The following is a 57142-nucleotide window of genomic DNA, read 5'->3' as shown; positions in this document are numbered from 1 at the left end:
CATCATCAATAGCTAAAATTTCATCTTCAATTTCTTTGGCAACTTTTTCGTCACCATCTTGTCCATAGATAATTGTTACAATTTCACTATCTTCATCAAGCATGGCTTTCACCATTTGGACAGCAGCAATTTTAATATCTGGATTTGTGACTTCAATCTTGCCGTCAACAATCCCCATAAAATCATCTTTATTAATTTGAATTCCGTCAATTTTGGTGTCTCGAATTGCATTGGTCACTTCACCACTTTTAACAGCAGTTAAGTTTGAATCCATTGCTTCAGCATTATCATCCAGTGTGTTTTCAGGATTAAATTCTAGCATGGCTTCCATTCCTTGAGCAATTGTTTTACTGTGGACAATTTTAGTTGGTACATCAGCAACTTCAGCTGCTTGACCGGCAGCCATAAAAATATTGCCATTATTTGGTAATACTAAAGCCTTTTTAGCGCCACTTGCATTAATTACCTTCACAATATCTTCAGTGCTGGGATTCATGGTTTGACCCCCACTAATGATGTGTGTGACGCCTAAGCTCTTAAATAATTCAGCAATCCCATCACCACTAGCGACAGCAATCACGGCAGTGTCAATATCTGGCTTAGCTGGCGTATTTGCGGCTTTTGTCACAGCATCTTCGGTTGGTTGATCATTTTCCATGATTGTTTCTTGTTGCCAACGCATGTTGTCAACTTTAACCTTTTGTAGATCACCAAATTCTTGTCCCCAAGCTAAAACTTTGCCTGGATGTTCAGTATGGACATGGACTTTAACAATCTCGTCATCATTAACAACTAAAAGACTATCACCTAATTTGGCTAAATAGTTATAAAAGGTATCATAATCAAATTTTTGATCAACTTGTTTACCACGACCAATGCGAACCATGATTTCAGTACAGTAGCCATAAACAATATCATCTGGATTTAATTGCCCTTGGGCACTACGGTGGTGCTCCGCATTGATCATTTCATCCATTTGAGCATTATCAGGCTGTTGTAAATCATCTTCAGTTGTTTGATCACTCAAAGCTTCATAGAAAGCTTGTAAAACAAACACTAATCCCTGACCACCAGAATCAACAACACCAACCTCTTTTAAAACTGGTAATAAATCGGGTGTTGTCTTCAATGCTTCTTTGGCAGAATTATAAATTGCTTCTAACACTTCCACCAGATCATCAGTTTTAGCGGCAGTTTCATTACCGGTTTTAGCAGATTCACGAACAACCGTAAGAATCGTACCTTCAGTTGGTTTCATGACAGCTTTATAAGCCGTTTTAGCGCCATTTGCGTAACCGTCAGCAAATTCTTTAGCACTTAAAGTCTTTTGACCTTCAATTCCCTTAGAGAAACCACGAAAAATTTGCGATAAAATAACGCCCGAATTACCACGAGCTCCCATCAATAGGCCTTTAGCCAATGCAGCTGCTAAATCCGCAACACTTTCACTGGTTTCTTCACGTTCATATTTTGCACCACTTGCAAGTGACATACTCATATTTGTTCCAGTATCTCCATCGGGAACTGGGAACACATTTAAAGAATTAATGAATTCAGCATTTTGTTGCAGCCGATTGGCAGCAGTTTGAACCATCTTGCCAAATTCATGATTTGTAATTTCTGTAACAGTCAATTCTATTCCTCCTGACGATCCAGCACTAATTTAGTCAGCAATCACGCGTACACCTTGTACAATCACATTAACTGAATTAGCAGTAACGCCAAGCATAGATTCTAAATTATATTTCACTTTATCTTGGACGCTTTTAGAAACTTCAGATATTTTTGTACCATAACTAACAATAATATTTACTTCTACTGAGATGCCGTTATTTTGTTGAGAAACGACAACACCACGGTTATAATTTTCTCGATTCAAGATATCATTAACACCATCTCTAATCTGATTACGGCTTGCCATGCCGACAACACCATAGTTGTCCGTAGCAGCTGCCCCAACCACCGTTGAGATAACATCATTATCAATATCAATTGTTCCAAATTGTGTTTTAATTTTTACTGCCATGATTTGCACTCCTCTTGTGTGAACTCATAACGATATTCTACCATAACACACAGCTGTAAAAAAGCAAACAACCCCTCATTTGCATTCTGTTGAATTTGAGTGTCAAGGAAAAATACTTGAAAGAAAAGTATTGCAAAGTCTGGTGGCGTATGGTAAATTATTTAGGTGAGTTATTGCGTAAGTAAGTACGCTCAAGTTTAAATAAACGAAAAGAGGAGGGGTTACAATGGCAAAAGATTTTATCAATGGTAAACGGACACGTTTTGGTAACAAACGTTCTCATGCCCTGAACTCAAGCCGTCGGAGCTGGAAGCCAAACTTGCAAAAAGTTACGATCTTAGTTAATGGTAAACCTAAGAAAGTTTATGTTTCAGCCAGAACATTAAAATCAGGAAAAGTTACTCGTGTTTAATTTTTGACGAGTTAAAAAAGCATTCATCTTATGATGAATGCTTTTTTTAATCTTTACTTTGAATAACTGCAACAATTCCACTATCAAATGAAAAATGATTGTGAGTGCCTTTAAACTCATTACTAGCCCACGACATTGGCGTTACACTATCATAATGATCTAGTTGATATTTTTCGTCAGTAAGTGTCAGTCCATTGACAGGTGTTAAAGTGACAAATGCCAAATATCTTTTATCAGGTTCTTTTTCAATTTCATAGTGACCAGGCTGAAAAAAACTGATGGTATTTTGATTATCAATGAACCGAATTCGATTAGCATATGGTTGAAATCTGGCTTCCGTGGGTAAAAACAAATTAGCAAGTAAATGATCAATCCGGCCACCGGTTGCGCCATAAATATCAATCTGTTCAGCTTGAAAATGATTAATGGCCAATTTAACACCAATTTGTGTATCAGTTTCATCTTTTTCCGGCTGGTATTGTTCAATATGAGCGACTTTTTGCGTGACCTGTTTCATTTCAGCATCGGTAGTCGAATCAAAATCTCCCACGGCAATTTCTGGAATGATCCCTAGCTTTAATAAGCGAATCGCCCCTTTATCAACGGCAATCCATGGTCCTGCCACGGCTGCTGTTTTTAATTGATCAGGCCACTGGTCAGTTGGGCCACCTACTAAAATGTTTATTTTTTCAATTGCCATAATAACCCCTTCTAAAAAAGTCAGGAAACCGACATCTTCCTGACTATCTAATCATTATTTTGTGGCTGCCTTAATTGCATTGATTTTAGCCACAGGATCATCTGCATTAAAAACATATGATCCAGCAACCGCAACGGTGGCACCTGCTTGATAGCAAGCGACAACTGTTTCATTGTTAACACCGCCGTCGACTTCAATATCAAACTGTAAACCTTGATCTTGTTTAATTTTATTCAATTCAGCAATTTTTGAAACTGTTTCTGGCAAGAATTTTTGACCGCCAAATCCTGGATTAACAGTCATCACAAGTACTTGATCAACCATGCCTAACACGGGTGTAATTTGTGACACTGGTGTACCTGGATTAATCACGACTTCAGCTTTCACCCCGCCATTTTTAATAATTTGTAAGGCACGATGAATATGCGCTGTGGCTTCAACTTGAACACCAATCAAATCAGCCCCTGCTTCAATGAAATCAGGCAATAGATGTTCCGGTTGTTGAACCATCAAATGAACATCTAAAAATAGATCTGAAACTTTACGGATGGCTTTCACAAAGCCAGGACCATAAGAAATGCTTGGTACGAAAGTGCCGTCCATCACATCGATGTGTAAATATTCAGCGCCACCGTCTTCAACGAGTTTGACATCTCTTTGAAGATTGACATAATCGGCACTTAAAATCGAAGGTGCTACCTTAATCATAAAAAATTCCTCATTTCTTCTTATTGTAAATTGGTTTTTGCTTCACAATCAAATCATGAAACAAAACGTAGTTCTCATACCTACTGTCTAATATTGTACCATTTGTAAGTGCTGCTTTCACGGCGCAACCAGGTTCTTTTAGGTGCAAACAACCGCGAAATTTACATTGTTGACTAATTGCGACAAATTCAGGAAATAGCTCACTTAATTCATTTACCGTCATATCAAAAGCCTCATATGACGAAAAACCAGGTGTATCTGCAATTAAACTGCCATTCACATTTTTCAGGCTAACTTTTCTCGTCGTATGTTTTCCACGCTTCAATGCTTGAGAAATTTCACCTGTTTCTAATTGTAATTCTGGGGCCAAATGGTTTAATAATGTCGATTTACCCGCACCTGTTTGCCCCATCACCACTGTAATTTTGTTATTAATTAATTGTGTTAATGTGGCTAAGGAAGCATCATCAAAAGTTTTTTGGGGCAACAACGTCTGATAACCAATTGATTGATAGTATTCAGCTATCTGGGTTAACTTTATCAGTTCATTTTGATCATCGACCAAATCTGTTTTGGAAAAGTAAATCACGGGCCTGATTGACTGTTTTTCTAAGGCAATCAATTGGCGATCTAAAAGGTTGGTTGAAAAATCAGGTTGCTTGACGGCTGTTACCACAATCGCAATATCGACATTGGCAACCGGAGGACGTACTAACGCATTTTTTCTCTTTTCAAGTGCTAAAATATAACCTTGGTCTTCTTGAGTCACGTCAAATTGCACAACATCCCCGACCATTGGCTTTATTTTCTTTTGGCGAAAATTTCCTCGTGCCCGCGTTCTGTATAATTGACCTTCCGAAATAACATCGTAAAATCCACTTAGTGATTGTTGTATAATTCCTGTCAGCAAGGCATTCTCCTTTGTTAACCACCGATATTATCAGCACTCATTATTGTTTTACCATCACGCAAAACTTTATATTTACCAGTTGCACCATCTTTTAAAGTCAATGGAATACTAATTTTAGTATCTTGACTGATGGTTAAATCCTGAAATTCTTGTGTTAAATTATGATTAGCGTCTTCAATATAGACTTGAACCCGATTTTGAGTTTGATTGTTTGAACTGTCAAATGGGATTGTAATTGACACACTAGTTTGTTTTTCTTGTGCTTTAGCAACCGTAATTGTAAATGATCCACCGTGTGACACTCTGCTACCACCTCCTGGTGATTGGCTTATGACGTGGCCTGCCTCGACACTCTTAGAATCATCTTCATTCACGTTTAACTGTAAGCCATTTTGATCAGCAAAGTCTTGAACCTCATCTTGGGTCTTATTAGTGAAATCTGGTAGCGTTATTTTTTTAGTACCTGAGCTAACTTTAAAGGTAATGGTCGTACCATGAGTTTTTACCTTTTTCCCAGACTTAAGGCTTTGGGCCATAATTTGACCGGCCTCAATGTCATCAGAACTAACACTGATTTTTTTAACAGTTAATCCCTTTAGCCTTAGTTTGCGAGCAGTACTTGAATAACGATTACCAACATAATTACCAATTTTGATCTTCTTATGACCGGTACTAATTGTCAATTTAACTTTTGAATTCCGAGCAATTTTATGCTGTGAAGCTGGTGATACTGTAATTACGTTACCTGCTTTAATGGTCTCACTTGTTTTACGTGTCACTTTGCCAACTTTCAAATGCGCATCCTTTATTTTCGTCTCAGCGCTTGCTTGCGTTATGCCATTAACATCTGGTACCACAACTCTTTGTGAGGTAAATGCAAAAAATGCCCCCGCCACAATGACAATAAACAGTAACAATAACCATGGCCATTTTCGCCGTTTCTTTTTATTTTTCTGGGAATCAAGCGGTTGTGTTTTCTGACTTTCAATTTCTTCATTGATTTTATCAGTACTAATCACTTTTGTTTCATCATTGACTGATTGTTGTGCAACAAAACGAGTCTCATGAGCTCTGTTGGATGATAATGATGTACTCAAATCTTGTGACATTTCATCAGCAGTTTTATAGCGATCACTCGGGCTCTTAGCCGTTGCTTTAAGAACAATATTTTCTAAAGCTTGGGGAATGCGCGGATCAAATTCACGAACCGATGGCATGTCATCATTAAAATGTTTGAGGGCAATGGAAACAGCTGTTTCGCCTTCAAATGGTACTTTCCCTGTTAGTAGTTCATATAAGATAATACCTAACGAATAAATATCTGATTGTTTCGTTGCAATACTGCCACGAGCTTGTTCAGGTGACAAATAATGGACAGATCCCATTACGGTATTGGTTTGGGTCAAAGAATTTTGTGAGACAGCAACTGCAATTCCAAAGTCAGTAATTTTAATATTTTTGTTTTTATCAATTAAAATATTCTGTGGCTTTAAGTCACGATGGATAATACCATGCTGGTGGGCCACACTAACTGCTGCCAAAATTTGTTGCATAATATCAATGACAGTTTGAAATGGAATTGGAAAATGATCATTAATGTATTTCTTAAGATCAGTGCCCTCAACGTATTCCATCACCAAATATTGCAGACCATTATCTTCTCCAACATCGTAAACACCAACAATGTGTGGATCGTTTAATGCTGTGGCTGCCATTGCTTCACGCTGAAAACGTCTTTTAGTATGTGGATCATCACGTAAGTCTAACCGCAACAATTTAACGGAAACATCTCGATCTAAAATTAAATCATGTGCCAAATAAACGTTGGCCATTCCGCCTTCACCAAGAGGACGAATAATTTTATAGCGTTGATTAAAAGTATATCCCGCTTGCATTATTTATCCACCTCCTGACTGTTTTTAGCAATCAGAACAGTAACATTGTCAGGTGCGCCAGCATCGTTAGCCATTTGAATGAGCGTCTGACACTTTTCTTTAGTTGAAATTGATTGGCTTAATACTGCTTTGATCTGATCATCACTAACCACATTCGACAATCCATCTGTACAAAGCAAGACCTGATCATTTGGTTGTAATTGGTATAACTTTGCATCAATATCGGCATCTGGGGAGATTCCTAGTGTTCTAGTAATGATATTTTTTTGGGGATGATTTTTGGCTTCTTGCTCCGTGATTTCACCTTTTTTAACAAGTTCATTAACTAAAGAATGATCTTCAGTTAACTGAACAAACTGACCATCACGCTGTAAATAGGCCCGACTATCACCGATATTAGCAACAATCATTTGATCATCAAAAAAAGTAGCAGCAACTACCGTTGTTCCCATTCCTTGCAGATTTTTAAATTGATTGGCTTTTTTGATAATTTGATCATTTTCATTTTTAACTTGTTTTGAAAGCCAGTTGACTACTTCCATCGGCTGATTAAAAGCAGTTTGTTCAAAGTGGTAGCCAATATGCGAAACGGCCATTGAAGACGCAACGTCTCCACCTTGATGGCCACCAATGCCATCCGCCACAATTGTAAAAGTTAAATGATCCTGATTCGAAAAAACGCCCACATAATCTTGGTTGTCTTCTCGCTCTTGTCCAATATCTGTTTGATAGGCAATATCCATAGTAGTTCTCCTACATTTTTTTGACCAAACTAGCCACAAAAAAGCCATCTGAGCCAAAATCACTCGGTAAAATGGTTAATGTTTTCTCCTGTCGATCTTGTTTGACAGCCAGGGCTGTTTTGGTTTTTTGAAGTTCAAACTCTTGATGCAATTGTAAAAATTGATCAACAACTTGCTCATTTTCTTCTTGTAAAATGGTACATGTACTGTAAGTTATTATACCGCCTTTTTTTATTTTTGGGGCAACGGCTTGTAAAATTGCTAGTTGAATCTTTTGCAGATTCAGACTATCTTCTTGTGTTTTATCATATCTAATTTCAGGCTTTCTTCTTATCAACCCAATCCCACTACATGGGGCATCAACTAAGATTGCGTCAAAAGATTCATCGGCAAATCGCTCTTGAATTTTACGTGCATCTAACTTAGTGGTTGTCACAGCAGCATCAACGTGCATCCGCTTTGCATTTCTGGCCACTAACTTCAGTTTATGCTCATGGATATCCAAGGCAACAACTTTGCCGCCTTCATCTGAATTCAATTGCTCTGCAATTTGAACCGTTTTACCACCAGGTGCGCTGCACGCATCTAACACATGATCCGTTGACCGTAATTGCATGTTTTCAACTGCCAACATGGCACTTTCATCTTGAATCGTGATGTCACCATTATTAAACAGTGGATTACTAATCAACGGCTGATCAACCACAAGGCCCCCTGCAGAAACTTGACTAGGGATTGCCTGAATTTCTTGCTGTTTCAGTTTTTCAATGACTTCAGTTTGCGTCGTTGTTTTTTTATTCCAGCGAACTGAACGATTAGCTGGTTCATTAATTGATTGGACAATGGCCAACATACTTGTTTCACCATATTGTGTTGATATTTTATTAATTAACCATAGCGGTACACTGTACTGAATGCTTAGTCGTTCGTTTTGGTCCTTAATTTCACTCAAGTCAGACAATGGTTGTTCAGTTAATCGATGCAAAATAGCTGTGACAAACTTTCGTACGCCAGTGTGACCAAACACTTTAGCGACATTAATACTTTCATTGACAACCGCAAACGTTGGCACTTTATCAAGGTACTGGATTTGGTAGATAGCGGTTAAAAGTAATGTGTTAACCCACGAGTCGATTTTTTTATCTTTAATAAACGGTGCTAGCCAGTACTGTAAAGTGATCTTATGTTGCAATACACCATAAAAAATCGTGGTAGCTAATCGACGATCATTGTCAGGCAACTGAACATCTTGTAGCACCTGATTTAGCGAAATATTCGAATATGCTTTGCTGCGCAGCACTTGATCTAAAGCATAAACAGCAACTTGCCGCGCAGTCTTTAATTGTTTAGTTGTCACCATTGAAAATAACCTGCATTCCTTGTTTTAAATTGGGATGACCATTCAAGTAAGCCGTAATATCCATCTTTGCTTTTCCTGCTGGTTTTAATTTATTGATTGCCAAAACACTATGATTGCCAGCCGCAATTGTCATTTCGTGTTTAGTCAGCAATACAATTTCACCAGGTTGGTGCTCAGTTGTTTCATCTAAGGCTTCAACGTCCAAAATTTTGGTTCGCTGACCGTTTAAAATCACATTTGCAATTGGAAATGGGCGTAATCCACGCACCTTGCAATCTAATTGATGTGCAGTTTGATTAAAATCGAGCTCTTCTTGTTCACTGGTAATATTAGGTGAGAAACTCACCAAGTCCTCATCTTGCTTGACTGGTTGAATTTCATTTGATAGCAACTTAGGAATCGTTTCTAATAATAAATCGCGTCCTAGCAGGCTCAATTTATCAAACATGGTTCCCGTATCGTCTTGAGTTGTGATTGGTATGGAACGTTGTGCCAATATATCACCCGCATCCATCTGCTTAATCATATACATGATAGAAACGCCTGTTTCATGTTCACCATTCATGATTGCATAGTGTACAGGAGCACCACCACGATATTTCGGCAACAAAGAGGCATGCACATTAATTGCTGCCACTTTAACGCTATTTAGCAATTTGGTGGGTAAAAACTGTCCAAAAGCTGCTGTCACAATTAAATCAGGTGCTAAATCAATCACACGCCGCATTTCGTCACTATGATTCATTTTTTCAGGCTGTAACACCTCAATATCATGTTTTTGAGCAGCTTGCTTCACGGGTGAAGCAGTTAATACGTGCTTTCTCCCCACATATCGGTCTGGTTGCGTGACGACAGCAACAACATCATACTCGTCATGCGCTATTATTAAACTTTCTAAAATTGGTACTGAAAATTGAGGGGTTCCCATAAATACAATTGAAGTCATTTATTTCATTCTCCATTCTTACATAAAATGTTGTGGTTCTGGATCAATGCTGACTAAATAACCGTTTCTAGCAGTTTTTTGCACTCGTGTCATAATTTGTGTAAGAAGAGCATTAATCTTGGTGTCATTTTTATACTTAATCACAATTTGATAATAATAACGGCGGTTTACTCGTGCGATTGCTTTTGGTGTCGGTCCTAAAATGATACTGTCGTTATCTAATTGTGGCTTTAACCAGTTATTTAGTTGATAAATTAATTTTGCAGCGTCAGCCTCATTTTCATGACTGACAGAAATTTGAACCGTGTAATAGTAAGGTGGATACCCACCTAAATGTCGGACTCTCATTTCTTGTCGATAAAAAGCTTCGTAGTCTTGTTTCTTGGCTAATTCGATGGCATAGTGATTTGGATTATACGTTTGAATCACGACCTGCCCTAATTTGTCGGCTCGGCCAGCACGACCACTGACTTGAGTTAATAAATCAAATGTGTGTTCACTTGCCCGAAAATCTGGTAATCCTAATGCTGTATCTGCATTTAACACACCGACTAATGTGACGTCTGGATAGTCTAATCCCTTAGCAATCATTTGGGTACCTAGAAGAATATCAGCTTCATGGTGGCCAAAACGGCTTAGTATTTTTTCATGCATCCCCTTTTTACGGGTCGTATCAACATCCATTCGCAAAACACGGGCTTCTGGTAACTTTTCGGCTAATTCTTGTTCAACTTTTTGTGTGCCAGTGCCGTAATATCTGATTTTATGACTTTGACAATTTGGACAAATTTGCGGAATTGGTTCTTCATGACCACAGTAGTGGCATTTCATCGAATGAGAATCCATATGAAGGGTCAATGAAATATCACAATTTGGGCACATTAACACATAACCACAGTCACGACATAAAACAAATGATGAAAAGCCACGTCGATTAAGCATTAAGATGCTTTGTTCTTTTTTTTCTAATCGATCTTTCAATAAATCAATTAGAGAATTTGAAAAATTACTTTCAGCATGTGACTTTAACTCTTCGCGCATATCGACCACTTGAACTTCAGGCAATGGTTGATGATTAATTCTATGGGGTAACTCTAAACGTTGATAAACACCCTTTTGAGCACGCGCGCGTGTTTCCAGGCTCGGAGTTGCACTGCCCAATATTAAAGGTGCATCGTGATACTGACTACGCCACAAAGCAACTTGTCTAGCATGGTAGCGTGGATTTTCATCTTGTTTATAACTAGTTTCATGCTCTTCGTCCATGATAATTAAGCCAATATTTTTTAAAGGTGCAAAAATTGCAGAACGTGCGCCCACCACTACTTTGGCGTCACCGTTATTAATTCGACGCCACTCATCATATTTTTCACCATTAGATAAGCCACTGTGGAGCACCGCAATCTGATCGCCAAAACGACCTTTGACACGCGATACCATTTGCGGCGTTAATGAAATTTCAGGAACGAGCATAATTGCTGTTTTATCCAATTGAATCGCGGCATCAATAGCTCGCAAATAAACTTCTGTTTTACCACTACCTGTCACTCCCTGAAGCAAAAAAGTTGTGTTTTGTTGTTGTTCAATAGCTGTTTTAACAGTATCAAACGCTAACTGTTGATCATGATTTAAAGTTACTTTGCTATCTCCTTGATCTTGTTTTTTGACCTTCACATCAGGTTGACGATAAACTTCTAACCGAATTTTTTTTAACCATCCTTTTTTCTCACCGATGGTAAACTGTTGAGGCGTCAGTCCACTTGCCTTCGTGGCTTGTTGCAGTGATATCTGCTGTCCAATGATGCTTTGCAGATAAGATAATAATTTATTTTGTGAATGGGCATTAGGCCTAATTGAACTTCTGGCATCTTCATATGCTGCAAAATCTAATGCTGGTTCAATGCCGAGTACTGTCTTAGCTTTAGCTTGATTTTCAAGCGTATATTTTAATTCAATTTGATGATTTTGTCGTAATTTTAATAAGTGTGCTAGCATTTTGTTATCTAATGCGGCGGGATCAAATTCAACGCTCTGTTGGCCCTTAAAAACATGAAAAAGGGTTTCTTCATCAATTTCATCGGTTAGCTCTAAATATTTTTTGCTTTTTGTTTTCATCACATTGGGTAGCATGGTATATAAGCAAGTGATTTGAAAAGCAAATGTTTGCTGGGCTAGCCATCTAGAGAGTTCCAGTAATTCAGTATCTAGCACCGGCGTTAATTCAAGCAAGCCGCTAATTGGTTTTAGTGTGCCATCAAATTCATTTTGATTATCAATGTTTACCACAAATCCTTGAACTTCTCGATTGCCCTTGCCGAAAGGCACACTAACTCGCATCCCTGGCTGAATTTGATCTTCAAGCTCAGTCGGAATGCTGTATGAATATGGCAGATTTGTCTGCATAGTGGGTACATCTACTACCACGTGTGCAATTTGTATCATTCAATCACCTAGTTAACTCTGTTTGAATTACTGATATTAATTTTCTTGCAACTGCTTGTTTGGACATTTTATCCCATTTTTCAGGTGCTTGATCTGGTCGTAAAAGTGTCACTTGATTGTTTTCGCTACCAAAACCAATTCCTGCTTTACTCACGTCGTTTGCAACAATTAAATCGGCATTTTTACTAACTAACTTTTTTTGTGCGTTTTCCAATAAACTTTGCGTTTCAGCAGCAAAGCCAACCACAATCTGCCCAGACTGTTTTTGTTTAGCCACTTGTTTTAAAATATCTGGCGTTTTTGTTAATGACAGTGAAATGGTTGCTTGATGAGGATCTTTTTTGATTTTTTGATTAGCTACAGCCACGGGTTTAAAATCAGCAATCGCCGCAGCCATAATCAAAACATCAGTTGTTTTAAAATGAGTTAAAACAGCCGTTTGCATCTCTTCACTTGTTTCAACATGGATTAATTTGATGTGTGGATTTATCTGACCTTCATCGCCAACTTGACCGACAATTAATGTCACTTCTGCCCCAGCGTTGACAGCAGCATTCGCAATGGCAATACCCATTTTTCCTGATGAATGGTTACCAATAAATCGCACTGGATCAATATTTTCCCTTGTGCCACCTGCTGTAACTAACACTTTTTTGCCAGTCAACGCTGCCTCCTCGCTTACACCATTATTAATTGTTTGCGCAAACTCAAAAATTTGTTTGGGTTCAGGCATTCTTCCTTGTCCTTCATAACCTTCTGCTAAAAATCCTGTTTCTGGCGTCATGACGACAAGCTGATCATTTTTTAGTTGCTGAATATTTCGCTGTGTCGCTCGATTTAGCCACATATGCGCGTTCATGGCAGGTACTACTATTTTAGGTGCTGTTGTGGCAATTAACGTGCTTGTAACAGCATTATCTGCAATCCCATTGGCTAGTTTTGCAATCACATTAGCAGTCGCCGGAACAACAATTGCCAGTTCAGTCCAATCAGCTAATTCAATATGAGCAATGGGTTGTTCATTATGTTCATCCCACAAATCACTCAAAACTGCGCGCTTAGTTAACGCTTCAAGCGTCGTTTTGGTCACAAATTGACGGGCATCATTTGTCATAGCAACACGAACCTGATCCCCATTTTTTTGAAAAAGTCGAATCAAATTGGGAACCTTATAAGCTGCAATGCCACCTGTAATATGGATTGTCACGTTTGTCATGGTATCACCCTTTTGTCTTGGTATTAATGCTTTTAATTATAACATTAAACGATTAGATTTCAGTTTTTCAGGCATTAAAAAAGCTTGAAACATCAGAATAGTTTCAAGCTTTTAAATTAGTTATTGTCTTCTTCAGTATGTTCAGTATCAATCGTCACATCACCTGCAACAATTTCTTCCAAGGCTTGACCCACAGATTTAACTGAATCATATTTGCTGAGCAAGGGTTGCGCCCCAGCATCTAACTCATGTGCCCGTTTACTAGCAAGCATGATTAAAGAATAACGTGAATCAACGCGTTTTAATAGTTCATCAACTGATGGATATAAAATCATAATTATAATTCTCCTAACATTCCAAGATAATCAGGCATGACACGTGTAACCTTAAGTCGCTCACTGCGAATGATCATCTTAATCTTTTCAACTGCGTTGTTGACTTCATCATTAACAACTGCATAATCGTAATTTTGCATCATTTTAATTTCGCCAACTGCTTTTTGAACTCGTTTATTGATGACATCCATTGAATCTGTGCCACGATGGATTAATCGTTGCTTCAGCTCAATTAAATCTGGTGGTGTTAAAAACACAAACACACCATCTGGAGACTTAGCTCGCACTTGCATCGCGCCATTAACTTCAATTTCTAGAAAAACATCTTTACCCGAATTCAATGTTTCATTTACATATTTTAAAGGTGTTCCATAATAATTGTCAACATACTTAGCATATTCTAACATGCCACCAGTTTGAATTTCGTTTTCAAATTCTTCTTTTGAAACAAAAAAATAATCGACACCATTGACTTCACCAGGTCTGGGCTTTCTAGTTGTCATTGAAATTGAATACTGAAAGTCGTTATTGTCTTGATCAAAAATTGCTTTTCTAACAGTCCCTTTACCAACACCGGAAGGACCAGAAAGTACAATTAACATTCCTCGTTTAGCCATGTAAAAGATAACTCCTTATATTTAGATATTAATAAACATTTTGCACTAATTACCGTGTTTTATCAAGGATTCTAGCAGATTAATCAAAATAAATAAAAAAATGCTTGCAAATAAGAACGCTTGTTCGTATACTGTAAATACAAACAAATGTTCGGGGTGGAATCATGCAAAATAAACAAAGTACGTTACAAAAACTCACAACTAATTTTATGGATCGTTATGAAGACTTCTTTTTGGGGAATGATCGTCCCACATTAACAACAGTCGAACGTTTGCCACAAATGCCCTTATTTCAAATTCAACATTTTTTAAATCAAGCAATGAAACAAAATTTGATTGTCAATATACAACTAGAACCCGCCACAAGTGATGGTCAACTCGTTAACGTGTTCGGTCATATTGTCAGTGATCAACACGGTAACCGTCAGCTAAAGACAGCTGGTAATGTTACCTATGTTTTAAAACCAGAACAAATTAGATATGTCAGCAAAAAATAATAGCTATTAAAAAATGTCCGTCTTGCAAATTGCTAGACGGACATTTTTTTATTGTGAGCTTTTTTCGGAAGGATCTAGTTTTTTTTCAAGGAAGCCCAAAACCATATCGGATAAAATTGCCATCAACGCGGTTGGTAATGCACCAGCTAAAATGATGGCACCCCCGTCAGTGGCATTTGTTCCTCGGATAATAATATCCCCAAGGCCACCCGCACCAACGAAAGAACCAATTGCAGTAATTCCGACAGCTAACACTAACGCGTTTCGCAGTCCTGCCATGATAACTGACATTGATAAAGGTAATTCAACGTATTGTAGTCGCTGAAATGAAGTCATTCCCATTCCCTTTCCAGCATCCAAAATATCAGGACTCACATTCGTCATTCCAGTGTAAGTGTTCTTCACAATCGGGAGCAGCGAGTATAAAAAGACAGTCACAATAACAGTGTTGACGCCCAATCCAAGTCCCAACATAATAATCGACAACATGGCTAAAGATGGAATCGTTTGAATCACGTTTACCAGCCCAATTACCCAAGGACTCAACTTCTTGTATCGTGCAATTAATATACCAACTGGAATTCCCACGATTGCAGCGAACAAAACACCATAAATTGAAATCAAAAAGTGTCGTGTAAATTGGCTCAAAACATACATTCCATTATTCGAGAAGTAGATCCATAACTGTTGCCAGATATTTAATCCTTGCATTACTCGCCACTCCCTTCAAAATAATGATGTTGCTGCAAGAATGTCTTAGCAACAACTTCAGGTTCTTTCAAGTTATTATCAACTTGATAATTTAGTTTTTGCATTGTTGTCACCGAGATTTTACCCGCTAATTTATTTAAAACGGGGGTTAACTCAGGATGTTTTTTTAAAATTTTCTTAGTGGCCACTGGACTAGCATAATACGGTGGAAAAAATTGTCGGTCATCTTTTAATAGTTTTAAATTATAACTACCGATCCTACCATCCGTGGAATAGCCTAACACCGCGTCCATTTTTCCTGCTGCGAGTGAATCATACACTAGCCCAATTTGCATTGGATATACTTTACCAAATGAAAATCCGTAAATTTTCTTGAAATCGCTGTAACCATCACCCTTACGGTTTAGCCACGTTTGATCAATTCCAACTGTCATTTTAGGAGCATAATTGCGTAAATCATCTACAGTTTTTAAATTTTTTCCTTTAGCAGTCTTTTGCGTTACCATCCAAGCATAAGTATCAGCAAATCCATAAGTTGGAAAGTATTTCATATCATATTGATCATTGAAAACTTTTTTTACTTTCTCAGAATCATGTTTTGCATTATGGGAACCAACAGTGTTTAAGATAGTGGTTAGATCCGTACCATCATATCGTGCTGCAGACATATCCGCTTCTCCTTTTTTTAAGGCATTGAAACTCACACTGGCTGAACCCAAATTATTAATTGTAGTTACTTTTAAATCGGTATAGTGTTCAATCATTTGTGCATCAATAGCCGCGATAATCTGTTGCTCGCTGGTATTTTGTGCAGCAATTCTAATAGTATCGTCAGAATTAGAGGTCAGTCCAGGAAAACCGCAACCACTGGTGATAAGAAGAATCAAAGATAGTGACGCAATTAATTTAATTATTTTTTTGGTCATTGCGATCCTCCTTAAGCATTTTTAGTTTTTGGAGTCAAAAATTCTTCCAATTTTCCTAATAAGAAGTCAGTTAATAAAGCAAGTAAAATAACTGGAATTGACCCGGCTAAAATTAAATCACTGCGGTACAGATTTAATCCATTAAAAATAAAATCACCTAAGCCACCTGCGCCAATATAAGAAGCCAGTGCAGCCCATGCAATCACATATGTGGCTGACAAACGAATACCTGACATAATCACTGGTGCGGCTAGCCTTAATTCCACTTGAGAAATAGATTGGAAGTTATTCATACCCAATCCTTTGGCCGCATCCAGAACAGCCGGATCCACATTTTTAAGGCCCAAATAGGTATTTCTTAAAATAGGTAATAGTGAATAAATAAACAGTGCAGCAATTGCTGGTACAAACCCAATTCCAAAAATTGGAATCATCATGGCAAGTAAGGCAAGTGATGGAACTGTTTGCAAAATACTTGCCAGGCCGATCACAAAACCAGCGATTTTTTCAAATCTAGTTAACAAAATTGCAAGTGGCACAGCAACCAAAATTCCCAATGCTAATGAAGCAAATGATAAATAAATGTGTTGCCAAATTTTAAGTACCAGTAACGCACCATTACTTTGGAGAAACTGAATCATGAGCTAGCCCCTCCTTCTCGTCAACATCGGGAATTTTGACATCATCCTCAACTTGTTGCGCACTCAAGGCATCTTTTGGTTCATCTTCATCATTCGTATCTTGCCCCCAAAGTGCATCATAAACCATATCAACTAATGTCGCACGTGTCACAATACCGACTAGCTGATTGTCGCGATTAACTACTGGAACGTTCTTATAGCCTTTCTTCAGAATTCGATCCACCGTATCACGAACCACTGAATCGGAATGAACATAAAAGACGTCATGATCCATGATTTCACCAACAGAAGTGTTATCAAAATAATGAACATCTAAATCTTCAATACCTAAAATACCAACTAATTTGTCTTGATGATCCGTAACAAGTAAAGTATCTACTCGCTTGTCATGCATTAACTGGAGGGCATCTGGTAATTGCTGGTCAATAGAAATCGAGATTGGTGATTTCAACATAATCTGTTCAACAGTTGTAATACTTGGTTTTGCTTGAATTAATCGCTCTTCACCGATTAATTGGCGCACAAATTCATTGGCGGGATGTTTTAAAATATTATCCGGGGTGTCCAGTTGCATCACTTTACCATCATCCATAATCATGATTCGTGATGATAATTTAAGTGCCTCATCCATGTCATGCGTCACAAAAATAAAAGTTTTACCTAATTTTTGTTGCAAATCTTGCACCAAATCTTGTAGTGATTCACGTGTAATTGGATCGAGAGCCCCAAATGGTTCATCCATTAAAATAATATCTTGATCAGCTGCAAAGGCTCTGACAACCCCGATTCTTTGCTGTTGACCACCAGATAATTCTGCAGGATAGCGCTCTAAAAAATCCAATGGCAGTTGGGCCATTTGGATTAGTTCCTTAGCGCGTTTATCACGCTTTTCAGCAGACCATTTTAATAGTTTAGGAACCAACGTAATATTTTCTTTAATCGTCATATGGGGCATCAAACCCACATTTTGAATAACATACCCCAGCTTGCGGCGCAGTTTAACTGGATCCATTTTGGCAATATCTTCACCATTGATTAAAATTTTGCCAGATGTTTGGTCTAACATCCGGTTAATCATTCTTAAAGTGGTAGTTTTTCCTGAACCAGACGTTCCGATGAAACAGATAAATTCTCCTGCTTCAACGTCTAAGTTCACGTCGTCTACGGCCACTTTACCGCCTGGGTACTCTTTTCGTAAGTGTTGTAATGACAGTAACACATGATCAACCCCTTCTTACCTTTAATTAAACACTAACGTATATCCACGTTGAAATGCAACTATTAACTATAAGCATTTTCGCTACAATATAAAAAACATGACTTCAATGTCATGTTTTTACAAAAATTCTTAATTTTTCTGCGCCATTTCTAATAATTCAGAAGCATGTTGGAGCGTTAATTTAGTGACGGTGCTTCCAGATAACATTCTGGCTAACTCTTTAACCCGAGCTTCCGTACTTAAAAGTGTCACATCTGTCGTTGTTCGGCCATCATTGATTTGTTTTGTGATCAACATGTGATGATTAGCGATTGCAGCAACTTGAGGCAAATGAGTGATACACAGTACTTGTGAATGTTTGGAAATCATACTAATTTTTTCAGCCATTGCTTGGGCAACGCGTCCGCTTACCCCCGTGTCAACTTCGTCAAAAATAATACTAGTAATATTTTGACTCTGGGCAAAAATCGTCTTCAGTGCCAACATGACCCGAGAGAGTTCTCCGCCAGATGCAATTTTTCCCAACGGCCCCATTGATTCACCCGGATTAGTTTGAATATAAAATTCAACTTGATCCATTCCATTAGCAAAGAAAGCTTGCTCGTGTGGCAAAAACTTGACCTCGAACACGGCTTTATCCATATACAATTCTTTGAGTTGCTGGTGAATTTGCTTGGCCAGCTTTTCAGCCGCTTTTTTTCTCAACGTTGTCAGTTGCTGCCCATCGTGAATCACCTTTTGTTCGGTCTCATTAACTTGTTGTTCTAAATTAGCACTATTTTCATCAAATGTTTCCATTGAATCTAATTCTGCTTTTATTTTATCGTAATAGGCTAAAATCTGTTCAACGGAATCGCCATATTTATGTTTTAAATCTGTAATTGTTTGCAATCGTGTTTCAATTTCATCAAGCTGATTTTCATCAAATTCTAAACCATCAATTTCGTGACTCACTTCATTAGCGACATCTTGGAGGGCATAATATGCATTCGTCAACGATTCAGAAATGTGGGAAAACGTTTTATCATATTGACTAATTTCACTCATCTGATCCATGACATCTGCAATCCCATCAATACTCGAACCATTTTCATCACCATTCAAAACGGTCGAGGCATTTTGCAAAGTTGTATAAATTTGTTGATAATGACTCAATTTCTGTTTTTGATCATTTAGCTGTTCTTCTTCACCACTCACTAAGTTTGCAGCTTCAATTTCTTGAACCTGAAATTTAAACATATCAATCCGTTGTGCCCACTGTTTTTCGTTTTGCTGTTTATCGGTTAGTGTCTTTTTTAGTTTTTGGTAATGATCGTACTGTTTAAAATAATCATCTTTGACAGTTTGAATGTCATCTTTAGCAAATTCATCAAGTAACGTTAAATGTTGTTCAGGTTGCATTAAGAGTTGATGTTCATTTTGTCCTTGAATATCAACCAAATTACTGCCAACAGATTTTAGTTCAGTTGCATTGACTAATGTGCCATTAATTCTAATCGTATTGCGTCCATTGCGATGGATTTCTCTTTGAATGATTAACGTCTGTTCATCATGATCAATTCCAAGTTCGTCCAGCACATTAATTAATTTAGGGTTTTGCGACAACAAAAATTGCCCTTGTAATTTGAGCCTATCACTACCCTTGCGAATAAATTCTTGCGAGCCTCTACTGCCTGCGAGCAAACCAACTGCATCAATAATGATTGATTTTCCAGCACCAGTTTCACCAGTTAGCACTGTCATTTTACTATCAAATGACAACTCAAGATGTTCAATAATAGCTAAATTATCAATTGTCAATTCCTGTAACAAACTGGTTACCCCTCTCTGGATGATAAATTATTGTAATAGCTGATCAAAAACTTGTTGGAGTTCTTCAACAGCTGCTTGCGACTTGCAAACAATCAAAATAGTAGAGTCATCTCCCAAAGTACAAAAAATTTCTGGAAAATTCACTTGTGAAATTAAACTTGATAAGGCCGGACCATTTCCAGGTTGCACGTGCACAACCATTAATTTATCTTGTGAATCAAGCGAAATAAAAGCATCGTTAAGTGTTTTCTTTAATTTTTTTTGTGTATCAAGTTGTTTTTGAACAGGCAAACTATAGTGATAGCCACCATTTAAACTTGGTACTTTAACTAATTGCATTTCTTTGATATCACGCGAAATGGTTGCTTGCGTCACGTCAATATTTTCACTTTTCAATAAGGTGACAAAATCTTCTTGTCTTTCGATATTATTTTCACTAATTAACTGTCGTAAATACTGTTGTCTCTCTACTTTTCGCATACCGCCACCCCATTTTATGATTATTTATACAGATTATAATACTAGAAATGTATAAAAAATGAAAGTTTTATCTGGCTTTTTTATTTAGGGATAACTCTTACAATTCTTGTGAAGCCTTTAAAACTGAGTCAATTGAGATTTTTGGATTAATTTTTCCTAATTCACTGCTCAGTTTTAAATGAACTAAAAATTCAACATTTCCATGTCCACCTTTAATAGGCGAAAAATCTAATCCTAAAACATCATAATGAACGCCAAGTGCAAACTTCAAAATCGTTTCTAAAACTTCCTGATGGATTTTAGGATCTTTAATGATGCCATTTTTACCGACATTTTCTTTACCAGCTTCAAACTGAGGTTTAATCAAAGCGACCACTTCACCACCAATTGGCAATATTTGTGCCAAGGTTGGCAAGATCAATTTTAAAGAAATAAATGACACATCAATGGAAGCGAATTCTGGTTGTCCATAGTCGAAGTCAGCTAATTTAGAATATCTAAAATTCGTTTGTTCCATCACAACGACGCGTGGATCTGAACGTAATTGCCAAACTAATTGGTTAGTCCCAACATCTAACGCATAACTCAATTTTGCACCATTTTGGAGCATGACGTCTGTAAAGCCACCTGTCGAGGAACCAATATCCAAAACAGTTTTATCGTGAACATCAATATCAAAGACTTTCAGCGCTTTTGCTAATTTTAGCCCACCACGACTCACATATGGCATTTTATTTCCCTTAATGTGCAAAGTAATTTTGTCATCAATTTTTTCGCCGGGCTTGTCCATTCGCTCATTATTTAACCCTAAAACTTCACCCGCCATCACTGCTCTTTTGGCTTGTTCTCGAGAATCAAACAGTCCTTGTTTAACTAATAATACATCTACACGCTCTTTTGCCATTTTATTTGCCTCTAAAGTTTAAAGTACGTCAAAAATTGAGATAATTGCTCAACATCGCGACCGGTTTGTTTGTTCAAATTTGATAAATTGTGTCTAGCCGTTTCTAGCGTCTTAGTGAGTGCTTGTTTTGTACCCTCGACACCCAATAATTCTGGATACGTATTCTTTTGTTCGGCTTCATCTTTATGCGTGCGCTTACCCATTTCCGCAGTCGTTGCAGTGACGTCCAGTAAATCATCATAAATTTGGAATGCTAGGCCAAAATTTTCACCAAATTGAATCAATAGGTTTAGCGTTGGCTCATCAACATCTGCCAAAACTCCTCCGGCAATCAAGCTATAGCGAATAAGCGCACCAGTTTTTTCACGATACAAATGCTGTAGTGCGGCTAAATCTAAATGTTGACCTTCGCTGCTAATATCAATTGCCTGACCAGACACCATTCCACTGGGACCGGCAGCCTTAGCCATTTCATAAACTAAACGACTTTTTTTTGACTCAGGTAATTGATTATCGACTAGCCATTGAAACGCGAGCGTGAGCAACCCGTCACCGGCAAGCGTTGCCATGCCTGCGCCAAACTTAACGTGATTAGTTGGTACGCCACGTCGTAAGTCATCATCATCCATAGCTGGTAAGTCATCGTGAATTAAAGAGTAAGTGTGAATCAATTCGACACTCAAAGCAGCTTTCAAAATTGTTTCATTTACATCAATACCAAAAACGCGTAAAACACTGATGGTTAATAGCGGTCTTAACCGCTTACCACCAGCTAACAATGAATAACTCATTGCTTGTTTTAACGTAACCTGGTCGATATTTTGTTCAATGTGAGTTTGAAGAAATTGATTTACTAGTTGCTGATCTTGATCAAATTGTTTATTCATCTTTTTGTTCATCTGACTTTTCTTGTGGTTGCTCAAAACGTTTTTCCTGCCCGTCATCATCCATTAGTTTTGTTAATGTTTTTTCAGCATTATCCAATGTATCTTGTAACGACTTACTCAACTTAATTCCAGTTTGAAATTGATCTAGTGCTTTTTCCAATGGAATATCACCTTGTTCTAATTGTTCAACAATTGCTTGTAATGATTGTAATTGCTCTTCAAAGCTTTTCTTTTTTTCTGCCATTATTGATCCTCAATTTCTTTTATTTGTGCTGATGCAGTCCCATCTGTGAAATGCAGTCTAATCGTTTGTTCTTTTGTTAATTGACTAACTTTTTTGACAACTGTATCTTGACTCGTCACATATGAATAACCACGACTCATTATTTTTAGTGGGCTTAATAAATCTAATGAAGCAATCGTTTGTTGCATCTCATTATGCTTTGTCTTTAAATAACGCGTCATCGTTTGTTGTAACTTCAATTGTTCAGTCTCTAGGCTATGTTGTTCAACATCAATTCGCTGTTGAATCTGACTTTTTGATAATCTCTGGCTAGTCAAAATTAATTCCTGCTGCCAATTAACAAAATAGGACTGCACTAGTTGTTGAAATTGTTGATTAATCAAATCTACGCGTTGGATATAGCCTTCATATAATCTTTTTGGTTGTGTCAAAATATAACTATGAGACAACTTCAATAGTTTTTGTTGATCAACTTTCAGTATAGTTTGCATCGCATTCATTAACCGCTGGCGATCCTGACTGATTTTTAACAACTCATCACTTAACACCGGAACGGATAGCTCGGCTGCAGCTGTTGGTGTGGCTGCACGCACATCAGCCACTAAATCAGCAATTGTGGTATCTGTTTCATGACCAACTGATGAAACTACTGGTGTCGCACTCTGTGCAATTGCTCTCGCCACGATTTCTTCGTTAAATGGCCACAAGTCTTCAATAGAGCCCCCGCCACGACCAATAATCACAGTATCATAGCTACCATCTTCATTAACTCGTTTTAACTGACGTACGATATCTTTTGCTGCCTGGTCACCTTGGACAAGTGTTGGATACAAAACCAATTGAACAATTGGAAATCTTCTCCTTGTCGTCGTGATAATATCACGAATCACTGCCCCACTGGGACTGGTAATCACCGCAATTTTTTTAGGAAACTTTGGTAATGGACGTTTGATTTGGTCAAACAATCCTTCACCTGACAATTGTTTTTTTAGTTGCTCATATGCCTGGTATAGCGCGCCAACACCATCTGGTTGCATGCTATCAACATAAATTTGGTAACTACCGCTTGCCTCGTAAAGTCCAACTCGTCCAGACACTAGCACTTTCATGCCATCTTCGGGTTTAAATTTAATCTTTTGAAAAGCCGATTTAAACATGATGGCACTGATTTTTGCGTGATCGTCTTTTAGACTAAAATACTGATGTGCATTGGGACGTAAACGAAAATTGGAAATTTCACCAGTGAGATAAATACGGCCGAGATAAGGGTCAACATCAAATTTGCGCTTAATGTATTTAGTTAAAGCTGAAATTGTTAAGTACTTAGAACTATCCATTCATTTTACTCCATTGTGTAAGCTCAACTGTTTGTTGCATTAAAGTGGCAATCGTCATTGGCCCCACGCCACCTGGAACGGGCGTGATTGCACTTACTTTAGTGGACACGTTATCAAAGTCGACATCCCCAATTAAGTGACCCTCTTCATCGTGGTCAATGCCGACATCAATCACCACTGCATCTCGTTTAACTTGATTGCTTTTAATAAAGTGACCTTGGCCGGCAGCGACAATTAAAATGTCAGCCATGCTAGTTAAACTACTCAAATCTTGTGTGTAATGGTTAGCAATAGTTACAGTTGCATTTTTATTTAGTAATAAAGCTGCCATTGGCTTGCCAACCAAAATGCTACGTCCAACAATCACAGCACGTTTGCCACTGATTTCTATGTTGTAATGTTTTAATAACGTCATAATGCCCTTAGGTGTGCAGGCAACTGGATAGTGACCATCTTGATTTGCATATAATTTACCCAAATTCATTGGGTGAAACCCATCGACATCTTTTTGTGGCGCAATCGCATTAGTAACGGTAGTAGCATCAATTTGAGGTGGCAATGGTGCTTGGACCAAAATCGCATTAATGGTGTCGTCATTATTTAGAAGCTCAATTTCATTTAGCAATTCAGTCTGCGTTGTCTGTGGCGGTAGCACCTTTAACTCAGACTTCAAGCCAAGTTTTAAAGCCTTTTTATGCTTGTTGCGGGTATACATTTGGCTGGCAGGATCCTCGCCAACCAAAATAACAGCAATTCCAGGGGTAACATCCTGCTGTTTCAGCTGTTCGACCACTATTTTTGTGTGTGCATTCAACTCTTTTGCTAGTGCTCGGCCATCTAAAATTGTTGTCATAATTTTTCCTTCTTTCACCCTGTATGTATCCTACCATTTTATCATATCTATAAAATGTTGCATGATTTCAAAAAAGAAATGGTCAAAATGTTAGGTTCACATTCATCCCATTTCTTACTTAACTAAATGGCCTAAAATACCATTTACAAATTTTCTAGATTTCTCATCACTAAACGTTTTGGTCAACTCTAGCGCCTCATCAATTGCAACTTTATCAGGCGTATCATCAACAAATTGAATTTCAAAAAAAGCAATTCGCAAAATGATTAAATCAGTCTTAGCCAATCGGTTCAATGACCAACCATCAGCTAAAAATTTCGTAATTTGATCGTCAATTTCAGTCTGATGAGAATCCACGCCTTCAATCAGTGTCGTAAAATATGGCGGCACTGGTGTATCTTCCAACAATTGATTGATCAGATCTTGATCATTGTCTGTGTTAGCGTCCTTTGCAAATAAGTACTGAAATGCCAATTCTCTGATTTGATGTCGATTTAAACTCACTGTTGATCCTCATTCCCATTTTCATCGAAAATATCGTCTGGATCAATTTGTTGTTCCGCTTTTTCAGGAATAATACCCTCAATATGAACATTGACTTCTTTTACTTTTAAATCAGTCATTAGCGAAACTTGTTGTTTAATCCGATCTTGAATTTCAAGGGCAATTTTAGGGACAGAAACACCATAATCTAAATAAATCGCAACATCGATCACTAACTGATCACCATCTTGTGTTAATTTAACACCTCTGCGATGATTGCCTCGGCCCAAAAGTTCGTTAACACTGTTAGCAAGAGATCCTTGCATTTTAACGACGCCTTCAACCTCACTGGCAGCAATTCCAGAAATGCTTTCTAACACACGTGGTGCAATTTTAATTGCGCCTTTTTTTGCATCATCATTTAATGAAATATTTGTTTCTTCAGCCATTGGAAAACCTCCAATTAATTGTTCTATGCTCGTGAAATATATGTTCCATCTGTAGTGTTAATAATCAATTCATCATCAGCATTCACAAAGAATGGCACTTGAATAACTAAACCAGTTTCCATTGTTGCTGGTTTAGAACCACCTGAAGCTGTATCGCCTTTAATTCCTGGCTCAGTTTCAGTAACTTTTAAAGTAACCGTGTTTGGTAGTTCAACACCCAATGTTTCATTACCAAATTGAGTAATATTAACTTCCATATTTTCTTTCAAATATTTTGCTTCTGAACTGATGCTTTCACTTGGTAATTCAAGTTGCTCGTAAGTGTCTGTATCCATGAACACATAATTATCACCATCAGCATACAGATATTGCATCTTGCGTGTTGTGATGTTAGCTTGTTTCATTTTGGCACCTGCACGGAATGTTTTTTCTTGAACGGCACCTGTTCTTAAGTTTTTCAATTTTGAACGGACAAATGCGCCACCTTTACCTGGCTTAACATGTTGGAATTCAATAATTCTCCAAATTGCGTTGTCTACTTCAATGGTTAATCCATTTTTAAAATCTGCTGTCGAAATTGCCATGTGACTTCCTCCTCGATTATATCTTCTTTATTTTGCAATATCTTGCCTTAAATTGCAACATTATTCAGTTTTTGGCCCATAAAAAAAGGTCTCACCATTGCGGCTGAGACCCGATTAACCGTATTAAGCAACGGGATAAACAGAAACCTTACGCTTATCGCGACCTAAACGTTCAAATTTTACGACACCATCTACTTTAGCAAATAGTGTATCATCACCGCCACGGCCAACGTTTTCACCTGGGTTAATGTGTGTACCGCGTTGACGATACAAAATTGAACCTGCCAAAACAGTTGAACCATCAGCAGCCTTAGTTCCTAAACGACGACCAGCTGAATCACGACCGTTAGCAGTTGATCCACCACCTTTATGGTGAGAGAAGAATTGTAAGTCCATAATCATAATAACTTCACCTCCGAAACTAATTAATTTTCATGAATTTCTTGAACTTGAATAAAATCAGCATAATTTTTTTGAATGTCTGTGATTCCGTTTGCAAATGTCTGTAACAACACCTCGGAATCATGATTAACTTGATAGTCACTGACAATTAAACGACCACCATTATCATCATCGGAGTCAATTTGTGGACGTGCCTCGATAACATTGCTAAGACCATTAACTGTTGTAATGGCCAACGCAGACACTGCTGCACAAACAATGTCTTGTCCGTACGGCCCTGAATCGGCATGTCCAGTCAATTCCAAACGATAAATTTGATTATCAGAGTTTTTAAATAATTTTGCCTTAATCATTGCTGTTCACTTTATGCATTAATAGCATCAATCGTTACTTTAGTATATGGTTGACGATGACCTTGTTTAGTATGTTGATGTTTCTTAGGCTTGTATTTGAAAGTAACAACTTTCTTTTCCTTACCTTGTTTTTCAACAGTACCCGTCACAGTTGCGCCGTCAACGGTTGGTGTACCAATCTTAGTTGCATCACCACCAACAAAGACTACTTGATCAAAAGTAACTTTGTCGCCAGCATTAACATCAAGCTTTTCAACATAGATCGCTTGACCCTGTTCAACTTTGTATTGCTTACCACCAGTTTCAATAATTGCGTACATTTGTGCACCTCCTTAAATCTAAGACTCGCCGAAATAAGTGTTCAGTTAAGAACTTTAAACTTATCAACGTGCGGTTGTAGTTGTTCGATTCACAAATACAACGTAAATATCTTACCAGTTTACTAGATGGTTGTCAAACTACCAAGTGCTGTCCATTGGGTCATCATCACCATTGTCTTCCGATACAAAAAAATCTGTAAAGAAAATACCTTGTGTTTTAAACTGTGACAATAGCTTGCCCACACTTTGCGTCATATAATGAGGCGTATAAATCATACCTTCATGTAACCAATGTTTGACGAGGCCCAATTGGGCGGAAACAACAAAAGAAATTTGCAAATTTTCAGGTAATTCAAGATCAACAAATTGATTTCCCAATTTATGTTGAAATTCAGTTAAGTAATCAGTTAACCGATTGTACAATTGTGCTGAAAATAAATCATTTTCTTGATTATTGAGTAATACATCAAATACTTCTGCCTCATCTTCAATGTATTTAAATGCTTGTTTCAAGGAAAAAACTTCAATCGATTGGCCATCAACAGACTGCAACTTTGAATCTTCCACGATCACTGCGTTAAAAAAATCATCCAAAATCTCATCCATTGCACGTTTAATGAAATCTTGTTTATCTTTATAATGTAAATAGAATGTCCCCCGGGTGATATCAGCCGTTTCTGTTATCTTTTGTACACTAATATTTTCTATTTTATAATGGCGCATCAAACGTACCAAAGCTTTTTTTAGGTTTGTTCTAGTTTTAACCACCCGTGGATCCGTTTTACTATTTGCCATTTTTTTCAGCTCCTTGACCACTATTAGTCTAAAGATTAACAATTGTCGGATTTTATAACTAAAGTTGAGTATAATCTATATGTAAGCGCTTAGTCAAGCTAGAAAAAAGACATATTGTGCCGTATTATATAATAAGTAGTAATATATTAGAACTTTCTTCAATAAAAAAAGATGTCAACTAATTGACATCTATAAATAAATATTAAGCTTTTCGATCATCATAGCGTTGTTCAGAAAAATGCTTGCCATTTGCTTGCTGCTTTTTAAGGGAATTAGAGAATAATTGCCCAAATCCTGCAAGTAATAATATAAATACGATCACGATAAATGGAACCATCTATATCCCTCCAATCAAAATTTTAACATCTAAGTTACATTATTATTACTTATGTAACATTTTTCAAGGATCTGCCTTTTAAAATCTTCAATCTTAACTATTCACTAATTTTCTTAATATTTTCTTTATCTTTTTATGCAACGAATTACTGATTTACAATTGACAGTCATAAATTTCTTATTTACAATGGTTAAGGTTTGGAGCGGTAGCTCAGCTGGATAGAGCATTCGCCTTCTAAGCGAACGGTCGTGAGTTCGAACCTCACTCGCTTCATAAAAACGTACACAAAAAGAAAACTCTCAGGCAATTCTGTCTGAGAGTTTTCTTTTTTTAATAATCATTCGCTTGTCGTTGATAATTAACTGCTGATTTTTTTTGATAAGCTTCCATGATATCATCTTCACTAAAACCAAAATCCACCAATCCAATTTTCAAAAATAAGTGCCAGGCGTGTTCGAAGTCCGCTTGACGATGATCAAAGTAGCTACCATAGACCATTTTTTTAATCATCAGATACTGTTTATTTAATTCACTGGATTTTTGATCTTTTAAACGTTTAACAGCATCACGGTCCATGACAATCAGGTGCGTCCATTGTTGTTTAGCACCAATTAACAAGAAAAAATCAAGTGCATCTGCATACTCTTCTAGTAAAGTTTCTTGTTTAGTTTTACCCTCTGTAGACTTGCCACGATGTGTTTTCCACACTTTAAACCATTCTGCTGTATTTGCCACTTCGGCTAATTCAACATCCAATGCCACGTATGCATTAGTCAAACTTTCTTGAGGCTTCATGATAATATTTCTATCCTGACTAATTTGTTGGTCAAGAGTGATACTTGCATGAATTAACTTTGTAAAATCTAACATTTGAACTCCTTATGAGGCAAAAATCAACGGATCTGATTTAACTTCAAGTGCCTGCCGATTATCTAAATACCACGACCTGATAAATTCATATGACATCAAAACATCAAAAAATGAAATTGCTTCACGATTGTCATTAACAGTAAAATACCAGTTAGTTGTAGTATCTCCTTGTTGATCACCCGTCGTTAACGTCAATTGGACATTATCAGCCAGTTGCAACGTAGCACCTAATCCATGTGATACATTCATCAGCATATAACCAGTTTCATTCGTTTTAACAAATAGTTTATCAATGACAACTAGCGGTAATGAGGGATTTTCTAAATAATATTTTTTTTCATTATCCGTATCTAAGATACCAAAGTCCGTGCTAAATCCTAGATCTTGTTTTAAATAATGGAATAATTCGATAATTGGATTAGCAGCATGATCCACCTGATGTTGATCAAATTGATCAGCGAGTTTAATCACAAACAAATTAATTAACGCGGCATTATTAATGCGCACCATTCGCCGTTCCAAGTTCAAATAAAACAACTTTTCACTTGTTTTTTCTTCAACAAAAAACGCACCACCGTTTTCACTCTTTTCAATTTGAAATTTAAATTGCATTTCAACAGGTAGTTCAATCAGCTGTCCCGTAACCTCCCAGGTTTCAGGATCCATTGATAACGTTAAAGACTTATTTTGATGTACAGACAACAATTTATTAATAAAAATTAAATAGAAATCAGCTGCCGAATGTAAATGTGGAAAATTAACATAGCTGTTATTTGGGTGAAGCGTCATAATTTCAGTACAGGCGGATAACAAGTCTTCATAGTCGCTACTATTTGTAATGGTATCAATTAATTCGACATAACGTTTACCTTCAAGTAAACCCGTTTTCACCTGACTTTCGAAATTCAACAAATGCTGTTCAATAGTTGAATCCTCAATTTTTTCAGTCATTAGTTTCCACCTGCTTTTCTTGTGCCAAATAGTTTAAATAATCGGCATATATATTACGATTAGCAGCTTCAAAATTTTCGAACGTTGTAAATGTATCTACGATACTTTTTTGTTCATAACTTAAAATCGTATTCTCTTTTGATAATGTTAAAATCAACTCTTCGTTGCTTTTAATTTGCTTTGAAGCATCTCTGCCACGTTCATCCTGATCTTCTAAAACACTTAGTTGATCAACAATTTCTTGCCGTGCCTCTTTTTGTTTACCCGATTCCCAAGGCATACCAGATTTGCCGGCCGTTTCTTTGAGTTGCGCTTGCAGCTCATCTTTTTGCTGTTGTCTCTGATCTTGGTTATCAATTAAGTTTTGTAACTCGTCGTTTTGTTCTGAAATAGTTTGAATTTGATCACTATTAAATCTTTTGTTGTCATTATTAAGTTCAAAAGATTGCGATAATTTATGATACTCTTCGTCATTAAAGACAAATCTGATATTCAAAACATCCAATTCACCAAATTCGCGACGATCCCACCAATTTCCAAATAGAATTCGAAAATGTCCTTTTGAAAACTCTTCATAATAAAAGAAAGGATAGGTTTGACCCAAATATTTAATTAATTTCGTGCTTAAATAACTGCTTAATTGCTCAGAGAGATCATCAACTAAGTTAATTACGGCAGTTTCGTTTTCATTATTTTCAGTATGTAAAATTTCGGCCGCATACCTCTGATTATCAAGCAACGCAAAAATTTTGCGATCATCATGCGCTTTAACAGCTGCTTGTAATTCAGCCAAGTAATTTACTTTTAACGAAATTTGTTGATTAATCAAATCGGTAGTTTCCGACTGATTACCGTGGTCCATAATACTAGTCATAGCCAATCTCCTATCAATGTTTATTATGGTTATCTTACCGAATTTTAGATTATTATTAAAGGCATAACCCATCAATTGTCACATTTCTTCAAAAAAGATTAATTTATATCAATCATTAATCTTTTGCATTAAAAAAGTCACAACCAAATGTGACTTTTTTTGATACTTTTTTATTAGATTAATATAATTCAAGATATTGATCGCGTTCCCAGTCAGAAACTTGCTGACGATAAGCGTCATATTCCAAATTTTTGGCTTCATAAAAATTCTGGAAAAGATGTGGTCCCATCGCTTTTTTCATGATTGGATCAGCAGCCAAGTCTTTTAAAGCATTGTGTAATGTATCGGGCAGGTTTGTGATGTGATTATCTTCTCTTTCAGAAGCATTCATGCGATAAATGTTACGATCAACACTTTCTTCTGGTTTCATTTCATTTTTAATGCCATCAAGCCCCGCTTCTAGAACTGCTGCAATGGCAAGGTATGGATTTGCAGCAGGATCAACAGAACGCACTTCAAGTCGGGTTGAAACACCACGTGAACTTGGAACACGAATTAATGGTGATCTATTGGAACCTGACCAAGCAACATAAACTGGTGCTTCAAACCCAGGCACTAATCGCTTATATGAATTAACAATCGGATTGCAAATAGCGGTATAGCTACGAGCGTGTTTCAAAAGGCCACCAAGAAAATGATAAGCCGTATCAGAAAGTTGCAATTCTCCTTTTTCGTCAAAGAAAGTATTACCTTTCTTATCAAATAAAGACATGTTGAGATGCATTCCTGAACCATTGATATTAGCTAATGGTTTAGGCATGAACGTAGCATGAAGTCCATATTTACGGGCAACCGTTCTAACAACTAATTTAAATGTCTGAATGTTGTCGGCGGCTTCCAAAGCATTGGCATACTTGAAATCAATTTCATGCTGACCAGGTGCGACCTCATGATGAGCAGCTTCAATTTCAAAGCCCATATTTTCTAATTCAAGGACGATATCTCGACGACAATTTTCGCCAAGATCCATTGGAGCCATATCAAAATAGCTACCTTGATCATTTAATTTTGTAGTTGGTTTGCCATGTTCGTCTATTTTAAATAAGAAAAATTCAGGTTCTGGTCCAATATTAAAATCAGTGAAACCTGCTTTTTTCATATCATCCAACACACGAATCAAATTATTTCTTGGATCACCCTCAAATGGATCACGATCAGAAGTAAAGACATTGCAAATGACGCGCGCAACTTTACCATGTTCTGCACCCCAAGGAAAAACCATCCAAGTTGACATGTCTGGATACAAATACATATCACTTTCTTCAATACGAACAAATCCATCAATTGAAGAACCATCAAACATCACTTTATCATCCAATAGTTTGTCTAACTGACTAATGGGTAATTCAACATTTTTAATGGTGCCAAACAAGTCAGTAAACATTAATCTTAGAAAACGAACATTTTCTTCTTTAATAAGTTTTCTGACTTCATCTTTTGTAAATTCATGCCTTGCCATAATAAGTACCTCTCCTCTTAATCAACATTAGAAACCAATTTTTAAAATCTATTTTGTATTCCAGAGCGTGATTGTTTGCCTGGATTCTGCAAACCACCAACTTGAAGAAATTCATCATGAAGAATTGCTCGAACATCCGCATCGGTTAGTGATTGCTTTGCTTGATCTTCTTTACGTTGTTTTTCGATTGCTTGTTGTTCATAGACTGCTTTAATCCCTGCAATGTTTAATCCATCGCTGATGTAGTCTTTGATTTCAAGCAGTCGATCAATATCGTTGAGAGAATATAATCGACGATTGCCATCACTACGTTTGGGAGTAATCAAGTCTTGTGACTCATAATAGCGAATCTGCCTTGCCGAAAGGTTCGTTAACTTCATAACTGTACCAATTGGCAAAACAGCGAGTGAACGTCTAAGCTCTTTTTCATTCATAATGACCCTCCTCTCTTAATACAGTGGCAAGAATACCAATTGAATCAAAAAAAGTCAAGGTTCTATGTCACATTTTATGACATAGAACCTTGAATCAGTAAAATTCATTATATTCTTAACCAGTCAGCACAGAATTCTATGATTTCTTTAGTGGTACTTTTTTGAGAAACCAAATCAAACCAATGGACATCCATTTTATTATTAAACCACGTTAATTGTCGCTTGGCATAATGCCTAGAATCTTTTTTGATTGTTTCAATAGCAACGTCTCTGGTTACGATACCATCAAAATAATCAAACAGTTCATGATAACCAATTCCTTTTCCGGCTGGTAATATTCGTCCGTTTTGTTCATACAAGTGCCGAGCCTCTTCTTCTAATCCATCAGCCATCATTACATCTACTCTTTGGTTAATTCTTTGATATAGTGTTTTGCGGTCTGTTGTTAATCCAATCAGCAAAACGTCCAAATCAGATTGCTGCACTGTTTGCGTTGAAAAACGTTGTCCAGTCAACTCAAAAACTTCCAGCGCACGAATAACACGCACACTATTATGTTGATCAATTTTTTTTGCGCTGTCGGGATCAACTTTATTTAATTGTTCCCAAAGGGCTTCTTTACCGTTTGTTTCACCGTATTTTGTTAGCTCTTGCCTGATTTTTTTAGAATCAGCCGTATAGTGATCCGCCCCAAAAGATAATTTTTCAACCAAAGATTGTAAATAAAATCCAGTACCCCCAACTACCAATGGTAATTTACCCTTATTCTCAATTTCATCAATGGCCAAGCGTGCCTGTTGCTCAAAGTCAGCAACACTAAACCGTTCATTAATATCTAGAATATCAATTAAATGATGTCGGATACCGTCCATTTCTGCAGGTGTAATTTTAGCTGTGCCAATATCTAACTCTTTGTAGACCTGCATTGAATCTCCAGAAATAATTTCTGCATTTAATTGACGCGCCATTTCAATAGACAAGGCTGTTTTACCAACTGCAGTTGGTCCAACAATTGAGATTATTTTTTTCATTTTTTGCTCCTATTTATGGTTATTACTGGTAAAACAGACTACAATTTTGCATAATAGAGATAAACATTCTGGGAGGAACAGATTATGAAACAATTTACAAAAGGTATTTTAGTTGGCACCGCTGCAACACTTGGTGCATTAATTGGTGGTGCAGTTTCATTTCACAAAACGGTTGTTAAACCAATCGAAGACGAAGAAATCAAGTTTGATGAAAATCGCAAGGCGGCCATTCGAAAGGGTCGTTCTACCCATAGCAAATAAATATTATCAGATAAAGTAAAGAAACTGGGCAAGCGCCACAGTTTCTTTTATTTTTTTCTATTTTAACCACTATCAGTTTTCCTAGCAGTTGTCACATCACATTTTTAATATTTTTTACTTTTGGTTTTACCCTGCCATTGGGCATATCCGCCCTTTAAGATTGACAAGTCTTGATATCCCTTTTTTCCAAGGGTGGCAGCACAACGCGTACTTAAAACCATTCCTTGATCATACAAGTACACTGGTAAATCTTTACGAATTTCCGCATACCGTTGACTCATCATGGAATAAGGAACACTGCGCGCTCCCAAAATATGACCCTTATCAAAATCATTTTTTTCACGTAAATCAATAACTTGTGCTTTATGCATCCCTTGTTCAAATTGTTCTTGTTCAATGACTTTGGCATACCGTTTTCTTGTGATTGTTTGGTACAACCTCATAATTAACCAGCCAACAAAGATGAGAATGACAATAATGTCAAAAATTAAAAAACCAGAACTTACCGCTATTACCAAATTGGTTCCCTCCAAAAAAAAATTTACTTAAAGTCCATTGCTAAAGATGCCGCACCGATAACACCAGCATCGTTACCTAATTTCGCTAATTCTATTTTAGTTGATTTCTTAACCGTTGCAAATGCAAATTCTTCAAAATTTTCTCGAACTCGATCAAGTAAAAAATCACCAGCAGCAGAAACACCGCCACCAATCACGACGTATTCTGGATTTAATACATCACTCATATTTGCACTGGCAAGTCCCAGATAATAGGCAACTTTATCAACAACCCGATTAGCCAGATAATCATCTTTTTTTTGCGCTAAATCAAAAACAATTTTAGATGTAATTTCATCACCGTTATCAATCATGGCCTTTAACTGACTGTCGCCCACGTACTCTTCTGCTAGATCTTGAGCGATATGCACGACACCAGTTGCTGACGCGTACTGCTCAAGACAACCACGGTTACCACATGTACATAGATAGCCATTTGGTTCGACATTAATGTGGCCAACTTCGCCAGCTGCTCCAGCGACACCGTGAATTAAGTGACCGTTTGCAATTAGGCCACCACCGACTCCGGTACCTAAGGTAATAAAAGCAACATCATCACTATTATTGCCAGCACCTTTCCAGCGTTCACCTAATGCAGCCACATTGGCATCATTATCCAGCGCAAATGGTAAACCGGTTCCCGTTTCAATCAAATGTTTAACAGGCTGCTCAGTTTTCCAATTTAGATTGAATGCGCCCCAAACTGTACCATTTTTAACATCAACTGTCCCCGGAGTGCCCATACCAATTCCAATAAACTGCTCGCGTTTCATTTGATACAAATCAATATGATGGTTAATTGAATCTACGATGTCAGGGACAATATGTTGCCCTTCGTTTAGAATATTCGTTTTTAGCGACCATTTCTGTTGGATTTCACCACTATCAGTTAAAATAGCAAACTTGATTGTGGTTCCACCCAAGTCAACGCCGATTAATTTACGATTCATTAGTTTTACCTCCTGCTAGATGATTTTGACTGGCATGCTGGTCTTCTACATGGTGTTCATGTCGCAAAACCAATTTTGCTCGAGTATAAAGGTCTTGTTCAACAACCCCAGCTTTAAAGAGATTATCAAGTTCTAACGCCATCAGTTCAATATCATAAACTCGTTTACCAACGTAAACATATACACCAAACTGTTTCAATAACTGTTGAACATCATATAAGGTTTTCATTTCCATTTGTTTCATTTATAGTGTCATCCCCATATGGTAAAAAAAAATCATTGCTACAAGCAATATAATGCCACTCAAAATTCGCTTAATCAAGTCAATTTTGCCAAGTCTAGGAACTCCTACCAGATATGCAAGTAAAAAGCCACCAAGCAATCCACCAATATGGCCGTAAATGTCAATTCCTGGTGAAAAGAGGTCAAAAACAAGATTTAACACAACAAATAGTAAAAATTGGCGACTTAATAATCTGATGTAAGCATTGTTTCGATATGATTCACCCAGCATCAAAAAAGCACCAAACAGGCCAAAAATTGCAGTGCTAGCTCCGGCTGATAATGTATTGGGTAAAAAAACAAAGCTGGCAATATTACCTGTAATTCCACTGAGAAAATAAATCAGTAAAAAGCGCCAATGACCAAATATCATTTCAATTTGTGTCCCAATATAATAGATCGTGATTGAGTTAACAACAATGTGCATCAACCCAATGTGCAAGAACACGGGAGTAATTAATCGCCACCACTGTCCTTGCTGAATTAGAGGTGTCATTCTTGCCCCAAACTCAACCAGTACATTTGTATTGGTTGAACCACCGGCGATCGTCATTAAAATAAAGACAATCACTTGAATGCCAATGATAATTTCTGTCATGAAGGGTTGACGTTTTAACGTTTGTAAATTCATCGATACACCTCTTCTCGAGTAACAACGATATCTAATAAAATATCATGAGGCTCCACGGGCCACGTTGCAGTTAGCTGAAACATTTCGTTCAATGCTAAAGTCAATTTGATTCCCTTAAAATTCACGAGGTATCGATCGTAATATCCTCCGCCAAATCCTAACCGTTGCTTTTGTGACGTAAAACAGACTCCTGGAACAATCATCAAGTCAATATCATCTTTATTCACTGCAATGCCATCAATTGGCTCATTAACACCAAATTTACTCTTCTTAAAATGTAATTTTTTGTTAAACTCAAAAAATTGCATTTGTCTGTGCGGCAAAGTTCTCGGGACACAAACCCGTTTATTTTGTTGAAGGGCCAACCTAATAATGGGAGAAGTATTAATTTCAAAAGACTGACTTAATGTAATGCCCACCATTTGACTCTTTTGCCACTCTGGTAATCGACCTAATTGCCTCATTAATTGTTGTTCTTCTATTTTTTTTTGTGAAAATGTCAAATTCTGAAGTTCATTTAAAATTCTGTTTCTTTCTGATACTTTGTTTGCCGTCATGGTTCACCTCATTGGTTCAATTAATAATATAAAAAAAGACTGGCCAAAACAAAGTTTTGCTACCAGTCTAATAGTTTAATACTGTTTTCTTGAAACGTACAATAATTTCAACAATTAAAATTATTTTGTTTCGCGATGCAATGTAACTTTCCGTTCACGTGGGCAATATTTCTTAAACTCAACGCGATCAGGATTGTTACGGCGGTTTTTACTTGATAAGTAATTCCGTTCATGGCATTCAGTACATTCTAATGTAATGTGTACACGCATGGATGAACCCTCCAGACTTTTCTAATAATTGGGGTGAACCCTAACTCGTACAACTATATCATTGATTGACAAATTTGACTAGTGTTTTGAAACAACTTTGTTAAGTAATTTTGCTTGACGCATTATTTATAATTTTGATCTGACTGGACAGTCTTCCAATAAGCATTATAAATTTGAGTCGCCATTGTCATGTTGACTCCTGACGAATTTGTTCCTAAGCCAGGTATAGCAAGTGCAATTGCAACTTGTGGATCATTGTATGGTGCATAAGTTACCAAACTCAATGTCTCTGTCGATGCTCCACTAGGCGCAAATGTTTCTGCGGTTCCAGACTTGGCAGCAACGGCGGGGCTAATACTTTCAAGTTTCTCCCCCGTTTTGTATGCGCTGCTACCATGGACCACCATATACATCCCATTTTTTACAACATCCCAGTCAGCTTTTGTTGCATTAATAGAATTTAGGATCGTGGGCTGGGTAGTCGACTCAACCTTGCCCAATGAGCCATTTTTAGTTGTTCCGCGAATCTGCTTCACAACATACGGTTTCATACGATAACCACCATTAGCAATGGTAGAAATGTATTGTGCTAATTGAATAACCGTATAACTATCGTAGTTTCCGTAAGATAAATCCAAAGCTTTTCCAATCTCAGATTGGTTAGCAGGTCCAGTGTAACCATTTGTTTCCCCAGGTAAATCAATTCCCGTTTTTACACCTAAACCAAATTGATTAAAATAGCCACGCAATTTGGAAAAAATACTGGTTGGCATGTTAAGCCCAGCACCAGGTGTATATTTAGTACCAGCTTCTTTCATCGCTAATTGCATCATATAAGAGTTCGAAGACACTTCTAGTGCTTCTGAAGCTGAAATTGGTACTGATCCATTCCGATTCCACCAAGAACTCTTACTTTTCGTACCTAAAACCTTAATTGGCATATCATTCATCGTATTGTTTGTTGGTGTAATAGCACCGTCCATCAATCCACCCATCACTGTTGCACCTTTCACAGCAGATCCCATAACAATTGGATGATTAATTGCACCAATTTGATCATCGGTAATTTTACCTGTATTAATATCTCGATCAACGCCACCCATAGCATAAATTGCACCCGTGTTAGGGTTCATAACCACTGCATATGCGCCAGTTGACGAACCAATACTTCCGGAACTGTAGACAGTTTTCACAATTTTTTGGACTTGATTTTGAAAATCTGAATTAATTGTTAAAACTAAATTATCGCCCTTCTTGCCGGAGTACTCCTCAATTGACTTTGTTAACTTGTTAGAGCCACTGCCTTGTGTTGACACTTTTGTTTGTGATTTAGATCCTGCCAAAGTTGATTGATATTGTTTTTCCAAATAACTTTGACCAACACTGTCATTTCGAGAATATCCTTGTGACAACAACATATTAACTTCATCACTTGGTAAACCTGTTTTCTGATTGGAAACAGTTCCAGTTAAGGACTGTACAGACTTGCCTTGGGGATAATTTCTCGACCAACTTGTACCAACTTTAACACCAGGCATTTCATTTAAGTGCTCGCCAACCTGCGCGATTTCACGATTTGTAACTCCTGACTCCTTGATATAAGTTGTTGATAACGCATAGGCACCACTCATTTGAGCATAGATCATCGCTTTGTTTTTTTCTAACGCTGTCAAGTGAAATGAGTTTGGATGTGCACTCAAATAGTCTAAAGCTTTATTGTATTTTTCATTATCTGATAATGAACCTGAATTAGAAACATGACGCAATATTTGTTTTAAATGTTTGCTGTTAGCCAAATAGTAATCTTGTCGATTGCGTTTAGTCAATTTGGTGGTTGAAACTGTCACATAACTGCCCAACCTATTTGCAGTCTTGAGAATGTCCGTCGATAATACATTTTCCCCTTTTGTGTAAGAAATGGATTGATGTGCTTGGTTACCAACTAATACTTTTCCGGTTGAATCATAAATCATTCCACGCTGCACATTGTTCGTTTCAACAGTTGAGTCCGTTCGATTAACTTCAGCTTTATAACTTGTTCCATTTAAAACTTGTAGATAAAACAACCTTACTGCTAAAACTAACAACAAAAGTGACACTGTCCATAGCAAAAAGTTCAATCTAAACGGAATTTCAGATTGATTATTCTTTTTCTTCTTGCTATTTGTTTTAAAGATACTTTTAATTCGGGATGAAAATTTCAATGCTAACTTGCTCCTTAGATGTAATGAATCCATTTTAACAGACAATTTTGTCTATTTACTAGTTTATATCTTATGCTATTCTATACGAAGTAGATTAATAGCGCCAATCGTTTTTAACAAATTTAAACTTTAAATTATCAAATGAGGTATTTTTTTGAAGAATTACATCGTTCGCCATCGACACTTTTACATATTATTACTTACTTTTCTGGTACCAAGCTTGATCATGGCTAGTTACTTCGCGTATCGCTCCATGAGTCCATTTGGCAATAGTAGTATTTTAACGGTCGACTTAGGCCAACAATACATTGATTTTTTTGCATACTTTCGCTCAACAGTTCTCCATCATTTTGATACCTTTTTTTATTCATTTTCAAAAGACCTTGGCGGCGACATGTTAGGCGTTTTTTCCTATTATTTAATGAGTCCATTGAATCTCCTGATTCTATTTTTTCCTGGTAAATACCTAAGTGCCGGGGTTTTAATATTACTTATTTTAAAATATGGTTTATCAGGACTCAGTTTCGCATGGTTACTAGATAAAACACACTTGCAATCAGGTATTCGATTAATTGGCTTTGCTACTGCTTATGCATTGATGGGGTGGATGATTGCTAATCAGCTAAATGTGATTTGGCTTGATGTTTTAATCTTATTACCATTAGTCATCTATGGCCTTATTAAGCTTTTAAATGGTGGTCGCGCAACAACCTATGTTATTTGGTTAACAATTTTGTTGATCGACAATTATTATATGGCGTGGATGGTCGCTATTTTTTCTATTTTGTTCACGTTTTACTATCAATCTGGTCAATCACTTTCCGCTTCAGAAAAAGGGCACCGCTTTGCCTCATACGTTGGCCATTCACTGCTTGCAGTTTTACTAGCTGCCTGGTTGTTGTTACCAACACTGTATTCTCTAAGCCAGAGTAAAGGCACCTATACAGAAACCAAATGGCTCTTTAAATTTGAATACTTTGCACCAAAAATGTTAGCTAAGTTGTTTTCTGGTAGTTTTAATTTTGATCAAATGCCAAACGGTCAACCTAATATTTTTGTTGGTGCTTTAATGATTTTTGGCTTTTTACTCTATTTTACAAATCGTAAATTTTCACGCAAAAACAGAATCATCACTGCAATTATTAGTGCTTTTTTTGTTTTATCAATGTGTTTTCAACCTTTGGACTTATTGTGGCACGCAGGTCAATTCCCTGTTTGGTACCCCTACCGATTTTCGTTTTTAGTTTGCTTTTGGATGATTTGGCTTGCAGCCAATACATTAACTGCAGACTTTCGAATTAATCGATTACAAATCAGTGGATTATTAATTATTTTATTGATTGTCAGCCTTTATCTGTATCTCAATTTAAAATCTTTTTCATATCTTTCAAGCTCACAGCTCTTATTCGGTATTGGAATCAGTTTAATTGCAATTGTCTGGTTACACCTACCAAGAAAATACACACCATTAATTTATGATATTTTATTTGTTTTGCTGGTCGTCGCAGATTCAGGCATTAATGCTGTAGTTTCCCTCAATAATATCAGCTATGTTTCCCAAGCTGATTTTGGCCATTATACAACACAGTTAAACAAAACAATCAGTAAGCTTCCCAGTATGAAACAGAATTTCTATCGTGTTGGTCAGACCTTTATGCGCACCAAAGATGATCCCATGCAAGGTGACTTTTATAGTGCTTCTCACTTTGGATCAACACTTGAACCGTCAATACCAGCGTTTATGGGCAGTATTGGACAACCGGATGGTGATGGCTTTGTCACCTATACAAATGGTACCCAAGTTTCTGATTCATTGTTATCAATGCAATACTTCATGACCACTGCTACACCAACGAGCATTGTAGGCCAACAGATGGTTGCTAAAACATTACCAATTGTTTCTAATAAGCCTGATGTCAATCGATTCAAGCAAATTAGTGGAGATGCACTGACTAAGACATATCATAACTCAAACGCGCTACCAATTGCGTTTGGTGCTAGTAATTTATTAACCAAACAAAAATTGACAACGAAAGATCCTCTAGCTTATCAAGCACAAATTTATCAGTCCCTCGCCGGTATCAAAACAAATCAAAACAAATTATTCCAGGTTCAAAATTTTGATAATGTTTCTTTTGAGAATATTCAACAATCTTCTAAAATTACGGGGATTATCTTAAAAAAACTAGATCTTCTAAAACCAGCAGCTATTAAAATGACATTTACCCCGAAAACAAATAATTCGTATTATCTAACTATGGGTTCTGAACTGGACGAAGATGCAGGTACCTACTATCTAAATGGTAAAGAGCTGAACCAGTATCCAACTTACCGCAATACAATTGTAGTAAACGTGGCATCCCAACAAAAAGACGAACCCGTCACAGTCACCTTTAAACTTAAACATCAAACACTTTGGCTTCAAAATGTGAGTCTTTATATGCTCAATCAACCTAAATTTAACCAAATGCACAGCCAACTAGCTAATGAACCATTAAATGTGAAAAATTCCAGCAGTACGAAAATATCGGGAAACATTAACATTAAGAAAAATCATCAATTATTAATGACGACGATTCCTTACTCAAAAGGGTGGCAAATTCAAATTGACGGCCAAAAAGTAGCTACTAAAAAAGTAGCCAAAACCTTTCTAGCCGTTCCAATTTCAAAAGGTCATCATCATGTCGTGATTAAATATCGATCACCATTCTTCATCCTAGGAACAATCATTTCAGGAATAACTTTGGTTGTAACTCTAAGTTGGCTTGGGATTAAAAGACGTTCAAAATAATACAAAGGATTGAGAGTTTTATCTCAATCCTTTGTATTTTTTAATTTAATATATATCTACTGAACAAAATAAAAGTTAAAATATAAACTTCTAAAATGCACACTTCAAATTAATCTAATTCACCATTTTTTGTATATTCATATTTAGGCCCATCAGTTTGTTCATCATAGTCAACTTTAAAATCTAGCCCTTTAAAGAACCATTCATCTTGTCCATCAACAAAGTAACGAACGCCATCTTTTACTGTTTCCACAGCGGCACTTAACTTGCGATCATCTCTAGTCATTCCTAAGGAAAAGCCATCATGAACGGGTGTCTTGCCGTACACTTTACCAAAAAAACGCACACCATTACCACTTTTGACGCCTACTTCGTCTTGGAACCATTTACTTGCCGCATCAGTTACTACTAATTTCATTAAGTTGTCCTCCAAACAATAAATCGCTTTCATTAATTAATAGATATATCATACCACATACTTACAAAAAAATAGAACTAGATGCTTAAAGCATCTAGTTCTCATTCTATTTAACAGTCATAATTTTAACATTCATTGCGCCATTTGGAATTTGAATTTCAACTTCATCATTTACTTTGTGGCCAATTAAGGCTTTAGCAATTGGTGATTCATTTGAAATTTTACCTGACATTGGATCTGCTTCAGATTGACCAACAATTTGGTAAGTTTCAGGATCTTCGTCTGGTAATTCTTTAAAAGTCACCGTTCGACCAACTGAAACTTCATCTTTAGCAACATTATCAGTATCGATAATTTCTAGATGCTGAAGCATATGTTCAATGGTACTAACGCGACTTTCAACCATTGCTTGTTGCTCTTTTGCTGACTCATACTCTGAGTTTTCTGATAAATCACCATAACTACGGGCAATCTTAATTTGTTCAATGACTTCTGGACGCGTTTTAGTTTTTAATGTTTCTAATTCGTCTTCTAAATTTTTTTTACCCTCTAAGGTCATTGGGTAAGTTTTTTCTTCTGCCATGTTGCACCTCTATTATTTACTTTTAATCAACAAACAACACATTACCATGAAGTTTGTTTCTTGTAAACTAGAATCATTGATGTTTTATTAAAGCCATCAATAATAACTTTAGTTTACGCTTTGGTATCATGCCCTTTTTGGGTTAATATATCTCTAATTTTTGTTGTTAAGAGATCAATGGCAACTGTATTTTCGCCACCTTCAGGCACAATAATATCCGCATACCGTTTAGTAGGTTCCACAAACTGATGATACATTGGCTTAACTGTCGCTAAATATTGATCAATCACTGATTGTAATGAACGGCCTCTTTCTTGCATATCTCGTTTGATTCGTCGAATAATACGAATATCGTCATCTGTATCGACAAAAACTTTAATATCCATCAGATCACGTAACCGCTCATCATCTAAAATTAAGATACCTTCTAAAATGATGACATCTTGCGGTTCAACACGAATAGTTTCTTTAGATCTTGTAAACTCAGCATAATTATAAACTGGCATGTCAATCGCTTCATAATTTAAAAGCTTTTTCAAATCACTGATTAATCGATCAGTATCAAAAGCTAGCGGATGATCATAATTAACTGCTTTTCGTTCTTCCATACTCATTGATGCTTGATCATTATAGTAGGTATCTTGTTGCATAATCATGATTGATTTACCTGCTAATTGATTATATACAGCGTTACTAACCGTTGTTTTTCCAGAACCTGAACCACCGGTGACTCCCACAATAATCGGACGCTTTTCCTGACTACTCAAAATACTTAATCTTCCTTCCACATTTAATTAATTTATTATTCATTATCTTTTTTTAATTTATCTGTTATTTTTTGGTGTTGCGCATAGGTTTTGGCATAGTAAACTTTACCAGTCTTCATATTAGCAACAAAGTATAAATAGCCCTTCTTTTGATCTTTTGGATTTAATACAGCTTTAATTGCATCGCTACTTGGACTGTTAAATGGTCCAGGTCCATAACCTGAATTGGTGTAGAGATTATAAGGTGAATCAACCTTAAGATCTTTGTAAGTCAGGTTCTTTTTATGTGTATTCAACGCGTACATGACAGAAATATCAGATTGAATTGGCATGTCTTTTTTGATTCGGTTAAAGAACACACCCGCAATTTTTCTACGATCTGAAGTCGATACGCCTTCTCTTTCTACCAACGAAGCTAGCGTCAAGACTTGTTGAACACTCAAATGTTTCTCATTCATAGTTTTGTAATAAGGGCTCAATTGTGTATTTGTTGCAGCAACCATTTCATTAACAAGGGCCTTTAAACTACTGATATTTGAAACATCATACGTTGCAGGAAATAGATAACCTTCTAATCTATAACGCACATTTTGTGCACTCATTGCAGAGGTCATCAATTGTGGATACTTTTTGACTAGTTCGTTTAAATAGCTTTCATCATTTAATAAAGCTAAAAATTCTTTAGATGTGTACTTCGTTTGTTTTTGAACGGTTGCAGCAATTTGATCAGCTGTTTCTCCTTCAGAAACAAGGACCTTACCCTTCAAGCTCAAATTTGATGTTGCATTACCGCCAGTTTTCAACAACTTAGTAATTGTCTTGACATCCATTGATTTTTGCAGTGAGTAATAACCTGCCTTAAAACCACTCTTATCGTTTAATTGAGAATAATAGTTAAATACTACTTCACTTTTAATTAAATGTTTTTTTGCTAAAATTTTTCCAATTTGTTTATTCGTCGCACCCATTGGAATCTTAACAGAGACAACCTGATCATTCTTTTTATCGACAGCTTCAAGTGAATGATCAAAATAAAGTTTGGTCCCTAAACCGATCACCACTAACACAATAACGATAATGCCTGCAATCCAATAGCGTAATTTATTTTTTCGTTGCTGATTTTCCAATTATTTTCCCACCTAAAATTTATCAATGTACCTTCAATTATACTAAACCACCAAAAAATATCGATAATAATTTATTAATTTAAGATTAAATTTATGCATCAAAAAAATCGCGATAAATAAATTTTTCTCCATCGCGATTAATTGACTGAAAATAGTTAACGAATTTCAGCGGCAAATTGTGTTTCCAGATAGTGGACAACTTTATCAAAGGCTTGATTAACCTGGTCATCTACCAATGTTTTTTGCTTGTCTTGATACGTTAATGTGTAAGCCAGAGATTTTTTATGTGCAGGTAAATGAGCGCCTGTATAAACATCGAAGAGATGAACATTTTGTAAGAATGCGCCACCCTTTTGTTGAATGGCAGCAACAATATCACTATTTGAAATTGATTTATCCACTAAAATCGCGATATCTCGATTAATAGCTGGATACTTACTAATTTCTTGATAATGATCATTTTCTTTTGGCGCTGCAATTAATGCCTCTAAATCAAGTTCAAATACATAAGTGGTTGGAATTTTTAGTTGTTTAGTAACACTAGGATGAACTTCCCCAATGTAACCAATCACTTGGTCATTCAGCAAAATATCTGCTGTTCGGCCAGGGTGCATCTCTGTTCTTTCTTCATTTGCTTGGAAAGTAATTGGTTCCTCTAATGACAGATTTTGAAGATACCGTTCGACAATCCCTTTTAAAACGTAAAAATCAACTTCGGCAGTCGTTTGTTCCCAGGTTTTAGCACCCCATTGTCCTGTCACCGCGGCGGCAAGATGCTCATGTTCAACCGGCCGGCTACCTTCTTGTTCACTCAAAAAGACACGGCCTTGTTCGTATAAACTAACGTCCATTTGCTTACGAGCAACATTATAGGCAACATCGTCTAGTAAGCCACTGATGAGGCTCATTCTAGTAGCAACATGATCTTGGCTCATCGGATAGTCCAACATCATCGGTGTTTTTTCTTCAATAATTGCAAACTGCTGAGCTTTTTCTTTAGTCGTCAAAGAATAGCTAATAGCTTGATTCAACCCTAAACCTTCCAGAATATGGCGTGATGATCGAATCAGTTTTTGCCGCTCACTTAAATGACCAACGTTTTGGGTTTGAGTCGGCAAAGTTGAAGGGATATTGTCGTAACCATAGATTCGCGCAATTTCCTCAAGTAAATCAGCCTCAATGTCAATATCCCATCTTCTAGCAGGGACTGTTACTTTAATTTGCGTTTGATTAATTTCGTGTCCAAATTGTAAATCATCAAAAATTTGACCAACTTGTTCAGTTGATAACTGCGTTCCTAATACATGATTGATGCGGTCAAGTTCTAGTGTGATTTGTTTCGTTGGAATATCTTGTTTGCTGCCAATCACAATTTCTTTTGTAACGCCACCATTGCCAAGATCTGCAATTAGAGCTGCGGCTTCGTTTAAGGCTTGCTCAACCGTTTCTGGATTAATACCACGTTCAAATCGTGATGATGACTCACTGTGTAGATCATGACGTCTTGCTTGTTTCCGTACTAAAATAGGATTAAAAATCGCCGCTTCAAGTAAAACATTTTGAGTGTGATTGTCAATTGCTGTTTCTAACCCACCCATGGTTCCCGCTAATGCAACTGGACGATTATCAGCAGTTACCACAATATCATTACTATCTAGTTCGCGTTCTTGTTCATCTAAAGTAACAAATGTTTCTTTAGCTTGCGCATAACGCACTGATATTTCATGACCAGGTAATTTATCATAATCAAAACTGTGTAATGGTTGTCCATACTTCAGTAAAATATAGTTTGTCACATCAACAACGTTACTAATTGGACGAATGCCGGCGTTCCATAACCTGATTTGAAGCCAAAGTGGACTATCTTGTACAGTAACATTTTGAATTGCCAACATGGTATAAGTTGGTGCCAATGTTTGGTCAGGAATATTAATGTTCACCAAATCGGCTGTTTTAACATCACTGAATTTTTGGATTTCGCGTGTTTTGAAATGTGGTTTAATGCCATAAAATGCCGCAATATCATTCACATTACCCAGCATCGAGAACATGTCACCACGATTAGGTGTCACATCTGTGTCAATAATCGTATCGTCCATCCCTAGATAAGGATAAACAGATTCACCTGGCTTGGCATCATCTGGTAAAAACCAAATGCCATCTTCATAAGCTTTTGGTGCAATTTGTTCGCTAAAGCCAATTTCTTGCAGTGCACAAATCATTCCTTCAGAAATTTCCCCACGCATTTTTCCGCGCTTGATTTTCACATTATTACCAATACGTGCACCTGGAAGAGCAACAATAACGTTCTTACCTGCTTCAACATTTGGAGCACCACAGACAATTTGAACAGGCTCATCATCACCTGTATCAACCATGCATAACTGCAAATGATCAGAATCTGGGTGAGCTGTCATACTTTCTACGTGGCCAACGACTAGTTTACTGAGGCCATCACTTGGTGAATAAACATCATTAATGTCCACAGATGTTCGTGCAATTTTTTCAGCCAAATCGGCTGGCTTTACTGTTAAATCTAAATATTCTTGTAACCACTTATATGAAACCTTCATGAATGTTTATCCTTTCTGATCAAATTGAGTGAGAAAACGCATGTCGTTTTGATAAAAATCACGGATATCTTCGACACCGTATTTCAACATTGCAAACCGGTCTGGTCCAAGCCCAAAGGCAAAACCACCGTATTCATTTGAATCGACACCGGCCATTTCAAGAACATTTGGATGTGTCATTCCTGCACCTAAAACCTCGATCCAACCCGTATATTTACAAATTGAGCAGCCCTTACCTAAACAATTGAAACAGGTAATATCCGCCTCAACAGAAGGCTCGGTGAATGGAAAATAACTTGGTCGTAGACGAACGTCTAGCTCATCACCAAATAATTCTTGCGCAACGACCTCTAACGTTCCTTTCAAGTCAGCCATCGTAATATGCTTACCAATCACCATTCCTTCAACTTGATGGAATTGATGACTATGCGTCGCATCATCTGTATCACGACGGTAAACTTTTCCTGGTGAAATCATTTTCAATGGACCTTGACTGAAATCATGCTTTTCAAGCATGCGCGCCTGCATTGGCGAAGTTTGGGTTCTCATCAAAATTTCTGGCGTCACATAAAAAGTATCTTGCATGTCTCGTGCAGGATGATCTTTTGGTAAATTCAACATTTCAAAATTGTAGCGTTCTTCCTCAACCTCATCACCGACTGCTACTTCATAACCCATTCCAATGAAGAGATCAACAAGTTGGTCAATAATTTGTTGAATCACATGTGGTTGGCCCTGAACTGTTGGTGTGCCTGGCAAGGTCACATCAATTTTTTCATGTGTTAACTGGGCATTCAAAACTGCCTTTTCTAGTTCTGCTCGACGATTTTCGATGGCTGTTGTCAATTCATCGCGAATTTCATTGGCAAATTGCCCTACTTTTGGTCGTTCATCCGCACTCAAATCGCGCATACCGCGTAATACCTCGGTAATCGGTCCCTTTTTTCCAAGTAATTTAACGCGAATATCATTAACTTTATTTAGATCTTGTGTTTCTTTAACTTCTTGCATGCCTTGTTGGCGCAATTGTTCTAACTTATCCTTTAATCCCATGACGACTCCTTTTCTTATCGATTCCACAAAAAAAGCCCCATCCCCAAAAAGGGACGAAGCATCGCGGTACCACCCTAGTTTGCATTAAATGCACACTCACAGAATGGTAACGGCATTCTACCGGAATACGATTAAGTATCAACTATGAAAGTGAAATTCAATTTTTTGAAATGACTATTGCTTACAGTCAATGACAATAGCTTCCTGAACATTCGCCAAATTTACTAACTCTCATAAACGTTATTAATTACATTGTAGTGAAACTAGTCGGCTTGGTCAACAGGTAATTTATCAAACCACTTGTCGCCCCATGCATGAACAGAGTCCATAACTGGCCGAAGTTCTTCACCTTTAGTAGTCAGTGAGTAGATAATTAAAGATGAATCACTGTAAGTCTGTCGTTGAACAATGCCATCTTGTTCCAACTCACGGAGGCGTTCAACCAGCACACGGTCACTGCACTTAGGTACATTATTAACTAAATCCTTAAATCGTTGTGTGCCTTCATTTAGTAAGACCTCAATGATTAGGCCATTCCACTTACGACCTAAAATATTGAAAGTTTCTGCGAATTTTGGACACAGTGTGAAGTTTTCTTCATCGGTGGTCATAACTTGATCCATAACTCATCCACCCCTTTTTATAATATAGTTTAAATTTAAAATGTTGCTCTTACTTTTAATCTGCGATACCAAACGGAAACCCGTTTACGCATTGGACTGAAAAACTCATGTTCTGCTTCGTAGTCATCAACTAAAGAAACTAATAAGCTCTCTTTGTACTTTGGTAACGCCAGTGTTGCGCCAAACATGTGTTTTAAAATAATATCTTTTTCCATATCATTTAATGGCGTAATTTTTTCTGCATTGCGTAAAGCCACTCGTGGATGAATAAAAGCATGTGATCCAAGATTAAACTTTGTTGTCCGCCAATCATAGTAAAACAAATCATGCAGTAATCCAGCCCTAGCAACACTACGATAATCCAAATTCATTTTTTTGGCAATTTGGTAACTATCAAATGAGACGCTGATAGAATGTTGTAATCGATCTGAATGATGATGTTGCGTGTAATTGGCCAATTTCTTTACGGCAGGTTGTGCTAAAAGATCATCAACTAAGTTTAAGTACTCTTGATCATTTTGCCATGCATTCTTTTTCATACATTGCCCCTTTTCTTGATACCTGCAAGATATAATACACGGTTTTCAAAAAAATGCAAACGTTTCGCATATTAACTGTCAATTGCATGTAAATGAAACATCAAAATGCCGGCTGCCACAGCCACATTTAAAGACTCTGCCTGGCCTGCCATTGGAATAAATAAATTAGCATCCGTCTGTTGTAAAATATCTTCATGCATGCCATTTCCTTCATTACCCATAATTAGACCAAACTTGTTACCTGGTGTAATTGATAAATAACTTTTAGCACTCGGATTTAGTTCACTACCATAAACTGGAAGTTGTTGCCGTTTTAAGGCCGAAATCCACTCATGTAGATTACCTTGTCGCAATTGTAAATGAAACTGGCTACCTTGCATTGAACGCACTACTTTTGGTGAGAAAAAATCTGCAGCGTGTGGACTGGCAACGACGCCCTCATACCCTGCAGCATCAGCAGTCCGAATCATCGTGCCAATATTGCCAGGATCTTGTACCTCATCTAACAGTAACCACGGTCCGATAAAATGCGATAGTACAGTTGATGTATCATTTGGAATATTTATTTCAGCTATAATTCCCTGCGGCGTTACCGTTTCCGAAATTGCCTGCATCACTTCTGGAGACACTTCATATATTGCTGCATTTAATGTTAAAATGTCATCGTGTTTTGCGAGCTGGTCTTTTGTTGTTATGATACTAACAAAGTTAATGGACGCTTTGTTTGCTTCATTGAAAAGATGCCAGCCCTCAATCAAATATGTACCCGTTTTTTGACGTTCTTTTTTGGTTGCTAACTTTTTCCAACGTTTAACATGTTGGTTTTGCACAGACGTTATTTTGTCCATTGACTGATCACCTCATGACGACAATTATACCATGAAATACACGAACTAATTAGTAAGGAAGAATAAAGATGAAAACAATTCAAATAACAGTAGAAGGCATTGTTCAAGGCGTTGGTTTCCGATATACGACCATGATGCTGGCAAAAAAATGGCATATCACCGGCCACGTTTCTAATCAAGCGGATGGTAGTGTGTACATTGTGGCTAGTGGTACCGACACAAATCTTGATCACTTTTTAACGGCGATCAAAAATGGTCCCACATCATTTTCACGAGTGGATCATGTGTTTTCTCAATCAGTTAAAGAACAACACTTTAATAATTTTTCAATTCGTTAACCTCGAAAAGTTAGTGGCATTTACTACTTAAATACTGTATAGTACTTACTGTTTACGAGAAAATATCAAAAAGGATTTGAGTCATTTATAATGAAGAATAAAAAAATTACAGTAATTACTTTAATCACAACATTGGCCTTATTTTTAAGCGGATGTGTTCGTGTCAATAAAGCGGGTAAACCCTATGGTATGATTTATGATTATCTAGCAAAACCAACCCAACACGTTATGGAATGGATGGCTAACTTTTTGGGTGGCAGTTACGGTTGGTCAATTGTGGTCATCGTTTTTGTTGTTCGCATGATTTTGTTACCAGTCATGATTAGTCAAATGCGTAAGTCAACCATTACTCAAGAAAAAATGAGTGCTGTGGCACCACAAATGAAGGCTATTCAAGCACGTCAAAAAGCGGCAAAGACCCAAGAAGAGCAGGCTGCTGTCAGCCAGGAAATGATGGCGTTATATCGTGACAATGGCATTAGTGTCACTGGCGGAATGGGATGTCTGCCATTACTCATTCAAATGCCAATTTTTGCTGCATTATATGCAGCCATCAGATATTCACCTGACCTATCAAGTGCAACTTTTATGGGTATCAAATTAGGCGCCCCAAGCATTTTGTTAGCCGTCTTATCATTTGTCACTTACTTAATTCAGGGATACTTGTCAATGTTAGGCGTACCTCAAGAACAGAAAAAGCAGATGCGAATTGCCATTTTTGCTAGCCCAGTTATGATTCTATTCTTTACACTTTCTTCTTCTGCCGGGTTAGGCCTGTACTTCTTTATTGGTGGATTATTCGCAATTGTTCAAACCTTCATCATCAATCTCTATCGTCCTAAAATTAGACGTGAAATTGAAGCAGAAATGAAGAAACATCCCACAAGAAAAGTTGTTACCCCTGTAGTGGAACCAACGACTACTTCAGAGACCATTGATGAATTAAAACAGCCACAACCAACTGAAACACAGCACAAAAATCGTAATGCCGGCAAACAATCTCGACATCCTGAATCTTAAAAAAAACAAAAAGGCCATTAGGCCTTTTTTATTTGTCTTCAATTGCAGTAATTTTTGAAATTGGCAATGTAATTCGGAATAGTGAACCTGAACCTAATGAACTTTCTAAAGAAATTTGTCCATGGTAGCCTTCCACCAATCTTTGCGCGATTGACAGTCCAAGTCCATTTCCACCTTTTTTACGGCTCCGTGCTTTATCAACACGATAAAAACGATTAAATACTTTGTTCATATCTTCTTGTGAGATTCCCTCACCAAAGTCTTGAATGCCAATCTCAATTTGCTTAGTTGAACGAGAAAGCGACAAATGGATTTCTTTCCGCTTCGTCGAGTATTTAACAGCATTATCACATAATATGATCAAGATCTGTTCCAAATGATCACGATAGATCTGGACCCAAACATTTTCTTTTAAATCATCATCCAACATAAATAAAAAATCAGGATGAATCATTTTAAAATTATTGTATACCTGATGAACAACTTCGCGAACCTCAGTTTGCTCATCACGGAAGTTGATCTCAACTTGTTCAGCACGACTCAAATCAAGCATCTCTTGAACTAAGTCTTGCATCCGTTTTGTTTCTTTTAACGATGCACTCAAGGACTCATCTAAAACTTTAGGATCATCTTTACCCCAACGATTTAACATTTCCATATGTCCTTGAATAATTGCCACTGGCGTTCTTAGTTCATGAGAAACATCTTCCACAAATTGTGACTGTTGTTCAATGTAGCGCTGCATTTGATCTAGCATATCATTAAACATATCTGCCAAATCCGACAATTCATCATTACAATGCATTTCTGGAACTCTTTTTTCACTAGTGGGATCATTTTTCATTTCACTTAAAGTGTCATGGATATCGTCAATTGGTCGCAGTAGGAAATAAGAAAGAAAATAACCCATTAGACCACTTGCCAAAATAACCAGTATTAAGACGAGGATCGAGATGATAATCAACCTATCGTACGTGTCATAATAATTTGCGAGCAGATTTTCTACATGCACGTATCCAATAATTTGATGGTTTTTTTGGGAACGAATTGGGTAATTTGCAACAATCATTTTTTTACTATGATTAGCTACAACCTGAGTCTTTTTTTCTCGCGTAACAGCTGCTTGTTGGCTTTTTCCAGTTGTGAATAAGGAGTTCCCTTTCACATCAGTAATATTAACAATCACGCTTGTCGAACTCAGTTGTTTAACAACGTCATTACGATACAAACGTCTCGGGGTGCTTGCACCCTTATCAACCAGTTCATTTGGCCGAATTGTTTTTTTTACAGAGGCACTAGTCAACTGCGCATTATTTTGCCCCAACTGTCTTTTCAATACTTTAACGGTTTGATTAACATGCGTGGTTTCTTGTTTCAATAAATCTTGTGTGAATGAATGAAACAAGACAAAAGTCAAACACGCAAAGATAATCAGTGCGCCAACTGAAGTACCAATTGCCCATTTTAATTTTAAAGACCAGCGGTATTTAACTGTATTTTTTTTGGCTTGCAAAGATTAACATACACCACCTAAACACTTCATATTATTCTGAGCGCATTACATATCCAGTTCCACGAACCGTCTGAATGTAGCTCTTTTGTCCTTTTTTATCGATTTTATTTCTAAGATAACGAATATAAACATCAACAACATTAGTTTCGACATTAGATTCGTAACCCCAAACTTGATTCAATAAAATTTCGCGCGCCATCACGACATTAACATTCTCCATTAAAATCAGTAATAACTCATACTCGCGTTTGGTTAAATTAATAATTTCATCGCCACGACGAACAACACGATTTTCTTTTTCAATCGTTAGATCACGATATGTAACCGTCGTTTGATGGAAATCTGCACTTTTGCTATTTTGACCTTCAATATTAATCCGGCGTAATAATGCGCGCACTCGTGCTAAAAGTTCTTCAATTGCAAATGGTTTAACGATGTAATCATCAGCACCGTGATCTAGGCCAGAAACGCGATCAATCACTGAATCTCTGGCAGTCATCATCACAATTGGCGTACTCTTAACTTCACGAACCCGCCTTGCAACTTCGATGCCGTTCAATTCAGGTAACATTAGGTCCAACAAAATCATATCAAAATCTTCATTTAAAGCTGCTTCAAGGCCTCCTCTACCATCCAATTGGACCTCGGTGTCATAGCCTTCGTGTTTTAATTCTAGTTCCACAAAACGTGCTAAATTTTCTTCATCTTCAATAATTAGAATTCGACTCATGAATTTATTCCTTTCTTCATTGTAATTTCGTATTTATTTAATTTTTTACTAAAACGCTTTTCACAAACATAGTTATTTTATCATAATTATTTAATCAAACATAGTAGCTTCGGTTGCGTCTTCAAATTTTTTTAAGTTTAATTTCACAATGATTATTACTGATATGTGAAACGTTCACTTCATTTTTTAGTTTATAATCATCCATGAAAATGCGATTTTACAAGGATTCTTAATTGTTATTTTTTTAATTTTGTGCACTATTTCACTTGAATATCGTGAAATTTTCTGTTAATCTCAACTTGTAGAGCTTCACAACTATTTTGTGAAACTAAAAATTTCAGCAAGAAAGAGGTTGTTTTTAATGAAAGCTGCTGTTGTTCGCGATCCAGTTGATGGTTATGTTGATATTATCGAAAAAACATTGCGCCCACTAAATTATGGAGAGGCGCTTGTTGATGTAGAATATTGTGGTCTTTGTCATACTGATTTGCACGTTGCAAATGGTGATTTTGGGAAATTCCCTGGTCGAGTCATTGGTCATGAAGGTGTCGGTCGTGTCAGCAAACTAGGTGATGGCGTCACTAATTTAAAGATTGGTGATCGTGTCTCCATCGCTTGGTTCTTCGGTGGCTGTGGACACTGTGAATACTGTCTAACCGGCCGTGAAACGCTTTGTCGTAATGTCCGTAATGCCGGTTTTACAGTAGATGGCGCAATGGCACAACAAGTAATCGTTGACGCAAACTATGCCGTTAAGGTTCCTGATGGATTAGACCCTGTCGAAGCTAGTTCAATAACTTGTGCAGGTGTTACCATGTACAAAGCATTAAAAGTCGGTAATACCAAACCTGGTGACTGGGTTTCTGTTGTTGGTGCTGGTGGCCTTGGTAACCTTGCCATTCAATATGCTAAAAATGTTTTCGGTGCTCACGTTGTTGTAGTTGATGGGAATCCTGATAAATTAGCTGCCGCAGAAAAATTAGGTGCTGATTTACTAATTAATCGTAAAACAGAAAATGTTGCTGAACGCATTCAAAATGAAGTTGGCGGTGTTAATACCGCGCAAGTCACTGCAGTTAATGCAGATGCCTTCACCGCAGCAGTTGATTCGTTAAAACCAGATGGCCGTTTAGTTGCCGTTGCACTACCACAAGGTAATATGGAATTAAATATTGCTAAAACTGTTTTAGACGGTATCCAAGTGGCTGGTTCACTTGTTGGTACACGACAAGACCTTGCTGAAGCTTTCCAATTTGGAGCCGAAGACAAAGTTCATCCAATCGTACACACACGCAAATTATCTGAAGTAAATGATATTATTGACGAAATGAAGGCCGGTAAAATTGTCGGTCGTGAAGTCGTTGATATGTCACTTTAATATAGGCTTTCATTCAAATAACAATTTAAAAGCATTCATCTAATGATGAATGCTTTTTTAGTATCTTCAACTAAAATCAATCAGTTTGTCCGCTTTGAAAAGATAAATAATTGCTACTACTAGTAAAGGACAAAATACAATCGACAATCCTAACCAACTATTTGTTTGAGTAATGGGTTGGCCAATAGTTGGTTGAAAATCAATTAGACTATGCAAAATGATTCCTAAACTTAGACCATTTGTAGCAACACGAATTGCCGAAAATCCAACTCCCATTACGAACGCATAAAAAACTTGTTGGATCGTAATTGCAACAGATTGATGATTGGTAAAAATATTGGAAAAATGTAACAAGCCAAAGACCATGCTATTACTAATTCCAGCCCAAACTAATGGATGAGCTGATTTTTGCAAATAATCTAGCGCCAGTGAAAATAATAACCCACGGCATATTGTTTCTTCAAAAATTCCCGCCGCTAAGGCCATAAATAAAATCCTAAATAATAATGATTCATTTCTGACTACATTGCTAACGTTAACTAATAGTCCTCCGCTGACAAGCACCAGCACATAAAAAAGTCCTAGTATTATAAGACAAGAACGCATTGGATATTTAAATCCAATCGTCAGATTAGTCACTCTTGTTGTTTTGAATACCGATATCATAACGACTGCAAGCAGGATACTCAATATTAAGCGATACGTAGAATAGCCCAGAGACTCAGTTGATACCCCACTTGTACGTATTAAATAACCAACAGCAAAGAATATAAACAGGCTGGATTGAAGTCAATATTTGAGACAGGTTTTAAGAGACATTCAGAACCGCGTTTACCTTCCACAGCTCAAATAAATCATTAATCGTGATTAATAACTTATTTGAACCATGGAAAGCATTAAATCAGG

64 protein-coding genes, 1 tRNA gene and 1 other annotated feature (1 of these 66 cut by a window edge) are annotated in these 57142 nt (G+C 37.0%); of the genes, 8 read left to right on the top strand and 57 right to left on the bottom strand.

The window, feature by feature from the left end; translation table 11 throughout:
- Both ACYVQZ_RS00325 and ACYVQZ_RS00320 read right to left on the bottom strand, forming a co-directional pair.
- Window positions 1-1633, bottom strand: the 5' portion of a protein-coding gene (locus ACYVQZ_RS00325; protein WP_461239408.1) for a DAK2 domain-containing protein. 65 nt of this gene lie to the left of the window's left edge; the window shows 1633 of its 1698 coding nt (coding positions 1-1633); it begins with the start codon at window positions 1631-1633; the stop codon falls past the left edge of the window.
- A gap of 30 nt (window positions 1634-1663) precedes the next feature.
- Entirely contained in the window at window positions 1664-2026 is a 363-nt protein-coding gene (locus tag ACYVQZ_RS00320) for an Asp23/Gls24 family envelope stress response protein (RefSeq protein ID WP_461239407.1), read from the bottom strand.
- Window positions 2027-2252: 226 nt separating this feature from the next.
- Between ACYVQZ_RS00320 and rpmB the strand changes: the two genes are divergently transcribed.
- Window positions 2253-2438 (top strand): 50S ribosomal protein L28, encoded by a 186-nt coding sequence (gene rpmB / locus ACYVQZ_RS00315; protein WP_003713527.1) that lies wholly within the window; start codon window positions 2253-2255, stop codon window positions 2436-2438.
- A gap of 46 nt (window positions 2439-2484) precedes the next feature.
- Here the strand turns inward: rpmB and ACYVQZ_RS00310 are convergent, their stop codons facing one another.
- The 11 genes from ACYVQZ_RS00310 to gmk form a co-directional block, all read right to left on the bottom strand.
- Entirely contained in the window at window positions 2485-3132 is a 648-nt protein-coding gene (locus ACYVQZ_RS00310; RefSeq protein ID WP_461239712.1) for a thiamine diphosphokinase, read from the bottom strand.
- 60 nt (window positions 3133-3192) lie between these two features.
- Window positions 3193-3846: a ribulose-phosphate 3-epimerase gene (rpe, locus tag ACYVQZ_RS00305; RefSeq protein WP_461239406.1), complete on the bottom strand. Its 654-nt coding sequence runs from the start codon at window positions 3844-3846 to the stop codon at window positions 3193-3195.
- Between the two features lie 10 nt (window positions 3847-3856).
- Complete coding sequence (gene rsgA / locus ACYVQZ_RS00300) at window positions 3857-4756, bottom strand: ribosome small subunit-dependent GTPase A (RefSeq protein WP_461239405.1); 900 nt, start codon at window positions 4754-4756, stop codon at window positions 3857-3859.
- Window positions 4757-4770: 14 nt separating this feature from the next.
- On the bottom strand, window positions 4771-6651 hold the full coding sequence (gene pknB, locus ACYVQZ_RS00295) for a Stk1 family PASTA domain-containing Ser/Thr kinase (protein WP_461239404.1): 1881 nt from the start codon (window positions 6649-6651) through the stop codon (window positions 4771-4773).
- Window positions 6651-7394 (bottom strand): Stp1/IreP family PP2C-type Ser/Thr phosphatase, encoded by a 744-nt coding sequence (locus ACYVQZ_RS00290; protein ID WP_461239403.1) that lies wholly within the window; start codon window positions 7392-7394, stop codon window positions 6651-6653. The genes pknB and ACYVQZ_RS00290 overlap by 1 nt, the downstream gene beginning before the upstream one ends.
- Window positions 7395-7404: 10 nt before the next feature.
- A complete protein-coding gene (gene rsmB, locus ACYVQZ_RS00285) occupies window positions 7405-8754 on the bottom strand; it encodes a 16S rRNA (cytosine(967)-C(5))-methyltransferase RsmB (RefSeq protein ID WP_461239402.1) in 1350 nt (449 codons plus the stop codon).
- Window positions 8741-9700 (bottom strand): methionyl-tRNA formyltransferase, encoded by a 960-nt coding sequence (gene fmt / locus ACYVQZ_RS00280; RefSeq protein ID WP_461239401.1) that lies wholly within the window; start codon window positions 9698-9700, stop codon window positions 8741-8743. The genes rsmB and fmt overlap by 14 nt, the downstream gene beginning before the upstream one ends.
- An 18-nt stretch (window positions 9701-9718) precedes the next feature.
- A complete protein-coding gene (gene priA, locus ACYVQZ_RS00275) occupies window positions 9719-12142 on the bottom strand; it encodes a primosomal protein N' (protein ID WP_461239400.1) in 2424 nt (807 codons plus the stop codon).
- A 4-nt stretch (window positions 12143-12146) separates the two neighbouring features.
- Window positions 12147-13358 (bottom strand): bifunctional phosphopantothenoylcysteine decarboxylase/phosphopantothenate--cysteine ligase CoaBC, encoded by a 1212-nt coding sequence (gene coaBC / locus ACYVQZ_RS00270; RefSeq protein WP_461239399.1) that lies wholly within the window; start codon window positions 13356-13358, stop codon window positions 12147-12149.
- A 116-nt stretch (window positions 13359-13474) separates the two neighbouring features.
- Window positions 13475-13693: a DNA-directed RNA polymerase subunit omega gene (rpoZ, locus tag ACYVQZ_RS00265; protein WP_461239398.1), complete on the bottom strand. Its 219-nt coding sequence runs from the start codon at window positions 13691-13693 to the stop codon at window positions 13475-13477.
- A 2-nt stretch (window positions 13694-13695) separates the two neighbouring features.
- On the bottom strand, window positions 13696-14310 hold the full coding sequence (gene gmk, locus ACYVQZ_RS00260; RefSeq protein WP_461239397.1) for a guanylate kinase: 615 nt from the start codon (window positions 14308-14310) through the stop codon (window positions 13696-13698).
- Between the two features lie 164 nt (window positions 14311-14474).
- Between gmk and ACYVQZ_RS00255 the strand changes: the two genes are divergently transcribed.
- On the top strand, window positions 14475-14807 hold the full coding sequence (locus ACYVQZ_RS00255; protein WP_461239396.1) for a hypothetical protein: 333 nt from the start codon (window positions 14475-14477) through the stop codon (window positions 14805-14807).
- 48 nt (window positions 14808-14855) lie between these two features.
- Here ACYVQZ_RS00255 and ACYVQZ_RS00250 read toward each other — a convergent pair whose 3' ends face one another.
- From ACYVQZ_RS00250 to ACYVQZ_RS00160, 19 genes are all read right to left on the bottom strand, one after another.
- Window positions 14856-15518, bottom strand: coding sequence for an ABC transporter permease (locus ACYVQZ_RS00250; protein ID WP_461239395.1), 663 nt, complete (start codon window positions 15516-15518; stop codon window positions 14856-14858).
- Window positions 15518-16444: an osmoprotectant ABC transporter substrate-binding protein gene (locus ACYVQZ_RS00245; RefSeq protein ID WP_461239394.1), complete on the bottom strand. Its 927-nt coding sequence runs from the start codon at window positions 16442-16444 to the stop codon at window positions 15518-15520. The genes ACYVQZ_RS00250 and ACYVQZ_RS00245 overlap by 1 nt, the downstream gene beginning before the upstream one ends.
- An 11-nt stretch (window positions 16445-16455) precedes the next feature.
- Window positions 16456-17085 (bottom strand): ABC transporter permease, encoded by a 630-nt coding sequence (locus ACYVQZ_RS00240; RefSeq protein WP_461239393.1) that lies wholly within the window; start codon window positions 17083-17085, stop codon window positions 16456-16458.
- Complete coding sequence (locus ACYVQZ_RS00235) at window positions 17063-18304, bottom strand: betaine/proline/choline family ABC transporter ATP-binding protein (protein WP_461239392.1); 1242 nt, start codon at window positions 18302-18304, stop codon at window positions 17063-17065. The genes ACYVQZ_RS00240 and ACYVQZ_RS00235 overlap by 23 nt, the downstream gene beginning before the upstream one ends.
- A gap of 129 nt (window positions 18305-18433) precedes the next feature.
- The gene (gene recN / locus ACYVQZ_RS00230) at window positions 18434-20116 is read right to left on the bottom strand and encodes a DNA repair protein RecN (protein ID WP_461239391.1); all 1683 of its coding nucleotides are present in this window, start codon (window positions 20114-20116) and stop codon (window positions 18434-18436) included.
- Between the two features lie 27 nt (window positions 20117-20143).
- Window positions 20144-20596 (bottom strand): arginine repressor, encoded by a 453-nt coding sequence (locus ACYVQZ_RS00225; protein ID WP_461239390.1) that lies wholly within the window; start codon window positions 20594-20596, stop codon window positions 20144-20146.
- Between the two features lie 97 nt (window positions 20597-20693).
- Window positions 20694-21500 carry a TlyA family RNA methyltransferase gene (locus tag ACYVQZ_RS00220; RefSeq protein WP_461239389.1) on the bottom strand — a complete coding sequence of 269 codons (807 nt, stop codon included), beginning with the start codon at window positions 21498-21500 and terminating at the stop codon, window positions 20694-20696.
- Window positions 21501-21511: 11 nt separating this feature from the next.
- Window positions 21512-22387 carry a polyprenyl synthetase family protein gene (locus ACYVQZ_RS00215; RefSeq protein ID WP_461239388.1) on the bottom strand — a complete coding sequence of 292 codons (876 nt, stop codon included), beginning with the start codon at window positions 22385-22387 and terminating at the stop codon, window positions 21512-21514.
- Entirely contained in the window at window positions 22380-22631 is a 252-nt protein-coding gene (locus tag ACYVQZ_RS00210) for an exodeoxyribonuclease VII small subunit (RefSeq protein ID WP_461239387.1), read from the bottom strand. Before ACYVQZ_RS00210 ends, ACYVQZ_RS00215 begins: the two co-directional genes overlap by 8 nt.
- Window positions 22631-23968: an exodeoxyribonuclease VII large subunit gene (gene xseA, locus ACYVQZ_RS00205; RefSeq protein ID WP_461239386.1), complete on the bottom strand. Its 1338-nt coding sequence runs from the start codon at window positions 23966-23968 to the stop codon at window positions 22631-22633. The genes ACYVQZ_RS00210 and xseA overlap by 1 nt, the downstream gene beginning before the upstream one ends.
- Entirely contained in the window at window positions 23961-24821 is an 861-nt protein-coding gene (locus ACYVQZ_RS00200; RefSeq protein WP_461239385.1) for a bifunctional 5,10-methylenetetrahydrofolate dehydrogenase/5,10-methenyltetrahydrofolate cyclohydrolase, read from the bottom strand. The genes xseA and ACYVQZ_RS00200 overlap by 8 nt, the downstream gene beginning before the upstream one ends.
- A 114-nt stretch (window positions 24822-24935) precedes the next feature.
- Window positions 24936-25325, bottom strand: coding sequence for a transcription antitermination factor NusB (gene nusB, locus ACYVQZ_RS00195; RefSeq protein ID WP_461239384.1), 390 nt, complete (start codon window positions 25323-25325; stop codon window positions 24936-24938).
- Window positions 25322-25753, bottom strand: coding sequence for an Asp23/Gls24 family envelope stress response protein (locus tag ACYVQZ_RS00190; RefSeq protein ID WP_461239383.1), 432 nt, complete (start codon window positions 25751-25753; stop codon window positions 25322-25324). The genes nusB and ACYVQZ_RS00190 overlap by 4 nt, the downstream gene beginning before the upstream one ends.
- A 23-nt stretch (window positions 25754-25776) precedes the next feature.
- Window positions 25777-26337: an elongation factor P gene (gene efp / locus ACYVQZ_RS00185; RefSeq protein WP_461239382.1), complete on the bottom strand. Its 561-nt coding sequence runs from the start codon at window positions 26335-26337 to the stop codon at window positions 25777-25779.
- Between the two features lie 123 nt (window positions 26338-26460).
- Entirely contained in the window at window positions 26461-26739 is a 279-nt protein-coding gene (gene rpmA, locus ACYVQZ_RS00180; protein WP_461239381.1) for a 50S ribosomal protein L27, read from the bottom strand.
- A 23-nt stretch (window positions 26740-26762) separates the two neighbouring features.
- Complete coding sequence (locus tag ACYVQZ_RS00175; protein WP_461239380.1) at window positions 26763-27092, bottom strand: ribosomal-processing cysteine protease Prp; 330 nt, start codon at window positions 27090-27092, stop codon at window positions 26763-26765.
- Window positions 27093-27103: 11 nt separating this feature from the next.
- Window positions 27104-27412, bottom strand: coding sequence for a 50S ribosomal protein L21 (gene rplU / locus ACYVQZ_RS00170; protein WP_461239379.1), 309 nt, complete (start codon window positions 27410-27412; stop codon window positions 27104-27106).
- An 11-nt stretch (window positions 27413-27423) separates the two neighbouring features.
- Window positions 27424-27498, bottom strand: a sequence feature (ribosomal protein L21 leader region).
- Between the two features lie 52 nt (window positions 27499-27550).
- Complete coding sequence (locus ACYVQZ_RS00165; RefSeq protein ID WP_461239378.1) at window positions 27551-28207, bottom strand: TetR/AcrR family transcriptional regulator; 657 nt, start codon at window positions 28205-28207, stop codon at window positions 27551-27553.
- Between the two features lie 202 nt (window positions 28208-28409).
- Window positions 28410-28544: a hypothetical protein gene (locus ACYVQZ_RS00160; RefSeq protein WP_461239377.1), complete on the bottom strand. Its 135-nt coding sequence runs from the start codon at window positions 28542-28544 to the stop codon at window positions 28410-28412.
- A 199-nt stretch (window positions 28545-28743) separates the two neighbouring features.
- Between ACYVQZ_RS00160 and ACYVQZ_RS00155 the strand changes: the two genes are divergently transcribed.
- Window positions 28744-28817 (top strand) — tRNA-Arg (locus ACYVQZ_RS00155).
- Window positions 28818-28874: 57 nt separating this feature from the next.
- On the opposite strand, the gene ACYVQZ_RS00150 is transcribed toward ACYVQZ_RS00155, so the two are convergent.
- The 6 genes from ACYVQZ_RS00150 to miaA form a co-directional block, all read right to left on the bottom strand.
- Window positions 28875-29414, bottom strand: coding sequence for a dUTP diphosphatase (locus tag ACYVQZ_RS00150; protein ID WP_461239376.1), 540 nt, complete (start codon window positions 29412-29414; stop codon window positions 28875-28877).
- Window positions 29415-29423: 9 nt separating this feature from the next.
- Window positions 29424-30365 carry a hypothetical protein gene (locus ACYVQZ_RS00145; RefSeq protein WP_461239375.1) on the bottom strand — a complete coding sequence of 314 codons (942 nt, stop codon included), beginning with the start codon at window positions 30363-30365 and terminating at the stop codon, window positions 29424-29426.
- Complete coding sequence (locus ACYVQZ_RS00140; protein ID WP_461239374.1) at window positions 30358-31239, bottom strand: exonuclease SbcC; 882 nt, start codon at window positions 31237-31239, stop codon at window positions 30358-30360. The genes ACYVQZ_RS00145 and ACYVQZ_RS00140 overlap by 8 nt, the downstream gene beginning before the upstream one ends.
- Before the next feature lie 178 nt (window positions 31240-31417).
- Window positions 31418-32758 carry a type I glutamate--ammonia ligase gene (gene glnA / locus ACYVQZ_RS00135; protein WP_461239373.1) on the bottom strand — a complete coding sequence of 447 codons (1341 nt, stop codon included), beginning with the start codon at window positions 32756-32758 and terminating at the stop codon, window positions 31418-31420.
- A 41-nt stretch (window positions 32759-32799) separates the two neighbouring features.
- Entirely contained in the window at window positions 32800-33192 is a 393-nt protein-coding gene (locus ACYVQZ_RS00130; protein ID WP_461239372.1) for a MerR family transcriptional regulator, read from the bottom strand.
- 107 nt (window positions 33193-33299) lie between these two features.
- Entirely contained in the window at window positions 33300-34223 is a 924-nt protein-coding gene (gene miaA, locus ACYVQZ_RS00125) for a tRNA (adenosine(37)-N6)-dimethylallyltransferase MiaA (protein ID WP_461239371.1), read from the bottom strand.
- An 84-nt stretch (window positions 34224-34307) separates the two neighbouring features.
- Here miaA and ACYVQZ_RS00120 point away from each other — a divergent pair, with 84 nt between their 5' ends.
- Window positions 34308-34484, top strand: a complete 177-nt coding sequence (locus ACYVQZ_RS00120; protein ID WP_461239370.1) for a DUF3042 family protein — start codon at window positions 34308-34310, stop codon at window positions 34482-34484.
- A 104-nt stretch (window positions 34485-34588) separates the two neighbouring features.
- Here the strand turns inward: ACYVQZ_RS00120 and ACYVQZ_RS00115 are convergent, their stop codons facing one another.
- The 7 genes from ACYVQZ_RS00115 to ACYVQZ_RS00085 form a co-directional block, all read right to left on the bottom strand.
- A complete protein-coding gene (locus ACYVQZ_RS00115; protein WP_461239369.1) occupies window positions 34589-35002 on the bottom strand; it encodes a rhodanese-like domain-containing protein in 414 nt (137 codons plus the stop codon).
- Window positions 35003-35025: 23 nt separating this feature from the next.
- On the bottom strand, window positions 35026-35991 hold the full coding sequence (locus ACYVQZ_RS00110) for an ROK family glucokinase (RefSeq protein ID WP_461239368.1): 966 nt from the start codon (window positions 35989-35991) through the stop codon (window positions 35026-35028).
- Window positions 35981-36220 (bottom strand): YqgQ family protein, encoded by a 240-nt coding sequence (locus ACYVQZ_RS00105; RefSeq protein ID WP_461239711.1) that lies wholly within the window; start codon window positions 36218-36220, stop codon window positions 35981-35983. Before ACYVQZ_RS00105 ends, ACYVQZ_RS00110 begins: the two co-directional genes overlap by 11 nt.
- A gap of 15 nt (window positions 36221-36235) precedes the next feature.
- Window positions 36236-36904 carry a rhomboid family intramembrane serine protease gene (locus ACYVQZ_RS00100; protein WP_461239367.1) on the bottom strand — a complete coding sequence of 223 codons (669 nt, stop codon included), beginning with the start codon at window positions 36902-36904 and terminating at the stop codon, window positions 36236-36238.
- The gene (locus ACYVQZ_RS00095) at window positions 36901-37461 is read right to left on the bottom strand and encodes a 5-formyltetrahydrofolate cyclo-ligase (RefSeq protein WP_461239366.1); all 561 of its coding nucleotides are present in this window, start codon (window positions 37459-37461) and stop codon (window positions 36901-36903) included. Before ACYVQZ_RS00095 ends, ACYVQZ_RS00100 begins: the two co-directional genes overlap by 4 nt.
- A 120-nt stretch (window positions 37462-37581) precedes the next feature.
- On the bottom strand, window positions 37582-37731 hold the full coding sequence (gene rpmG, locus ACYVQZ_RS00090) for a 50S ribosomal protein L33 (RefSeq protein WP_081721478.1): 150 nt from the start codon (window positions 37729-37731) through the stop codon (window positions 37582-37584).
- A 122-nt stretch (window positions 37732-37853) separates the two neighbouring features.
- Window positions 37854-39935 carry a peptidoglycan D,D-transpeptidase FtsI family protein gene (locus ACYVQZ_RS00085; RefSeq protein WP_461239365.1) on the bottom strand — a complete coding sequence of 694 codons (2082 nt, stop codon included), beginning with the start codon at window positions 39933-39935 and terminating at the stop codon, window positions 37854-37856.
- Between the two features lie 154 nt (window positions 39936-40089).
- Between ACYVQZ_RS00085 and ACYVQZ_RS00080 the strand changes: the two genes are divergently transcribed.
- Window positions 40090-42726: a YfhO family protein gene (locus ACYVQZ_RS00080; RefSeq protein ID WP_461239364.1), complete on the top strand. Its 2637-nt coding sequence runs from the start codon at window positions 40090-40092 to the stop codon at window positions 42724-42726.
- A gap of 109 nt (window positions 42727-42835) precedes the next feature.
- On the opposite strand, the gene ACYVQZ_RS00075 is transcribed toward ACYVQZ_RS00080, so the two are convergent.
- The 9 genes from ACYVQZ_RS00075 to ACYVQZ_RS00035 form a co-directional block, all read right to left on the bottom strand.
- Window positions 42836-43144 carry a HesB/YadR/YfhF family protein gene (locus tag ACYVQZ_RS00075; RefSeq protein ID WP_461239363.1) on the bottom strand — a complete coding sequence of 103 codons (309 nt, stop codon included), beginning with the start codon at window positions 43142-43144 and terminating at the stop codon, window positions 42836-42838.
- Between the two features lie 106 nt (window positions 43145-43250).
- Window positions 43251-43727: a transcription elongation factor GreA gene (gene greA, locus ACYVQZ_RS00070; RefSeq protein ID WP_461239362.1), complete on the bottom strand. Its 477-nt coding sequence runs from the start codon at window positions 43725-43727 to the stop codon at window positions 43251-43253.
- A 113-nt stretch (window positions 43728-43840) separates the two neighbouring features.
- On the bottom strand, window positions 43841-44494 hold the full coding sequence (gene udk, locus ACYVQZ_RS00065; RefSeq protein ID WP_461239361.1) for a uridine kinase: 654 nt from the start codon (window positions 44492-44494) through the stop codon (window positions 43841-43843).
- 35 nt (window positions 44495-44529) lie between these two features.
- Window positions 44530-45621, bottom strand: a complete 1092-nt coding sequence (gene mltG / locus ACYVQZ_RS00060) for an endolytic transglycosylase MltG (protein WP_461239360.1) — start codon at window positions 45619-45621, stop codon at window positions 44530-44532.
- Window positions 45622-45776: 155 nt separating this feature from the next.
- Window positions 45777-48194, bottom strand: a complete 2418-nt coding sequence (pheT, locus tag ACYVQZ_RS00055; RefSeq protein ID WP_461239359.1) for a phenylalanine--tRNA ligase subunit beta — start codon at window positions 48192-48194, stop codon at window positions 45777-45779.
- Between the two features lie 6 nt (window positions 48195-48200).
- Window positions 48201-49247 (bottom strand): phenylalanine--tRNA ligase subunit alpha, encoded by a 1047-nt coding sequence (gene pheS, locus ACYVQZ_RS00050; RefSeq protein WP_461239358.1) that lies wholly within the window; start codon window positions 49245-49247, stop codon window positions 48201-48203.
- Between the two features lie 263 nt (window positions 49248-49510).
- A complete protein-coding gene (locus ACYVQZ_RS00045) occupies window positions 49511-49870 on the bottom strand; it encodes a winged helix-turn-helix transcriptional regulator (protein WP_461239357.1) in 360 nt (119 codons plus the stop codon).
- A 35-nt stretch (window positions 49871-49905) separates the two neighbouring features.
- Window positions 49906-50409 carry an HD domain-containing protein gene (locus ACYVQZ_RS00040; protein WP_461239356.1) on the bottom strand — a complete coding sequence of 168 codons (504 nt, stop codon included), beginning with the start codon at window positions 50407-50409 and terminating at the stop codon, window positions 49906-49908.
- Between the two features lie 71 nt (window positions 50410-50480).
- Window positions 50481-51257, bottom strand: a complete 777-nt coding sequence (locus ACYVQZ_RS00035) for a TrmH family RNA methyltransferase (protein WP_461239355.1) — start codon at window positions 51255-51257, stop codon at window positions 50481-50483.
- Window positions 51258-51325: 68 nt separating this feature from the next.
- Between ACYVQZ_RS00035 and ACYVQZ_RS00030 the strand changes: the two genes are divergently transcribed.
- Together ACYVQZ_RS00030 and yidC are read left to right on the top strand one after the other, a co-directional pair.
- Window positions 51326-51595: an acylphosphatase gene (locus ACYVQZ_RS00030; RefSeq protein ID WP_461239354.1), complete on the top strand. Its 270-nt coding sequence runs from the start codon at window positions 51326-51328 to the stop codon at window positions 51593-51595.
- Window positions 51596-51685: 90 nt separating this feature from the next.
- Window positions 51686-52615: a membrane protein insertase YidC gene (yidC, locus tag ACYVQZ_RS00025; protein WP_461239353.1), complete on the top strand. Its 930-nt coding sequence runs from the start codon at window positions 51686-51688 to the stop codon at window positions 52613-52615.
- A gap of 28 nt (window positions 52616-52643) precedes the next feature.
- On the opposite strand, the gene ACYVQZ_RS00020 is transcribed toward yidC, so the two are convergent.
- Both ACYVQZ_RS00020 and ACYVQZ_RS00015 read right to left on the bottom strand, forming a co-directional pair.
- Complete coding sequence (locus ACYVQZ_RS00020; RefSeq protein WP_461239352.1) at window positions 52644-54128, bottom strand: sensor histidine kinase; 1485 nt, start codon at window positions 54126-54128, stop codon at window positions 52644-52646.
- Window positions 54129-54159: 31 nt separating this feature from the next.
- A complete protein-coding gene (locus ACYVQZ_RS00015; RefSeq protein ID WP_461239351.1) occupies window positions 54160-54858 on the bottom strand; it encodes a response regulator transcription factor in 699 nt (232 codons plus the stop codon).
- 361 nt (window positions 54859-55219) lie between these two features.
- On the opposite strand from ACYVQZ_RS00015, the gene adhP reads away from it, so the two are divergent.
- Window positions 55220-56236 carry an alcohol dehydrogenase AdhP gene (gene adhP, locus ACYVQZ_RS00010; protein ID WP_461239350.1) on the top strand — a complete coding sequence of 339 codons (1017 nt, stop codon included), beginning with the start codon at window positions 55220-55222 and terminating at the stop codon, window positions 56234-56236.
- A gap of 66 nt (window positions 56237-56302) precedes the next feature.
- Here adhP and ACYVQZ_RS00005 read toward each other — a convergent pair whose 3' ends face one another.
- Entirely contained in the window at window positions 56303-56842 is a 540-nt protein-coding gene (locus ACYVQZ_RS00005; protein ID WP_461239349.1) for a CPBP family intramembrane glutamic endopeptidase, read from the bottom strand.
- Window positions 56843-57142: the final 300 nt, after the last annotated feature.

The organism is Paucilactobacillus salsurae (assembly GCF_054784995.1).
Note: the sequence above shows the minus strand (reverse complement) of the source record. Positions and strands in the feature narration are given on the sequence as shown.

Bases quoted from the DNA above. Each gene is read 5' to 3' on its own strand.
- xseA (WP_461239386.1), bottom strand. From the start codon at position 23,968: ATGGATAGTTCTAAGTACTTAACAATTTCAGCTTTAACTAAATACATT.
- ACYVQZ_RS00290 (WP_461239403.1), bottom strand. From the start codon at position 7,394: ATGGATATTGCCTATCAAACAGATATTGGACAAGAGCGAGAAGACAAC.
- ACYVQZ_RS00045 (WP_461239357.1), bottom strand. From the start codon at position 49,870: ATGGATCAAGTTATGACCACCGATGAAGAAAACTTCACACTGTGTCCA.
- miaA (WP_461239371.1), bottom strand. From the start codon at position 34,223: ATGAAAAAAATAATCTCAATTGTTGGACCAACTGCAGTTGGTAAAACA.
- ACYVQZ_RS00245 (WP_461239394.1), bottom strand. From the start codon at position 16,444: ATGACCAAAAAAATAATTAAATTAATTGCGTCACTATCTTTGATTCTT.
- pheT (WP_461239359.1), bottom strand. From the start codon at position 48,194: ATGAAGGTTTCATATAAGTGGTTACAAGAATATTTAGATTTAACAGTA.
- ACYVQZ_RS00240 (WP_461239393.1), bottom strand. From the start codon at position 17,085: ATGATTCAGTTTCTCCAAAGTAATGGTGCGTTACTGGTACTTAAAATT.
- glnA (WP_461239373.1), bottom strand. From the start codon at position 32,758: ATGGCAAGGCATGAATTTACAAAAGATGAAGTCAGAAAACTTATTAAA.
- rpe (WP_461239406.1), bottom strand. From the start codon at position 3,846: ATGATTAAGGTAGCACCTTCGATTTTAAGTGCCGATTATGTCAATCTT.
- ACYVQZ_RS00225 (WP_461239390.1), bottom strand. From the start codon at position 20,596: ATGCGAAAAGTAGAGAGACAACAGTATTTACGACAGTTAATTAGTGAA.
- rpmG (WP_081721478.1), bottom strand. From the start codon at position 37,731: ATGCGTGTACACATTACATTAGAATGTACTGAATGCCATGAACGGAAT.
- ACYVQZ_RS00015 (WP_461239351.1), bottom strand. From the start codon at position 54,858: ATGAGTCGAATTCTAATTATTGAAGATGAAGAAAATTTAGCACGTTTT.
- ACYVQZ_RS00220 (WP_461239389.1), bottom strand. From the start codon at position 21,500: ATGGCAAAAGAGCGTGTAGATGTATTATTAGTTAAACAAGGACTGTTT.
- ACYVQZ_RS00160 (WP_461239377.1), bottom strand. From the start codon at position 28,544: ATGGTTCCATTTATCGTGATCGTATTTATATTATTACTTGCAGGATTT.
- priA (WP_461239400.1), bottom strand. From the start codon at position 12,142: ATGATACAAATTGCACACGTGGTAGTAGATGTACCCACTATGCAGACA.
- pknB (WP_461239404.1), bottom strand. From the start codon at position 6,651: ATGCAAGCGGGATATACTTTTAATCAACGCTATAAAATTATTCGTCCT.
- ACYVQZ_RS00130 (WP_461239372.1), bottom strand. From the start codon at position 33,192: ATGAATGAAAAAGAGCTTAGACGTTCACTCGCTGTTTTGCCAATTGGT.
- ACYVQZ_RS00210 (WP_461239387.1), bottom strand. From the start codon at position 22,631: ATGGCAGAAAAAAAGAAAAGCTTTGAAGAGCAATTACAATCATTACAA.
- ACYVQZ_RS00105 (WP_461239711.1), bottom strand. From the start codon at position 36,220: ATGAAAACCTTATATGATGTTCAACAGTTATTGAAACAGTTTGGTGTA.
- ACYVQZ_RS00215 (WP_461239388.1), bottom strand. From the start codon at position 22,387: ATGAATAAACAATTTGATCAAGATCAGCAACTAGTAAATCAATTTCTT.
- ACYVQZ_RS00200 (WP_461239385.1), bottom strand. From the start codon at position 24,821: ATGACAACAATTTTAGATGGCCGAGCACTAGCAAAAGAGTTGAATGCA.
- adhP (WP_461239350.1), top strand. From the start codon at position 55,220: ATGAAAGCTGCTGTTGTTCGCGATCCAGTTGATGGTTATGTTGATATT.
- ACYVQZ_RS00110 (WP_461239368.1), bottom strand. From the start codon at position 35,991: ATGAATCGTAAATTAATCGGCGTTGACTTGGGTGGAACCACAATCAAG.
- rpmB (WP_003713527.1), top strand. From the start codon at position 2,253: ATGGCAAAAGATTTTATCAATGGTAAACGGACACGTTTTGGTAACAAA.
- rsmB (WP_461239402.1), bottom strand. From the start codon at position 8,754: ATGGTGACAACTAAACAATTAAAGACTGCGCGGCAAGTTGCTGTTTAT.
- yidC (WP_461239353.1), top strand. From the start codon at position 51,686: ATGAAGAATAAAAAAATTACAGTAATTACTTTAATCACAACATTGGCC.
- ACYVQZ_RS00035 (WP_461239355.1), bottom strand. From the start codon at position 51,257: ATGGACAAAATAACGTCTGTGCAAAACCAACATGTTAAACGTTGGAAA.
- ACYVQZ_RS00075 (WP_461239363.1), bottom strand. From the start codon at position 43,144: ATGAAATTAGTAGTAACTGATGCGGCAAGTAAATGGTTCCAAGACGAA.
- rpoZ (WP_461239398.1), bottom strand. From the start codon at position 13,693: ATGATTTTATATCCATCAGTTGATGAACTATTAAAACGCGTTGATTCA.
- ACYVQZ_RS00165 (WP_461239378.1), bottom strand. From the start codon at position 28,207: ATGGCAAATAGTAAAACGGATCCACGGGTGGTTAAAACTAGAACAAAC.
- rpmA (WP_461239381.1), bottom strand. From the start codon at position 26,739: ATGATTATGGACTTACAATTCTTCTCTCACCATAAAGGTGGTGGATCA.
- ACYVQZ_RS00095 (WP_461239366.1), bottom strand. From the start codon at position 37,461: ATGACGGCAAACAAAGTATCAGAAAGAAACAGAATTTTAAATGAACTT.
- coaBC (WP_461239399.1), bottom strand. From the start codon at position 13,358: ATGACAAACGTGACAATCCATATTACAGGTGGCATTGCAGCTTATAAG.
- gmk (WP_461239397.1), bottom strand. From the start codon at position 14,310: ATGGCTAAACGAGGAATGTTAATTGTACTTTCTGGTCCTTCCGGTGTT.
- ACYVQZ_RS00120 (WP_461239370.1), top strand. From the start codon at position 34,308: ATGAAACAATTTACAAAAGGTATTTTAGTTGGCACCGCTGCAACACTT.
- ACYVQZ_RS00150 (WP_461239376.1), bottom strand. From the start codon at position 29,414: ATGTTAGATTTTACAAAGTTAATTCATGCAAGTATCACTCTTGACCAA.
- ACYVQZ_RS00030 (WP_461239354.1), top strand. From the start codon at position 51,326: ATGAAAACAATTCAAATAACAGTAGAAGGCATTGTTCAAGGCGTTGGT.
- ACYVQZ_RS00040 (WP_461239356.1), bottom strand. From the start codon at position 50,409: ATGAAAAAGAATGCATGGCAAAATGATCAAGAGTACTTAAACTTAGTT.
- ACYVQZ_RS00190 (WP_461239383.1), bottom strand. From the start codon at position 25,753: ATGGCTGAAGAAACAAATATTTCATTAAATGATGATGCAAAAAAAGGC.
- ACYVQZ_RS00140 (WP_461239374.1), bottom strand. From the start codon at position 31,239: ATGACTAGTATTATGGACCACGGTAATCAGTCGGAAACTACCGATTTG.
- ACYVQZ_RS00250 (WP_461239395.1), bottom strand. From the start codon at position 15,518: ATGCAAGGATTAAATATCTGGCAACAGTTATGGATCTACTTCTCGAAT.
- greA (WP_461239362.1), bottom strand. From the start codon at position 43,727: ATGGCAGAAGAAAAAACTTACCCAATGACCTTAGAGGGTAAAAAAAAT.
- ACYVQZ_RS00175 (WP_461239380.1), bottom strand. From the start codon at position 27,092: ATGATTAAGGCAAAATTATTTAAAAACTCTGATAATCAAATTTATCGT.
- ACYVQZ_RS00145 (WP_461239375.1), bottom strand. From the start codon at position 30,365: ATGACTGAAAAAATTGAGGATTCAACTATTGAACAGCATTTGTTGAAT.
- ACYVQZ_RS00005 (WP_461239349.1), bottom strand. From the start codon at position 56,842: ATGCGTTCTTGTCTTATAATACTAGGACTTTTTTATGTGCTGGTGCTT.
- fmt (WP_461239401.1), bottom strand. From the start codon at position 9,700: ATGACTTCAATTGTATTTATGGGAACCCCTCAATTTTCAGTACCAATT.
- pheS (WP_461239358.1), bottom strand. From the start codon at position 49,247: ATGGGATTAAAGGATAAGTTAGAACAATTGCGCCAACAAGGCATGCAA.
- ACYVQZ_RS00100 (WP_461239367.1), bottom strand. From the start codon at position 36,904: ATGAATTTACAAACGTTAAAACGTCAACCCTTCATGACAGAAATTATC.
- rplU (WP_461239379.1), bottom strand. From the start codon at position 27,412: ATGTACGCAATTATTGAAACTGGTGGTAAGCAATACAAAGTTGAACAG.
- ACYVQZ_RS00320 (WP_461239407.1), bottom strand. From the start codon at position 2,026: ATGGCAGTAAAAATTAAAACACAATTTGGAACAATTGATATTGATAAT.
- efp (WP_461239382.1), bottom strand. From the start codon at position 26,337: ATGGCAATTTCGACAGCAGATTTTAAAAATGGATTAACCATTGAAGTA.
- ACYVQZ_RS00255 (WP_461239396.1), top strand. From the start codon at position 14,475: ATGCAAAATAAACAAAGTACGTTACAAAAACTCACAACTAATTTTATG.